Below are 56,247 nucleotides of genomic sequence, written 5' to 3' on the forward strand. Positions count from 1 at the left end.
GACGCTGACGGACGCCTGAGCCGGCTGCCCGCCAAGCGCTCGCTACAACTGATGTCGCTGTGGGGCCTGTGGATGCGCTTCGACGCGAAGCGGCCGTACAGCGAGTCAGAGGTCAACCACATCCTGAAAGGCTGGCATACCTTCGGCGATCACTGCACCTTGCGGCGCGACCTCGTCACACAGGGCTTCCTGGCTCGCACCGCCGACAGCGCGGTCTACACCAAACTGCCGGCACGGGCCGGCGCCGACGGCATGGCCCTGATGCGAGCCCTACGCGAGCGCAGCCGGTAGCCAGCCGCGCAGGCTGTTGAAGAAGGCCAGCCCCTCGGCGCGCGCCAATACGCCCTTGGGCAGCGCGGCTTCCCGCAGGCGGCCTTGCGCCAGCAACTCAGCCCGCATCACGCCGGGCAGCAGGCCAGCTGACAGCGGCGGGGTCAGCCACTGGCCCTCCAACTGCACGGCGAGGTTGCCGAAGCTGCATTCCGTGAGCTCGCCCGATTCATTCCACAGGATGACGTCGAAGGCTTCCGGCGGCTTGTGGAAGCCGGCATAGGCCTCGCGCCGCGTCGTCTTGTGGGCCAGGAACTCGGCACCAGGACCGCGCGTGGTGATCGGGCGATCCGCCAGCGCGAGCTTGACCGGCTGAGACGTCGGCACGAATGCGGTCAAGCTGTGGTCGAACCGGCCGGCGGCATCGCAGGTCAGCCGCAGACGCCATTCGCCGTCCGGCGGCAGTGTCTGCAGGTAGGCCCGAGCCTCGGCCATCGAGAACCGCAGGCCGAAGTGCCTGGCGGTGCGCTGCATGCGCGCCAGGTGCGCGTCGGCACGCACGGCCACGCCCTGGGACAGACGCAGGGTCTCCAGCGCCGCCACGGGCGCCTCGGCGCGAGCGAGAAAGCGCGACTTGGCTCGCCATTCGGCGATCTCGGCCGCCGGCTCGCTGTCCAGCGTGATGGCGCTGCCCAGCCCGCAGCACAGGCCGGCGGCGTCCACGGTCACGGTGCGAATGGGCACATTGAAGGTGGCAACGCCGCCCGGCTGCAGCAGCCCCAGCGCACCGCAATACCAGCCGCGCGGCGTGGGCTCCAGTTCGCGGATGACCTGCATCGCGCGCACCTTGGGCGCGCCGGTGACCGAGCCGCAAGGAAAGAGCGCCGCGAACACCTCCGCCAGCGTCAGCCCGGCGCGGCTGACCGCAGTGACGGTCGACGTCATCTGCCACACCGTGGGCAAGGCGTGCAGCTCGAAGAGCCGCGGCACGCGCACGGTGCCCAGCTGCGCGACGCGGCTCAGGTCATTGCGCAGCAGGTCCACGATCATCAGGTTCTCCGCCCTCTCCTTCTCGCTGGTACGCAGATGGGCCTGGGCGGCCTCGTCTTCCACGCGGTCGCGGCCGCGCGGCGCCGTGCCTTTCATCGGCTGGGCCGCCAGCAGCCAACTGGCCTTCGCCCCGGGCACCGGGCGCCAATCGAAGAACAGCTCCGGCGACACGCTGGCCACGCCCGCCTCGCGCAGGAAGAGGCAGAAGCCGCCCGGCTGACTGGCGTGAAGCGCAAAGAAGAGTTGGGCCGGATCAAGATCCGGCGCAGCGGCGCGCAGGCGGGTCGTGAGGTTGACCTGGTAGCAGTCGCCCGCGCGGATGTAGTCGCGGATGCGCTCGATCGCCGGCGCGGCGTCTGGCGCCGCATCGCGCCAACCCAGGAGGCCCGTGTGAGGCGGCGCCGCCTCGGGCCAGGCCTCGGGTTGCGTGTCGTAGACCGCGAACTCGGCCAGCGGCGCATCGGCCGGGTGCACCGCCTGCGCCGGTTCCAGGGCCGCCGCCGCCTCGTAGCGCAGCCCCCCCAGCACCCAGGCGCCCGCCCGCGCCGCCTGCTCGGCTTCGGCCAGCACCGGGCGGAGGTCTTCCGCCTGCCGTGCCCGCAGCCAGCGCGCGGGCGGCTGCCGCCAGACGCCGCGCAGGCGCTCCCCGTCCTCCCGGGCGAGCGGGTGACGGGGGAAATCGAAGGCTGCGTGAATCAATCCGACACGCCCGATGAGCGGGTGATCACAGGGCCAGGAAGGTGGTGCGGTAGTGCGCCAGTTCCTCGATGGACTCGTGGATGTCGGCCAGCGCGGTATGGGCCTGGGCTTTCTTGAAGCCTTCCAGCGCCGACGGCTTCCAGCGCTTGGCCAGCTCCTTCAGCGTGGAGACGTCAAGATTGCGGTAGTGGAAGAAGGCTTCCAGCTCGGGCATGTAGTTGGCTAGGAAGCGGCGGTCCTGGCAGATGCTGTTGCCACACATCGGGCTCTTGCCCTTGGGCACGTACTGCTTCAGGAAGGCGATGGTCTGGGCGGCGGCTTCGGCTTCCGAGATGGTGGAGGCCTTCACGCGGTCGATCAGGCCGCTCTTGCCGTGGGTGCCCTTGTTCCAGGCGTCCATGGCGTCCAGGGTCTCGTCGCTCTGGTGCACCGCGAAGACCGGGCCTTCGACGCGCTTGTCCAGCATCGGGTCGGTGACCACGACGGCGATCTCGATGATGCGGTCCTTGTCGGGGTACAGGCCCGTCATCTCAAGGTCGATCCAGATCAGGTTGTTTTCGCTCAGGGCAAGGGTGTCGGACATGGTGGACTCACGCTAAAGAGGGCAAATTCTCGCAGCCTAAACTCCGGCCCATGTCGCCCACGCTGTTGTCCCTCGCGTTCGCCCTCGCGCTCGCAGCCTCCACCCTGATCAAGTTCTGGCTGTCCTCCCGCCAGATCCGCCATGTGGCGGCCCACCGGGGCTCGGTGCCGGCCGCCTTCGCGGGCAGCGTGACCTTGGCGGCCCACCAGAAGGCGGCCGACTACACCATCGCCCGCGCCCGCTTCGGCCTGCTGGCCCTGGCCTTCAATGCTGCGGTGCTGCTGGGCTGGACGCTGCTGGGCGGGCTCAACCTGCTCAACGGCTGGGCGCTGGCCCTGGGGCAGATGCTGCCTGAAGCCTGGCAGCCCATGGGCTACCAGCTGGCGCTGATCGCACTCTTCATGCTGCTCAGCTCCCTGCTGGACCTGCCCTGGGAATGGTGGTCGACCTTCCGCATCGAGCAGGCCTTCGGCTTCAACCGCACCACGCCGCGGCTCTTCCTGGCGGACCTGATCAAGGGCGTGCTGCTGGGCGTCGCGCTGGGCCTGCCGATCGTGGCCCTCATCCTGTGGCTGATGGGCGCCGCGGGGCCGCGCTGGTGGCTGTGGGCCTGGGGGGCGTGGATGGCCTTCAACCTGCTGGTGATGGTCATCTACCCGACGCTGATCGCGCCGCTGTTCAACAAGTTCGAACCGCTGACCGATGCTGCCCTCAAGGAGCGGGTGGAGCGGCTGATGGCCCGCTGCGGCTTTGCGGCCAAAGGCCTGTTCGTGATGGACGGCAGCCGGCGCTCGGCGCACGGCAATGCCTACTTCAGCGGCTTCGGCCCGGCCAAGCGCGTGGTGTTCTTCGACACCCTGCTGACCAAGCTGAACGGCCCCGAAGTCGAGGCGGTGCTTGCGCATGAGCTCGGCCACTTCAAGCACCGCCACATCACCAAGCGCATCGCGCTGATGTTCGCAATGAGCCTGGGCGGTTTTGCATTGCTGGGCTGGCTCGCGCAGCAGCCGGCCTTCTACCTGGGCCTCGGCGTGCAGCCCTCGTTGGCAGCGCCCAACGATGCCCTGGCGCTGATGCTTTTCCTGCTGGCCGGACCGGTGTTCGGCTTCTTCGTGACGCCAGTGGCCAGCCACTTCTCGCGGCGCGACGAGTTCCAGGCTGATGCCTATGCCCGCGCGCAGGCCAGTGGCGCCGACCTGTCGTCGGCCCTGCTCAAGCTGCACGAGGACAACGCCGGCACCCTGACGCCCGACCCGGTCTACGCCCGCTTCTACTACTCCCACCCGCCCGCCGCCGAGCGGCTGGCGGCCCTTGCCTCCTGATGGCCACGACATGAACCTGCTGCTTGCCCAGTGTGACCCCAAGGCGCCGCTGCTGGACGCCGACTCGCGTGAACGCGTGCTGGCCACCCTGCCCGGCTGGACGCCCGACCCCGAGCACAAGCTCATCGCGCGCCGGTTCGGCTTCGACAACTTCTACCAGGTCATGGCCTTCGTGAATGCGGTGGCCGAGATCGCCCACGCCCAGGACCACCATCCCGAGATGCTGGTCGGCTACGACGCCTGCACCGTCAGCTACACCACGCATTCGCGCGGCGGCGTGACGCTGAACGACGCGATCTGCGCCGCCCAGGTCAGCGCCCTGCCGGAAGCCAGCGGCGCATGAGTGCGCTCAAGCCGGCGCGCTGCCCACTGGGGAATCGATCGACGACGCCGTTGATCGAGAGGCTTGGATGAGCCGTTTCAGCAATCTGGACCTAGGGCTCGTCGTGCGCGGCCATGGTCGCCACTACATCGTGGAGGACGCCGACGGCCGGCGCTTCGTCTGCCACCCTCGGGGCAAGAAGAGCGACGCCGTCGTGGGCGACCAGGTGCGCTTTGCCGAGGCCAGCGCCGATGAAGGTGTCATCGAAGCGGTGGAGCCGCGCCGCAACCTGCTGTACCGGCAGGACGAGTGGAAGACCAAGAGCTTCGCCGCCAACCTCGACCAACTGCTCGTACTGGTGGCGGTGGAGCCGGTGTTCAGTGAAAGCCAACTGGCGCGCGCATTGATCGCGGCCGAATCGGCCGGCATCCGCACCGCCATCGCGCTGAACAAGACCGACCTGCCCGGCGCCGACGCCGCCCGTGACCGCCTCGCGGCCTACCGCGCCATGGGGCTGACCGTGTTCGAAGTGGCCCTGAAGGCCGACCCCGAGGGCTCGCGCGCCACGCTGTCGCCCTGGCTCGCCGGGCAGCGCAGTTTCGTGCTGGGCCCGAGCGGCACTGGCAAGAGCACGCTGATCAACCTGCTGGTGCAAAACGCGCAGGCCCAGGTCGGCGAGATCTCCCAGGCGCTGAATTCCGGCCGCCACACCACCACCACCACGCAGTGGTACTGGACCGACGACTCGCGCACCACGGCGCTGATCGACTCCCCGGGTTTCCAGGAATTCGGCCTGCGCCAGATCGATGCGGCCGAGCTCTGGCGCTACATGCCCGACCTGCGCGAACACGCCCACTGCCGCTTCCACAACTGTTCACATGTTCACGAACCGGGCTGCGGCGTGCGGGATGCCGTCGAGCAAGGCTTGATCAACCCGAGCCGCTACCGTATCTACGGCGAGATCCTCGAAGAACTCCAACGCAAGACCTGGTAATGCGCCGATGGCTCCACCTTTGCGCGCTGGCCGTGCTGGCCGGCTGCGCCACCTCCACCCCGCCGCCGCCCACGGCCGATGGCTGGCAGCCGCTGGCCCTGCCGGGCAAGGCGCTCACCCGTTACAGCTGGACGGAAAAGGACGGCCGCCCGGCGCTGGAGGCCACCTCTGAGCGCTCCGCCAGCATCTGGCGCAAGCGGCTGGAGCCGGCGTTGACGTCGGTGCGTGAAGTGCGCTTCTCGTGGTGGGTGCAGCACCTGATCCCAGGCGCCAACGTGTCGGAGGTGGACCACGAGGACGCGGTCGCGCGGGTGATCTTCGGCTTCGGGGGCGACATCGACAGCCTGCCGATGCGCACCCGCATGAAGTTCGAGCTGGCCCAGGCCCTGACCGGTGAGGCCCCGCCCTATGCCACGCTGATGTACGTCTGGGACAGCAAGCTGCCCGTGGGCACCGTGGTCATCAACCCGCGCAGCGACCGCATCCGCAAGATCGTCGTCGACTCCGGCCCGGCCGAACTGCGCCGCTGGCGCGACCACCGCCGCGATCTGGCCGCCGACTTCCGGCTGGCTTTCGGCGAGGAACCCGGCCCCCTGCAGTCGATGGCCGTGATGACCGACAGCGACAACAACCGCGGCTCGGCCCGCACCTGGTACGGGCCGGTGGAGCTGGACTAGCTCAGCGCTGCTCGGGCGCACGCAGGGGCAGCGGTGCCGGCGTGCCCGCCTCAGGCACTTCACGCGCCTCCACGTCGACCACCTCGCCAGACGGTTCTCGCCGGCCGGCCCAGGGGTTCTTGTTGACGCGGAACTGCAGGTTGGGCTTGCGGCCGGTCAGCAGGCGCACCACCAGGAAGAGGACGAACGCCAACACGGCGATCAGGAAAAGACCGAGGCCGACGATGGCCCCGGCGATGACCACGAGCAGGCGGATCAGCGAGCGGAACAACTTCATGCCGCCATTGTGGCGGGCTTCAGCCGCGGCCGACGAAAGGCATGCTGGTGGCCATGACGGTCATGGTCTGCACATTGGCCGAGAGCGGCAGGCTGGCCATGTAGACCACGGCACGGGCCACGTCCTCGACATCCATGCGCGGCTCCACCGCCAGCTGGCCGTTGGCCTGAGGCATGCCACGGGCCATCTTCTCGGTCATGTCGGTGGCGGCATTGCCGATGTCGATCTGGCCGCAGGCGATGTCGAAGGCCCGGCCGTCCAGGCTCAGCGACTTGGTGAGCCCGGTGATGGCGTGCTTGGTCGACGTGTAGGGCGCCGAGAAGGGTCGCGGCGCATGCGCCGAGATGGAGCCGTTGTTGATGATGCGGCCGCCCCGCGGCGTCTGCGCCTTCATCAACGCGAACGCCGCGCGGGCGCACAGGAAGCTGCCGGTGAGGTTGGTGTCGACCACCGCCCGCCACTGCGCCACCGACAGCTCGTCGATGGGCACGCCGATGGCACTGATGCCGGCGTTGTTGAACAGCAGGTCGAGCCGCCCGAAGCGCTGCTTGAGCGCCTGGAAGGCGGCATCGACCTGGGCTTCGTCGGTCACGTCAGCCGGCAGGTGCAGGGCCTCGGGCAGGGTCTCCTGCAACGGCGCCTCGCGCCGGCCCAGCAGGGCCAGCGTCCAGCCCTCGCGCGCCAGCGCGCGCGCCACGGCCCGGCCGATGCCCGAGCCCGCGCCGGTGACGAGCGCGACCTTCATGGCGCTCAACGACCGATGGGCATGACGAGGGTGCGCTGCACCCAGCCGCTGAAGTTGGCAGCGTCGACCTTGACGAAGCCGTCCTTCACCTCACCCGTGGCGACGAGTTCGTCGCTGCGGTTCAGCGTGGCCACCACCTTGCTGTCGCGCGAGGGGCTGGCGTAGGCCTTCACGTTGGAAATCTTGGCGGCGAGCATCTGGCCGGCCGGGATGGGCGCGGCGGCCTGGGTGGAGCCGGCGGCATTCGCGTCGCCCGAGGCGCTGCCCGTGCGGATGAGGCTTTCCTGGTCGCGGATGGCCAGCACGATCTTGTTGTAGTTGTCCAGGAAGCTGGCCGCGATGAGCTTGCCCTCGGCGGTGCTGGTGTAGCCGCCCAGGCCCCCGACCGCGCCGCCCCCGAAGCCCCAGCCGCCAATGGAGAAGTCCATCTTGCTGGCCTTGCCTTCGGCCGCGGCCACCTGGATGCTGGAGCGCACGTCGGCCAGCAGCAGGCTGGTGGAGGCGTCCTTGAATTTCAGGCCGCCGGCGATGGCGCCGATGATGCCCAGCTTGCCGCCCAGGAAGCCGCCGATGCCGCCGCTGGTGTTGGCGCCGATCTGCACATTGGGCGTCATGACAAAGTCGGCCGCCTGCATCTGGCCCTTGCCGATGTTCGATTCCTGGCGCATCTCGCCAGCCGCCGCCAGCGAGCGCTCCTGCTGGATGTTCTGCATGGCCTGGCCACGCTCGACCACATCAAAGCAGCCCGATTGCTGCACCATCATGCGAAGCAACGAGGCCGGCGACCCCAGGCCGTATTGAGACAGGTAGTTCCAGCCGTTCTGCGGCTCGGCCACGGCCAGGACACCCATCTTCTTGTTGCACTTCTCGACAGTGGAGCCCGCCTCCTCGGCGCGGGCCCCCATCGAAGCGGCCAGGCCGGCCACCACCAGTGCGCACAGGGTCTTGTTCATCTCTGCAGTCCTCCAGTTGATTCGCAGCAAGCCCGGCATTGTGCCCAGGCCATGGGTCTTGGCGCATCCACAGCCCACCGGTCCGGTGTCGCCGGGATCAGGGGCGCAAGGCCAGCCGGTGCACCGTCTCTCCAGGCAGGAAGGGCAAGGGTTCGCCGGCCAGCCATGCGGCGTGATCGCCCCGGTAGAACGGCGACATCGGATGCCCGCTCTGCCCGCCCGGAATGACCAGGATGCCGCGCTCTTCATGCCCCGGGGAGACCACCATGCGCTCGCTCTGGCCGTGGCCATGGTTGTGCACCCGTGGCATGTGGCTGTCGCCCGCCATGCCCTGCGAGGCCTGATCCAGCCAGCCGGACAAGGCGGGCACCGCCAGGCTCAGCGGGTGGCGCATGCTGGTCGGGTTGTCGGCGCCCCAGGTCGCGGCGGCCAGGCTGCCGTACTTGCGCAGCAGCTCCTGGCGGCTGTCCAGCACGGCGCGCTGCAGCAACTCGGGCCAGGTCTTGAATGCAGCCGGCAGCGTGTCAGGCCGCGCCGCCTGGATCAAGGCCCAGCCGGGGTTCTCGGGCACCATCTTCAGGTCGCTGAGCTTCAGGCCCTGCGCTTCGAGCATGCCGGCCAAGGGTGCGAAGAGGGACTTCAGCGCCTGCAGCCGGAAGCTGCGCAGCAGCAGGTAGCCCACCGCGTCTGGCCGCGCGGCGTCCGAGCTCTTCTCGATCTCGGCGCGGTAGTCGGCCAGGCCGTGCGCCGCCACGAACTCGGGCGTCAGCACGCGGGTGAGCAGCAGCTCGCGCCAGCGCTGGTGGAAGAGCGCGCGGTGATCGAGCTGGATGGCGTGAAGCCCGGCTTCGTCCAGGCGCTCCTGCGCCCGCAACGCATCGCGGATCTGCTGACCGCGCGCGCCCACGTCCCAACCGCCGTTGCCCATCAGCTTCATGGCCGCGCCGCCCACCATGCGCGAGTTGGCCGTCCAGAGCCGGCCATCGGCCGGGTCGACGATGCGGGGCTGCTCGGCGGCAGGCAGATAGCCCTGCCAGCGCGAGCGACCGTCGCTCCAGTCCTGCGGCAGGTCCATGTCGTCGGTGCCCACGCGCCGCGGCATCGCGCCGATGACCGTCCAGGCGATGCGCCCGGTCTCGTCTGCCACCAGCAGGTTCTGCGCCGGCATGCCCGCGCCGGCCGCCAGTTGCACGGCGTCATCCACGGTCACCGCGGTTTCCATGTGCATCAGGCGCAGGTTCATGCCCTCGCGGTCGTGGGCCACCCAGCGCAGCGCATAGGCCTCGCCCGCAGGCGCCTTCTGCGGCAGCACCGGCCCCCATTCGCTTTCGAGCACGACGTGGTCCACAGGCGCCTCACCCGCCACCTCGATGCGCTCGACCGCACGCTGCAGCGGTTTCTCGACACTGCCCGAGCGGTAGTGCGTGCCCGCGGCATTGAGCTTCAGGCGCACGACGTCGGCCCAGTCGGACGTGGTGTTGGTGAAGCCCCAGGCCACGTGGCCGTTGCTGCCGACCACCAGCAGCGGCGCCCCCGGCAGCGTCACGCCCGCCACGTCGTGGCTGCCGGCGGCGTCCTTCCAGCGCATGCGCGCCTTGAACCAGGTGCCGGGCGCCCGCAGGCCCAGGTGCATGTCGTCGGCCACGATGGCGCGGTTGTCGCTGCCATGCGCGGCAGCGACGGCGAAGTTGTTGCTGCCGATGTCGCGGGCATCACGCAGCTGGCAGTCGCTGCAGGCGGTGCGCGTGGTGCGCAGCGCGTCGGGCAGCGGGCTGGCCGGCACGGGTACGGCCGTCATGCGGCTGTCGTCCATGGCGGCCTGCCAGTCGGCGCTGTGCTGGGTCAGGAAGGCATACCAATCGGCGGGCACGGCGTCGTGCAACACCCCCATCGCGATGTCGTCCCGCCCCTGGGCGCCTTGCAGGTCCAGGTACATGCCATAGGCCACCAGCACGGTGTCGGCGGCCACCCAGGGCTGGGGTTGCTGGCGCAGCAGCAGGTATTCCGGTGGCCGGGCCGACAGCGCGGCCAAGCCCGCATTCACGCCGTTCACATAGGCGTCGAGCAAGGCGCGCTCGTCGGCCGGCAGGCCGGCAATGCCTTGTTCCGCGCGGTGGCGGAAGCGATGCGTGCGCCGCGCCTTGTCCAGCGGCAGCGCCTTCGGGCCGACCAGCGCTGACAGCTCGCCCGCGGCATTGCGGCGCATCAGGTCCATCTGGAAGAAGCGCTCCTGCGCATGCACATAGCCCAGCGCCCGCGCGACATCGAGGCGGTTCTCGGCCGTGACCGTGACGTAGCCGCGCGCGTCGCGCTGCACCTCGGCCGGCGCGCTGAGCGCGGCCAGGGCGCGGTCACCGTCCAGCGGCGCCAGGCTGGCGCGCAGCAGCAGCCACAGCGCCAGGGCCAGCAGCAGGACGAGCAGCAGCAGGCCACCCAGGATGCGTTTGAGCCAGGTCATCAGAAGGTCCCGGGATAGCTGCCGCCGTCCAGCAGGATGTTCTGGCCGGTCAGGTAGCTGGCCTGCGCACTGCAGAGCATGGCGCAGACCGCACCGAACTCGGCAGCAGTGCCGAAGCGCTGAGCGGGGATGGCCGCGCGGCGACGGGCTGCCACTTCATCGACGGGCTGCCCCGTCTTGGCGGCACCCGCGGCCATGGTCTTCTTCAGGCGGTCGGTGTCGAAGGCGCCGGGCAGCAGGTTGTTGAGGGTCACGTTGGCCCCGGCCAGTCGCGGCTGGCGCGCGAGGCCGGCGACAAAGCCGGTCAGGCCCGAGCGCGCCCCATTGGACAGGCCAAGCACATCGATCGGGGCCTTGACCGCACCCGAGGTGATGTTGACGATGCGGCCGAAGCCGCGCGCCGCCATGCCGTCCACGGTCGCCTTGATCAGCTCGATGGGCGTGAGCATGTTCGCCTCAAGTGCCGCCAGCCACTGCTCGCGGCCCCAGTCGCGGAAGTCGCCCGGCGGCGGGCCGCCCGCGTTGTTGACCAGGATGTCCACCTGCGGGCAGGCCGCCAGCGCCGCGGCGCGCCCTTCGGGTGTGGCGATGTCGCCCACCACGGCACGCACCTCCACGGCTGGGTTCAAGGCCCGCAGCGCCGCCGCCGTGGCCAGCAGATCCGTCTCGCCCCGCGCGGTGATGACGACATTCACGCCCTCACCCACCAGCGCCTCGGCGCACCCGCGCCCCAAGCCCTTGCTCGCCGCGCACACCAGCGCCCAGCGCCCCGTCAATCCAAGATCCATCGCAAGCTCCAACAAAAATGCGGCCGTGCCAGGCACGCCGCATCATCGCGCGAGTTCAACACCCGCCCCATCGCAACAACCGCAGCGCGCTTGGCGCCGCTGCCCCTCAAGCGGCTTGCGCGGATCCGGCTCCGCCGGTCCGCCGCAAGCGCCCCCTTGAGGGGGCGGCCGTCAGGCCGTAGGGGGTGGGCTGATCACCTCCAGAACTTGCCATCGGGCCCGACGATGGACACGTCGGTGAACTCCAGGCCGTTGTGGTCCTTCTCGCCGTAGTGCACCTGCAGGCCGCCGAGGTCCACGCGCGCGGTCTCCAGCGCCTTGGTGAAGCCCTCGCGGGTGATCTCCTTGCCGTTGGTGCGCTTGAGCGTCTCCACCACCAGCTTGGCGGCGGCAAAGCCTTCAAGCTGGGCGGGCGTCAGCTCGGCCCGGCCGGCGGCCTTGGCCAGGCCCAGGGCCTCACGCACCAGTGGGTTGGCGGTGGAGCGCTCGTAGGGGAAGAGCTGCGTGACGATGGTGCCGCGCGCGTTCTCGCCAAGCTGCTTCACGAAGTCGCTCGACGCGTTGTTGGACAGCGTCGCGACATGCGCGGTGGAGCCGGCGGCGCGCAGGGCGTTGATGCCCTCGACGACGGCGTAGGCCGGGCCGATCAGCACGACGGCCTCGATGCCTGCCTTGGCAATGGCCTGCATCGTGGGGCCGAGATCCGGCTTGTTGCGGTCGTAGCGCAGGTGCGAGAGCGCCCGCAGCTTCGCCTCGTCCAGCCCCTTGATGGCGCCCTTGCCGGCGTCGTTGCCGAACTCGTCATTGACCTGGACGATGTTGATGCGCTTCACGCCGATGCCGGCCAGGTGCTTGACGGCCCGTTCGGCTTCCTTCTCGTAGCTGGCGCGCAGGTGGAAGACCCAGGGCTGCACCGGGTCGCGCAGGCTGGCCGCGCCGGTGGCCGGGGCGATCAGCGGCAGCTTGTTCTCCTTGAGGGCCGGCAACATGGCCTCGGTCGGGCCGGTGCCGCGGCTGAGGATCAGGGCCAGCACGCCTTGCGATGCCAGTGCCTTGGCGCCTGCCACGGCCAGCGCAGGTTGGTACTTGTCGTCCTGGGTCACCAGCTCGATGGTCTGGCCCTTGATGCCGCCCTGGGCATTGATGGCGTCGAAATAGAGCTTGGCGCCGTCGGCGCTCTCCTGCACGAGACCGGCCACCGGGCCCGAGAAGCCGGCCACCATGCCAATGCGCAAAGAGCCCTGAGCCCAGGCGCCACTCGAACCGATGCAGGCAGCGAACAATGCCGCCAGGCCAACCCAACGCTTCACTGTTTTTCTCCAGACCTAGCGCCCCACGGCGCGTTACAGGCGGCGGATTGTGGGGCCAGCCCCCCGGGCCTCGGGGGGGCTTGATCCCCGGGAAAAACCCGGCCCACCGGGTGTCTGAATGCGCATTTCCACCGCTTTTCACGGCCCTACACTCCGGCGGCGCACCCGCACGATCTGAGCGCTAGGCAAGCCATGCCCCAGCAACCCCTGCAGTCGACCGCCATCGCCGTGCCCCCTGTGGCCAGTCACCGTTTTGGCTGGCAGCGCAATTCCCTGACGTTCGCCGTGGTGCTGGCCCTGCTGCTCGGCCTGCTGCTGCCCACCACCGCCGTGTTGCTCTACGACGGGCAGAAGACGCGCGCCACCGCCATGGAGGACCTCAAGCGCGACCTCACCCGGGCGACCGAGGTGATGGCGCTGTCGCTGGCCGAGCCGGTCTGGCAGGTGTCACCCGACCTGGCCGATCCCATGGTCAAGGCGCAGATGGACGACCCGCGCTTCGTGTCGGTGCAGGTCACCGAGCCGGCGTCGTCCGCGCCATTTCTGTCGCAGCAGCGACTCGGCGACCCGGCAGACGCCGACCTCGTGCTCAGCCAGACCCGCCCCATCCAGCGTGACGGCCGCGAGATTGCCCAGCTCACCGTGCGCATGAGCGCTGCACCGCTGCTGCAGGCCAAGCAGGCCGAGGTGTGGCGCACCGTCTGGCGCAGCGGCCTGACGCTGACGCTGTCGCTCGTGCTGATGCTCTGGGTGCTGCAGCGCTATGTGCTGCGCCCGATGACCGAGCTGACCGGCGCGGCCGAGGCGCTGGCCGCGGGTCGTCTCGAACAGCCGTTGCGGGTGGGCGGCGCCGACGAGATCGCCCGCGTGGGGGTGGCCATGGAGCGCATGCGCCAGGCGCTGCTGTCGGCCTTCGAAGCCCTGCGCCAGCACAACCTGAACCTGGAAGAGACCGTCAACCAGCGCACCGCCGAACTCACCGCCAGCAATGCCGAACTGCACGAGGCACTCGATACGCTGCAGAAGGCGCAGCGCGAACTGGTGGAGTCTGAGAAGCTGGCGTCGCTGGGCCGCCTGGTGGCCGGCGTGGCTCACGAGCTGAACACGCCGCTGGGCAATGCGCTGACCGTGGTCTCGGCCCTGGACGACCGCTACAAGCAGCTGGAGGCCATGCTCAGCGGCGCGGCGCAACTGCGCCGCAGCACGCTGGAGGAGCTCGCGCGCGATACGCGGCGCGGCCAGGACATCCTGCAGCGCAATGTGCAAAAGGCCGCCGACCTGGTGCGCGACTTCAAGCAGGTGGCCATTGACCAGACCGCCGACCTGCGCCGCGACTTCGAGCTGGCCAAGGTGGTGGAGGACGTGCTCGTGATGGTGGAGCCGAGCTTCAAGCACACGCCCTACACCATCGACACCGACCTGTGCCGCGGCGTGATGATGAACAGCTACCCCGGCGCCCTCGGCCAGGTGCTGACCAACCTGCTGATGAACGCCCTGCTGCATGCCTTCGAGGGGCGTGCCGAGGGCCGTGTCGTGGTGCGCTGCGTGCCGGCTGACGGGACCGAGGTGGAGCTGAGCGTCAGCGATGACGGTCAAGGCATGGAGGAGTCGGTGCGGCGGCGCATCTTCGACCCCTTCTTCACGACCAAGCTCGGCACCGGCGGCTCGGGCCTGGGCATGCACATCGTGCACAGCATCGTGATCAACGTGCTGGGCGGGCAGATCGAGGTGAGGTCGACACCCGGCCAGGGCACGCAGATGCTGATGCGCCTGCCGCTGGTGGCGCCTCAGCGCACCGGCGGCGAGGCGTCAACCACTCACTGAGACGCGGCAGACGCGGGCGCTGCGACGCTGGCGGCAGAAGCTGCGGGCTCGACGGGCGCCGATGCCGCGGTGTCGTGGCCGCCAGCCACGTCATGCTTCTCGCCGGTCAGGTCGATGTTGCCGCCGCTCTTGGTGAGGATGAACAGGGCCAGGGCGGCAAAGGCGATGAAACCGACGACCAACTTCCACATGAGGGGATCTCCACAGATTGAAACTGTGGCGGATTGTGGAAGCGAAGGCTGACGCTCAACTGAAGGCGAACGCGCCCTGGCCGCCGGGCGTGCTGTAGGTCAGCGCGTGGGTGCTGGCGGCGAAATCCACCTGCAGCTCGGCCCAGTCGCCGCCCTGCGACCAGCGCAGGTGCAGGGCAGCGTCGCTGCTGTCCAGCAGCGTGAACTCACCCTGGAAGGCGGCGTGCTGGTTGCGCAGGCGGATCAGCTCGATCAGCCGCCGCACCACCGGCCGCTCGCAATCGCGGGCGATCTCGTCCTCGGTGTAGTAGTGGCGGTTGATGTCCCGGCCGACCTGGCTGCGGCCGAGCAGGTCCATGTCGTTGTGGCCGGCGAGCAGGCCAACGTAGTAGACCTGGGGCACACCCGGCAGGAAAAACTGGATGGCGCGTGCCAGCAAATAGGCCGTCTCGTCACGCCCCATGGCGTCGAAGAAGGTGCAGTTGACCTGGTAGAGGTCGAGATTGCTCGCGGCCGCGCCGGTGGCCTTGCGGCTCTGGCCCTGGCTGGCGGCGTGGATGCGCTCCACCAGTTCGTCGAGCTCCTGCGGCGGCACGAGGCCTGGGTGGGCGGCGCGGTCGCTCGCATCGGCACCGATGTCGATGATGCCGATGCCGTCGTGGGTGTCGAGCACCGTCAGCGCGTTCTTCGGCCGGATGGCCACCCAGCGCTTGAGGGCCGTCGCCGTGCGGAAGTTGAACGCATGCAGCACCAGCGGTGGCAGCGCGAAGTCATACACCCAGTCCACGCGCGCAGCGATCTCGATCTGGCGCTGGTAGTAGGAGTGGATCTCCACCAGCACCTCGATGCCCAGCGCCCTCGCCTCCTGCGCGAACTCGGCGATGAACTCGAAGGTCTCGGGCATCATGAAGCAGCTGTCGCCGGCCTTCTTGATCGCATAGCCGACCGCATCCAGTCGCACCATGCGGATGCCGTTGTCGGCAAAGGTGCGCAGGATGCCGGACAGGTACGCACGGCCCTGCGGGTGGTGAACGGCGATGTCGATCTGAGCGGCCGTGAAGGTCGTCCACAGAATGCGGCGCTCGCCGTTCTTGAGCGTGGCGTAGGTCAGCGGCAAGCCGGGTCGCGGGCGGTAGACGGCCAGCAGGTCGCGCTCGCTCGCGCCCTGCGGAAAGACGGCATCCAGCGTCAGGAAGAGACCCGCATAGGGCGACGCCTCGCCCTTCTCGGAGTAGTCGAGGAACTGCGGCGACTCGCTGGACATGTGATTGACGATGACGTCGGCCATCACGTCCACCACCTCGGTCAGCGACTTGATGTCGGCCCAGCCGCCCAGGCGGGGGTCGACCTGGGTGTGGTCGATGGGGTCGAAGCCGGCATCGGCGCCGTCGATCGCGTGGAAGAACGGCAGCAGGTGCACGCCGCCGAACACGCCCGCCAGCGGCGCGCCCGGCTCGGACACCAGGCGCTTGAGGCGCGCCAGGTCGGCACCGTCGCGCTGGCCTCCCAGGCGATCGACGTAGGTGATGAGCTGAACTTGATTCTTCATGTCGATTTCTCCGTGCGCACGCGCAACACGCACACCGCGGCCAAGGCCAGCAGCACGCCGGCCAAGCGGATGACGTTCTCAGGGCGGCCGCCGAGCAGGCTGTCGTAGAACAACGGCAGGGTCACGGCCTGGATGAGCATCGGGATCACGATGAACATGTTGAAGATGCCCATGTAGACCCCGGCACGCTCCGGCGGGATGCTGCCGGCCAGCAGCACATACGGATTGCCCATGATGGAACCCCAGGCCAGGCCGATGCCCACCATCGGCAGGAAGAGCAGCCAGCCCTCGCTGCGGATGCCCGGCAGCGCCCACATGCCCACTGCCGCCGCGAGCAGTGCAAACGCATGCACCCATTTCGCCCCCAGCCGCTTGGTGAAGGGCACCATCGCAAACGCCGCCACGAAGGCCACCGCGTTGTAGAAGCCGCCGACCTGGCCGTTGAGCAGCGCTGCATCCCGAAAGCCCGGGCTGTGCGGGTCGTCGGTGCCGAACACGGTCGCGGCCAGCGTGGGCACGATGTAGATCCAGTAGCACATCATTCCGTACCACTGGAAGAGCGCCATCCACCACAGCCGCCGCATCGTGGGCGGCATCTCACGCACGGCGCTCCAGATCTCGGCCAGCGCTGGCGTCAGGCCTCGGGGCAAGGCACGCAGGCGGGCCAGCTCCTGCGCCGGCAACGGCAGCTCGGGCACCTTGCGCACCGACCACCACACCGTGGTGAACGACAGCAGCGCACCGACGATGAAGGCCAGCGTGGTGACGACCGGGATACCGTTGGCCCCGAGCGCGTCCTTGTTCATGCCGAAGAACACCAGCAGGCTGGGCGTGAGGTAGGCCAGGGTCTGCGCCAACCCGGTGAACGAGGCCTGGGTCAGGAAGCCGGACGCATGCTGCTCCTCCCGCAGCCGGTCGCTGACATAGGCGCGGTAGGGCTCCATGGTCACGTTGTTGGCAGCGTCCAGGATCCACAGCAACCCCGCCGCGAACCACAGCGCCGGGCTGAACGGCATGGCCAGCAGGCCGAGCGAGCACAACAGCGCGCCGATCAGGAAGTACGGTGTGCGCCGACCCCAGCGGTGGGTCGTGCGGTCGCTCAGCGCACCGACGATGGGCTGCACCAGCAAGCCGGTGATGGGGCCGGCGAGCCACAGGTAGGGCAGGTCTTTGCCCTCGGCGCCGAGCATCTGGTAGATCGGGCTCATGTTGGCCTGCTGCAGGCCGAAGCTGAACTGGATGCCCAGGAAGCCGACGTTCATGTTCACGATCTGCGTGAACGAGAGATGGGGCTTGTTCATGCGTGAGCCTCTTCCGCGGGCAAGGCATGGAGCGCCTCGCGCCAGGGCGTGAGCCTGACAGGGTCGAGCGGCAGGGGGCCACGGACGCCGCAGATCATCGCGGCATAGCGGTTGGCAAGCGCGAGCGTGTCAGGCAGCTGGCGCCGCAGGGCCAGGCCCGCCAGCAGCATGGCCGTGAAGGCATCGCCCGCGCCGACGGTGTCGACCAGGGCCGGTTGCGGTACGCCCACCCCGCTCGACACGAGCTGCCCCTGCTCGCCATACATCGCATAGCCGGCTTCGCCGCGCGTGATCACGACACACTGCAGGGCGAAGCGGGCCATCAACCCGGCAAGGTCGGCCTCAAACCAGGCCTGCAGGCGATCGAGTTCGTCCTCGTTGATCTTGACCCAGTCGGCCAGCATCAGCGATTCGGCGGCCAGGGCCGGTGTATCGGTGCCCGGTCGCAGGTTCAGGTCGAGCAGCCGCAACCCCGGCGCACGCTTGACCGCGGCCCGGATTGCCGCGCGGGACGGCGCATGACGCTGCGCGAGGCTGCCGAAGTAGACGATGCCGGCCGCCGGGCCAGCCGGTGCTTCGAGATGGTCCCAGGCCGCGTCGGCATGGATCTCGAAGCGATGCCCGCCGCCCGCCGACTCATGCACGCTGACGCGGCCGGTGGCATGCCGGGCATCGCGCTGGATGCCCGCCACGTCCAAACCGAAGCGCACCGCGCTGTCGAGCACGAGGCGGCCGGCGGCATCGCCTTCACCGATGCGACTGATGAAGCGCACCGGCGCGCGCAGGGCCGCCAGCGAGCGCGCCACATTGAAGGGCGCGCCGCCCGCGACGTGGCCGTCGTGGAACTCGTCCACGAGGGCCTCGCCGATCACATGGACGAGGCTGGGCATGGCCACGCGCTTCAGAAGTTGTAGCGCAGGCTGGCCTTGACGGTGCGGCCCGTGTAGGCGCGCGCGGCACCCCGGCCATCATTGCTCTCGGTGTAGGCGATCTCGTTGAAGAGGTTGTTCGCGGCCAGCGTGAGCGTGGCCTTGGGCGTGAGGCTGTAGCTGACGAAGGCATTGACCACCGTGTAGGCCGGCAGCGTGATGGTCAGCGGACCGGTCGGGCCGTCGTCCTGGCTCTTGGTGGTGCCGACGATGCCGACACCAGCGGTCAGCTCGTCGCTGAAGCTCAGCGTGGGCGTGAGCTGGTAGACGATCTTGGCCTGGCGCTTGGGCGCACGGCCATCGGCCTGCTTGGCATCGGTGTAGGTCAGGCCGCCGAGCAGGCTCACCAGGCCGAAGCGCGCCGAGCCTTCCAGCTCCAGGCCCTTGCTGCGGTAGCTGTTGGCCTTGGCGACGATGGGCGTGGTGGTCACGTCCACGTTGACTTCGTCGGTCTTGGCATCGAACAGCGTGGCGAACAGGCTGTAGCCGTTGCCGCGAACCTTGACGCCGATCTCCGTCTGCTTGACCTTGTTGACCGGGATGGTCGTGCTCTTGCCGTTGACGAGGTTGGGGTTGTTGAAGAAGGTGATGCGGTCGGCGTTGTAGGCGGCGCCATCCGAATAGCGGGCGAACACCGACAGGTCCTTGTTCAGCTCGTAGTTGCCGCCCAGGGAGTAGGAGGTCCGGCCGAAGTCGTAGTCGATGACGTTGGGCTTGGTCAGGTCGTAGGCGACGCCGGCGTTGGACTGGTAGTAGTTGCCGCTGGCCTTGTTGTTGTCGCGGCGCAGGCTGACGTCGCCCGAGAAGGCGCCGGAGTCCAGGTTCAGCACCAGGTAGGGCGCATTGGTCGTGTACTTGCTGTCCTGGAAGTTGCTGCAGCAGCCACCGAAGCCGGGCGCGCCGTTGGTGACGCCGGGCACGTTGAGCACGCGAGCACCGCTTTGATCGGCCGAGAGCGAATACTGGTTGAAGTTCCAGGTCAGGTCGAGCTTCTGCACCGAGGTGTAGAGGCCGGCGACAGCGCTCAAACGGTTACCGGCGCCAAGGTCGAAGTCACGCGAGAACTTCAGGTCGTTGGCCAGCAGCCCGGCGTCATCGACCTTGGTGTTGAACACGACCGCGGTGAACTTGTTGCCGGTGTACACCTTGCCGGCGTCCGCACCCGTGGCGATGGTGGTGCCGGCCGGCGCGGCAGAGACGTCGTCACCCGGGAAGATGCCGATGAAGCGGCCGCTGTTCTTGCTCCAGCTGAACTTGTTCTGCAGGCGGAAGCCCCCGCCGGCATCCAGGCTCACGTCGGCACCGAAGGCGTCGCTCTTGGCCGACAGGCCGTCACGGATGTTGCTGAGCGCGCGGCCGTTGGTGTTGGTCAGCGTGTTGTCCAGCGGCCAGCCGGCGTTGTAGAAGGCGGTGCGGCGCGGGTCCAGGCCCGGGATCTCTTGAATGCTGCCATTCACGTAGCGCACCGGTGTGGGCATGAAGGTGGGCGTGTGGTCGTCCAGGTGCTTGAAGCTGAAGCGGAAGTAGTCCTTGCCCGAGAGTTCAAACGTGACGTTGCCGCGGATCTGGCCGCCGCTCTCCGCACCATCGGCCCCCTTGCGGCCGCCGTCGCCCACCCGGTAGAAGCCGCCGATGAAGAAGCGGGTCTTGGGTGCCAGCCGACCGCCGTAGCCGTAGTCGACGCGGGTCTGGTCGAAGTCCAGGCCCTTGGTCAGCTGGATGCTGCCGCCCTGCTCGATGCCGGTCTTGCTGATGAAGTTGATGATGCCGCCCGGGGCGCCCGTGGCCAGCGTGGACGCCGAGCCGCCGCGCACGACTTCCAGCCGCTCGAAGGCAGCGTCAGCCCGCATCCAGGTGTCAGGCGTCGCGAAGGCGATGTCGCCGAACTGCAGCACGGGCAGGCCATCTTCCTGGAACTGGATGTAGCGCGCGCCCCCGGCGGAGACCGGAATGCCGCGCACCGCGACGTTGGCATTGGACTCGCCGCCGCTGGCCTCGGCCCGGATGCCGGGCACGGCGCGGAGCACGTCGGTGGCGCTGGCGGCGGTCACCGCCGTGACACCCTCGCTCTCGATGGTCGAGATGGCGACGCTGCTGCGCATCTTGGACTTCGCGGTGGAAGTGCCGGTCACGACGACGGCATCGAGCTTGAGGCCGTCGGACTTGTCGGCCGGTGCGGCGGCCTCCTGGGCCTGCGCGCCCGCGCTCAGCAGCGCGACGGCGGCTGCCGCGAGTGCGTGATGGCGAAAGGCGCGCGCGCCGGAATGGATGTGCGAAAGGGAGCGGTCCATGCGTTGTCTCCAGGTTGTCTGTGTTCGGGCCTTCTGCGAGGCGGTGCGGCTGCTGGACCGCCAGCGCGATCCTTGTCCGTGCCGCCATTCTGCGCAATGCCGGATCGTTTTGCAATCGATTGCATTTCAGTAGAAGCCATTAGGCATTGGCGATACAAGGCACTTTTCAAACGCCGTTGAAAACGATAAACGCGAGCCTGCGTTGCCGTGAAGTGACTCGCCGCACCTGGGTGCGGCGAGCGGCTTCACGCGGCAGCGTCCGGCGCGCTTTGGCGCAACTTCAGGTAGACCGGCATGGTGCGTGGCCCGGAACGCTCGCCGCGCAACTGACCGAGCAACGCCTCCACCAGTTCGGCCCCGGCTTCGGCCACGGGCTGGTGCACGGTGGTCAGCGGCGGGTCACAGTAGGCCGCGAGCGGCATGTCGTCGTAGCCGACCAGGGCCACGTCCTCGGGCACGCTGCGGCCGGCAGCCCGTAGGCCCTGGATGGTCAGCAGCGCCAACACATCACTGCAGCAGACCACGGCGTCGAAATCGCGACGCGCCTGGCAGAACTCCCGCACGATGGCCGTCGCCACGCCCGGCTCGAACGGCGCAGCCAGCTCCAGCGCGGGCTCAGGCTGCAGGCCGGCTTCGGCCAGCGCCTGCACATAGCCCTGGCGGCGCAGCCAGACCTCGGGCAGGTGGGCGTCACCGATGAACGCGATGCGTCTCTTGCCCAGCGACAGCAGATGGCGCGCTGCAAGCAGCCCGCCCTGCACGTTGTCGCCACCCACGCTGCAGTAGAGCTGCTGCGGCATCTCGCCCCCCCACACCACCAGCGGCAACTTGCGGGCGGCCATCTCGTTGAGTTGGTCGTGATGGCGCCACTGGCCGATGAGAATGACACCGATCGCCTTGCCCGAGTCGAACCAGTGTGAGGCCAGGTCCAGGCGCTCGGCGTCCACACGAGACAGCAGCATGTCGTAGCCGCGGTCGGTCAGCGCGTCAGCGATGGAGCCGACGATGGACAGGAAGAAGGGGTCGGAGATGTGCTGGCGCGAGGCCGCATCAAAGGGCACGACGACGGCGACCGTCTTGTTCTCCTGCAGCCGCAGGTTGCGGGCACCGAAGTTGATGGAGTAGTTCAGCGACCGGGCCAGCTCGGCCACGCGCTGCCGCGTCTCGGCATTGACGAGCTCGCTGCCATTGAGGGCGCGCGACACCGTGGACACCGACACGCCCGCCAGGCGCGCGATGTCCACCATCTGCAAGCGGCGTTGCTCGCTGGCAGAGCCTGCCGGGGAATCGGAAGAACGTTTCGTTTTGACCATCCCTCAAATCGTCGCAGGCCGGGCAGGCCTCCACAAGCGGGTTACCCGGTGGACGAAAACAAGAAGGCCGGCTTGCGCCGGCCTTCCTTGCAGCTTGCGTGACAGGCAGCAAGCGCCGCCTGCGGGGGTCAGTCCTTGGCGTAGATGTCCACGTCCTTGGTCTCGCGCACGAACAGCATGCCGATGACCAGGCTCATCACCGCGATCACGATCGGGTACCAGAGGCCGTGATAGATGTTGCCGTTCTGGGCCACCATCGCGAAGGTGATGGAGGGCAGCATGCCGCCGAACCAGCCGTTGCCGATGTGGTACGGCAGGCTCATCGAGGTGTAGCGGATGCGGGTCGGGAACATCTCCACCAGCATGGCGGCGATCGGGCCATACACCATGGTCACGTACAGCACCAGGATGAACAGGATACCGACGACCATGGGCACGTTGGCCTTGGACATGTCGGCCTTGGCCGGGTAGCCGGCGGCCTTCAGGGCTTCAGCCAGGTCCTTCTTGAAGGCAGCGATGGCCTTGGTGCTGGCTTCGTCGAACTTGTGCTCGGTCAGCTTGGAGGCCGTCGGGACGGCGATCTCCTTCTCACCCACGCGCAGCACGGTCGGGGCGCCGGCTGCGGCTTCGACAGTCTCGGACGAAGCAGACGACTGGGCCAGTGCGCGCTTGGCGATGTCGCAGGCGCTGGTGAAGTCGACTTCACGCGCCCAGGGGCTGCCCTGGAAGGAGCAGCTGGCCGTGTTCGTGCTCAGCGTCACCTTGGAGGTGGCCTGGGCCTTGGCGAGATCGGGGTTGGCCGCCTCGGTCAGGGCCTTGAACAACGGGAAGTAGGTCAGCGCCGCGAGCAGCAGGCCGGCCATGATGATGGGCTTGCGGCCGATCTTGTCGGACAGCGTGCCGAACACCACGAAGAACGGCGTGCCCAGGATCAGCGAGATGGCGATCCAGATGTTGGCCGACGAGGCATCCACCTTCAGCACCGACGTCAGGAAGAACAGCGCGTAGAACTGGCCCGAGTACCAGACCACACCCTGACCCGCCACCAGGCCGAACAGGGCAAGCAGCACGATCTTCAGGTTCTTCCACTGGCCGAAGGATTCGGACAGCGGCGCCTTGGAGGTCTTGCCCTCGGCCTTCATCTTCTGGAAGGCCGGCGACTCGTTCATGGCCAGACGGATCCACACCGAGATGCCCAGCAGCAGGATGGACACGATGAAGGGCACGCGCCAGCCCCACTCGCCAAACTCCTTTTCACCCAGCGCCGTGCGGGTGCCCAGGATGACCATCAGCGACAGGAACAGGCCGAGCGTGGCCGTCGTCTGGATCCAGGACGTGTAGGCGCCACGCTTGCCGTGCGGCGCGTGTTCGGCCACGTAGGTGGCGGCACCACCGTACTCACCGCCCAGGGCCAGGCCTTGCAGCAGGCGCAGGCCGATCAGGATCACCGGCGCTGCCGCACCAATGGTCGCGTAGGTGGGCAGCACGCCGACGATGAAGGTCGACAGGCCCATGATCAGGATGGTGACCAGGAAGGTGTACTTGCGGCCGATCATGTCGCCCAGGCGGCCGAACACCAGCGCGCCGAAGGGCCGCACGATGAAGCCGGCGGCGAAGGCCATCAGGGACGCGATGAACGCAGCCTGAGGGTCCAGGCCCGCGAAGAACTGCTTGGCGATGATCGGCGCCAGCGAGCCATACAGGTAGAAGTCGTACCACTCGAACACCGTGCCCAGCGAGGACGCGAAGATGACCTTCTTCTCCTCTTTGGTCATCGGCGCGGCGGCCGTCGAAGTCGCAGTTGCCATGAAATGTCTCCGGTCAGTTGTCGGGCCGCCCCAGAGGCTTCCCTTGCCGTGACTATTCACACGACCTCTGACCGTGTTCTGACGCGAGTCTGAATCGAGACTGACAAACTCCGCAGGAACCCGGAGTCAGCATTTCTCAATGCGAGAGAAACAGGGCCTCACGGGTAAATCCCGAGCCTTGTCTTCAGTGCTTGCGGACGACGCCCGGCCGCGGCTGGCTCGCCGCTTCCCAGGCGCCGCTGCGGAACCACGGGTCGCCCGCCAGCGCCGCGCGCAACATGGGCAGCGCGTCCTGCCCCCAGAACAACCGCCCCTCGAAGACCACGGTCGGCACGCCGAAGACACCCAAGGCCAGCGCCGCCTCGGTCTCGCGGCGCAGCCGCTGCTTGACGGCGTCGCTCGACGGGTCCTGCTGCGGCGCGAGCCGCTCGCGCAGCGCGGCCAGGCGAGCCGCATCATTGGCATCGGCCCCGGCGCCGCGCCACACATGATGGAAGAGCTGCTCCACCACCCAGCGGCCGGGCGTGTCGCCGGGCTGGCCCTCCGGCGCCGCACAGGCCCAGGCCAGGCGCAGCAGCGGCAAGGGGTTGAAGGGATGCTCGGCCGGCGGGTCCAGCACCACACCCTGGGTGTGGGCCAGCCAGGCGACCTGGCGGAAGGTCCAGCGACGCTTGGCCTCGATCTCGGCCGGCCCCTTCTGCCCCAGCGCCTGCAGCAGGGCCGCGAACAGAATGGGGCGGTAGGTCACCTCCACACTGTGGCCAGCAAGTGCCTCGGGCAGGGCCTCAAAGCCCAGTGCCGCGTAGGGAGAGATCGGGTCGAAATAAAACGTCAGCTGCTTCATCGGGGCCCCTCGCCTGCCCCAGGCAGCGGCCCTAGCCAGCGACCGAGCCGCTGCATCTGCGCCTGGCGCGCCGGCAATTCAGCCATCACCTGCTGACGCCGTGACGCCGGCACGCTGCCCCAGCCGGCAATCTCATCCAGCCGGCGGGCGCAACCGCGGCACCAGCCGGTGGCCTCGTCCATCTCGCAGACGTTCACGCAGGGCGAGACGATGGGATTCATGCCTGCACCACGTCGATCACGGGCGCGCCGGTCAGCGCCTCCAGCTCGGCCGGCGTCAACTTGAAGACGCCGTTCGGATGCCCGGCTGCCGCCCAGATGATGTCGAAACGGAACAACTCGCGGTCGACAAACAGCTGCGGCGGCCCGAATCCTTCGGCCGGCGCAAATCCGGCCGGCGACACGCCCCCGATCGAGAAGCCGGTGCGCGCCTTCACGTAGTCGGCATCGGCCCGGCCGAGCGGCCCGGTGTGCGGCTTGAGCTTGGCCTCGTCCACGCGCTTGTCACCCGATGTGATGACCAGCACCGCCGCGTCGTCGGCCTTGCGCCGGAACACGACCGACTTCGCGATCTGCCCGAGCGTCACGCCCAGGGCATCGGCCGCCTCCTGGGCGGTGCGGGCGGCCACGTCGAGCCAGAGAGGTTCATGGGGGTGCGCGCGCTGTGCGAGCGCGGCACGGACGCGCTGGAAGCCTTCGGGGCGGGAGTCGATGTCTGCCATGGGCGCGATTGTCACGCGCCCCGGCCTCTCGCTCAGTCGCGGTCGCGGCCCTTGTCCTTGTCACGGCCGTGCCCGTGGCCGCGGCCATTGCCCTTGCCACGATCGGCGTCAGGCCCGCGGGGCGGCTCGGCGGGCTGGGCGTAGCGCGACTGGTACCAGTCCTCCCGCACGAAGTACACCGGCACGCCGCAGGCGTCGTAGCGTGCGCAGTGCTTGGCCCAGTTCTTCTGGTGGCCGGGCGGAATGCGCATGTACACCGGTGCGACCTGCACCGGGCGCCGCTGCACCCAGACCGGCTCGGCGAGCACGACCGGCGGCGGCGCGTTGCCGATGTCGATGCGGCCGTAGAAGCCCGGCTGCCCGACCTGGATGGACACGCCCACATCCGTCGCATGGGCGGCGACTGCCAACGGCAGCGCCACACTGAAGAGTCCCGATCGTTTCATCTTGTCTCCTGACATCGGGGCCCTGCGCGGGCCCGGGATCACGAGCGTGCCACGGAAGGCACGACGTGCGGTTGCTCGGCCGTCAACGGCGTGAACAAAGGCTCGGCCACCCGCACCGGAATCACGTCCAGCCGCGCGCCGACCACGGTGTACTCCTCACAGCCGCGGGCGGCACTGTGCCAGCCCGCGAGACCGGGGCCGCGGTGCAGCCGGAACTCAAAACCGATATCGCCGGCCTCCTCGGCCCGCCCGAGCCGCGCCCGGAAGGCCAGCCCCTTGACCTCTTCGAAGGCCCCCTGCAGCAGTTGCACCATCGCCGCCAGGAAACAGCCCTCGCCCAGGATGTCCAGAAAGTAGCGCTCTGAGCGCGTCGCAGGCTCGAAGCCCGCGGCGCCAGGCTCGATGCGGGGCTCGCGTCGCTTGTGCTCGGCCGGGGTGGTGTGGCCCGTCGCCAGGTCGTGCCGGTCACCGTGGTCGAGATAGCTCAATCGCGCGCCGCGCAGGTTGAACACGGGCAGGGCTGCGTCATGCACCGCCTCGCGCAGGTCCACCACCACCGCGCCGCTGCCTCCGATCACTTCCAGCAGGCTGCCGCGAATGACCACGGCCGCGTTCTCGTCGACCCCCAGGCCGAGCGGGTAGCCGAGCGCACGCATGGCCGGCAGCATGCGGCCGATGCGGCCGCGCTTGAGGAAGTGCTGGTCCACCAGCAACTGCGGCGACACGAAGCCAAAGCCCCGGTCGTACTCCTGGCCAGCGCGCCACTGGCCGCGCAATACCGCGAGGTTGTCCATCGCGTCGCGAAACATGACCCGGCTCATGACGGCCGCGCCCGCACTGGTGCCTGCGATCACGCCCCCCGCCTGCGCCACCTTGCGGATGGCGGCGAGCATGGGCGTGTCCCGCCCGTCGGGCTGCAAGGTGTCGACGAGGTACTCCTGGGCGCCTCCGGAGAAGAACACGCCGCGGGACGCCGCCACGCGAGCGATCAGGGCCGGGTCGTTCAGCGTGGCCTGCAAGTCCACGCCGGCCAGGTGCGGCGCGATCGGGACCACGTCGGCCTGGGCGCCGCAGCGATTGAGCGAGGCGACGATCTGGGCCGCGACGCGTGCGGGTTCGTAGGCCGCTGTCGGGAAAACCGCAATGCGCGACCCCGGCCCGCCGGCTTCGTCGACGATGCGCTGCCAGACGGCCTGGCTGTCGGCTTTCAGCGCACCGCCGATGACGATGACGGTGCCCGGCTGATCGGGGCTGTGCAAGATGGCGCGAGGGGCAAGTCAAACGGCCTGCCATCTTGGCAGGCCGCGGGAGATTTCAACAGCGGGTCGAGCCCAGGGTCTGCAACGCTTGTGACCAAACGCTGCAAGCGGCCGGCTCGCCGGTGCGCTACTGGCCGGTGGGTGCCGACGCTGGGGGCGCGGCAGCCGTGGCGCCGCCTCCGGCGCCGGGCGGTGCCGCCTTGGCCGGCCCGGCCCAGCCCCCGTACAGCGGCATCGGCAACCGCACAGGCGTGATGTCCAGGTAGAGATTGGTCACCGTGAACTGCTCGCCGCCAAACTCTTCGGTGCTCCAACCGAGCGAGTCGGAGCCCTTGTAGAGGCGGAAGAGGAAGCCCAGCTCAGCCAGCGGGTCATTGGCACGCGGCAGCACGTCGAAGGCCAGGCCCTTGACCTCCTTGCGCACGCTGTCGATGAGGCGGCTCATGGCGCCGGAGATCGTCGAGTCGCCCAGCATGTCGAGGTGGAAGACGTCGTCGGTGTAGTAGGGCTTGAAGTTGGGCGACTCGGCGTCATGCAACTCACCGCGCAGCTTGGGCGCCGAGGGCGTCGTCGAGCGGGCGCGCATGTGATAGCGGTCGCCATGCTCCAGGTAGGACAGCCGCGCGCCCTGCACGTTGAACGCGCCCAGCGTGGCGTCGGTGCGGGCTTCGGTGAGGTCGACGATCATGCAGCCGCGGTCGCCGATCACCTCGATCTCGTCACCGCGGATGATGGCGGCGGTGTTCTCGTCGACGCCCAGACCGAGCTTGTAGCCCTTGGCCATCATCAGCGGGATCATGCGGCCGAAGCGCCCGCGTTTGAGGAAGTGCTGGTCGACGAACAGATGCGGGCCCACGAAGCCCAGGCCCCGGTCGACTTGCTTGCCATCGGCGAAACGCCCCTTGAGCACGTTGATGACGCTGGGCGCATCGCGGAACATGATGGTGCTCATGATGGCGGCCCCGGCCGACGTGCCGGCCACGACGCCCCCTTTGCGGTAGACGTCCCAGATGGCCTCCAGCATCGGCGTGCTCTGGCCACCCGGCTGCAGCACGTCGACGATGCGCTCCTGCACGCCGCCGGTGAAGAAGATGCCCTTGGCCGCCTTGACCTTGGCGATGAGGGCGGGGTCGCGCACGACCTTGTTCAGGTCGACCCACAGGAACTTGGGCGCCACCGGCAGAGCCTCGGCCACCGCACCGCGGCGCTGCAGCAGATCGACCACCTGCTTGGCGCTGGCTTCGGGATCTTCACTGGCCGTGCCGAAAACGACGAAGCGTGCGCCCTTGCCGCCCGCCAGTTGCACGATGCGCTGCCAGACCTCCTCGTTGTCTGCCTTGAGTGCGCCGCCGATCGGCACCGCATAACCGCGAATGGCCGCGGGGTCGGACTCCGGCAGGGGCTGCAAGGCGCCTGAGGGTGCCGACGCGGCGGCAGGTGCCGCCGGCCGGGCGGGCGTGGCGGCCTTCTGGCCCGTGTTGGCAGGCGGGGTGGCCGCCGCCGGACGCAGCAGTCGCAAGGCCTGCGGCGCGCTCGCCGCCGGTGCCGTCGTTGCAGGCGCGGCTTGCGCACCCATGACCATCGTCATGGCCACCACGCCGGCCCAGATCCATGCCCTCATGCCAACAACCCTCCTTGGTCAGAGCACACATCATGACAGAGGCCGAATGACGTTTTGCCCCTAATCCTGAGAACGCGGGCGTGGCGCGCGCGAGACGAATCCACGGCTGGACACAGGTCAGCTGCCGGCACCGTGCCTAGACTGGCGCGCATCAAGGAGAGCTGCCCATGAAGACCCCCTGCCCTTCCCGCCTCGCCACGGCCGCCGCCCTGCTCGCGCTGAGCTGTGCCACGCAGGCCCAGACCTCACTGGAGCGGGTGGAAGTCACCGGCACCGCCATCAAGCGCATCGATGGCGAGACGGCGTTGCCGGTGCAGGTCATCACGCGGGCCGAGATCGACAAGGCCGGCGTCACGACCGCCGCCGAATTGGTCGCTCGCCTGAGCGCGAGCGCCAACAACCTGACCGACGGCGGCAGCGTGGGCTATGGCGGCTTTCGGTCGCAGATGGGCCTGAACGCGGCCAACCTGCGCGGCCTGGGCGTGTCCTCGACGCTGGTGCTGCTCAACGGTCGGCGCATGGCCAACTTCGCGTCGCCCGGCGATGCGGCGGGCGTCGACCTCAACAGCATCCCGGCCGCCGCCATCCAGCGCGTGGAGGTGCTGCTGGACGGCGCCTCGTCGCTGTATGGCTCTGACGCCATCGGCGGCGTCATCAACTTCATCACCCGCAAGGACTTCAGCGGCGTCGACCTCAACGCGATGGCCGGCAACACGACCGAAGGCCATGGCGCGGACAAGCGCTCGGCGACCGTGTCGGCCGGCCTTGGCGACTTCGGCCGCGACGGCTTCAACATCTTCGGGGTGCTGGACTTCCAGAAGACCAAGAGCCTGAACGCCTCCAAGCGCCAGTTCATCAAGGACCTGGACATCCCGGGCCGGCTGCCGGACCTGCTGTCCAGCGCCACCTTCCCCGGCAACATCCGGCTGTCGCGCTCGCAGTTCAACACGCTCGCCGATGAGGGCTACTCCAGCAACGGCAGCACCGTCATCGATTCGCGCACGGTCAACCCCGCCGCGGCCACCGGTTGCAACCCACCGGCCAACCTTTACCTGCCGGACGGCATCGGTGGCGCCGACGGCTGCACCTTCGACTACATGCGCGACATCGAGCTGTACCCGAAGTCCACCAAGAGCAGCGCCTTCACCCGCGGCATCCTGAACCTGGGTGGCGGTCACCAGCTCTTCGCTGAAGCCTCGGTCGCCCGCGCGCGCACCTTCTATACCGGCACGCCGAACCGCGTGGATGCCGACATTGATGTGTCCCTCGTGCCGGCCTTCAAGGGCAGTGCCTTGAACAGCCTGCCGGCCGACGATGAAGACCGCATCATCACCGTGCGCACCCGCCTGGGCGAGGCTGGCCTGCGCACCAGCGAGCTGGTGGCCAACAGCACGCGCTTCGTCATCGGCACGCAGGGCATCGTCGCCGGCTGGGACTACGAATGGGCGCTGAACCACAGCACCAGCAAAGTCTCAGACCGCGACTACCAGGGCTACCTGAACGAACAGATGATCCGTGACGGCTTCAGTGCCGGCACCATCAGCCCCTTCAAGACCTCGGACGCCAAGGGCCGGGCCTTGTACGAGGCGGCACAGATCCGTGGCGAGGTGCGCCGTGCGACCGGCACCATGGACAGCATCGACTTCAAGGCCTCCAAGGCCCTGATGGCCCTGGCCGGCGGCGACCTGGCCGTGGCGGTCGGTGGCGAGTACCGCCGCGAGAAGCAGGACTACCACCAGTCCGACGCCCTCAAGCAGGACCTCATCCTCGGCGAGACCTCGCAGGGCCCCGACTCCGATTTCGGCAAGTCGCGCAAGGTCGGTGCCGTCTTCGGTGAACTGGTGGCGCCCCTCACCAAGCAACTGGAACTGGCTGCGGCGCTGCGCTACGAGCGCTACCAGGTCAGCGGGGGGGCGGTCAGCCCCAAGCTCGGCCTGAAGTACGTGCCCATGCCGGAGCTGCTGCTGCGCGCCTCGGTGGGCAAGGGCTTCCGCGCGCCCAGCCTGTCGGACCTGTACCGGCCGGTCACCCAGGGCAGCTCGGCCACGCTGGTCGATCCCGTCTGCCTGGCCGCCGACCCCAGCAACACCGTCACCGACTGCTCCGACATCTGGGCCACGCTCAACTACAGCAACCCCAACCTGAAGCCCGAGAAGTCGCAGCAGTTCTCCCTCGGCCTGGTGTTCGAGCCCAAGCCGGGCGTGAGCCTGAACCTCGATTACTGGAACATCGAGAAGCGCAACCTGATCAGCACGCTGGGTGAGGACGTCATCCTGGGCAACCTCGGCAAGTACGGCCAGTACGTGATCCGCGACGAAGACGGGGTCATCGACCACATCGACCTCAAGAAGGAAAACCGCGGCAAGGAGCGCATCTCAGGCCTGGACCTGGGCGCCAAGCTCGGCGGCCTGAAGACGTCCTGGGGCGAGTTCGGCCTGCGGCTCAATGGCACGCTGACGCTGAAGTCCGAACGCCAGACGGGCGACGGCGACCCCTTCATCAGCAACCTGGGCGTGTTCATCAACGACGGCGTCGTGCAGCGCTGGCGGCACAGCGTGTCGCTGGACTGGGAGAGCGGCCCCTTCTCGGCCACGCTGTCCAACAGTTATCTGCAGGGCTACAACGACCAGCACATCATCGGCAAGCCCGACCGCAAGGTGGCCGCCTATTCGCTGTGGAACCTCTCCGGCGGCTGGGACGTGACCAAGGCGCTCACCCTGCGCGCCGGCGTGCAGAACCTGGCCAACACCGCGCCGCCGTTCTCGCAGCAGGCCTGGTTCTTCATCTCGGGCTACGACCCGAGCTACACCGACTCGCGCGGCCGCTTCATCTACGCGAGCGCGAAGTACACCTTCCGCTGAAGTCGATCAGCTGACGAGGGCGCGCACCCAGTCCGGCAGGGCCACGGCCCGGTCGGTCTGGGCGTCGAACCACAGCGTCGTCGCCCCGCCCTCGGCATAGATGGCGCCGGGCTCGTCGGCGCGCTCCAGCGTGATCCAGGTCTCGAAACTGGTGCGGCCGGGGTCGCTGACGTAATGCCGCGCCAGCACCTCCCCCGGGCACTTGAGCTGCCGGTAGAAGTTGCAGAAGGCGTTCACGATCACCGGCCCCTGCCCCCCCGGGTTGGGCGGCGCGCCGATGGCGGTGAGCCAGTCCACGCGGGCAATCTCCAGGTAGCGGAAGTAGATCGTGTTGTTGATGTGGCCCATCGCATCCATGTCGCCCCAGCGCATCGGGATGCGGCACTCGTAGGTGAGCTTCTTCTCGGCCGGGACGGTGTATCTCATGGCTGGATGCCCAGTTCTGCAGCGATGCGGTTCACCAGTTGACGCAACGAGGCCACCTCGGCGCGCAGCAGGGCCACTTCCTCGTCGCGCGGCTGCGCGACTGCCGCCGCCTGCTCAACGGAGGCCACCGGCCCGCACAGCAGATGCGCCCAGCGGGCCTCGCGGGCGCCCGGTGCCTTGGGGAGCTTGACGGCCATGGGCTGTTCGCGCGCGGCGAGCTCTTCCAGGAAGCCCTCGACCGACGACACATCGGCAAAGCGATGCAGCCGCTCGGTGTTCTGCCGCAACTCGGCCGCGGTCTGCGGCCCGCGCAGCATCAGCTGGGTCAGCAGCGCCACGGCCGCCCCCGGCACGCCCATCGCCCGGGCGAAGTTGTGCTCGTAACGCAGCACCCGGCTGCCGCTGACGGTGTTCACCAGCGACAGGGATTTCAGCTCCTCCACCGTGGCCAGCACCTCGGCTTCGGACACGTCCATCACGGGGTCGCGTGCCGTCTTCTGGTTGCAGCCGGCGGTGAGCGCATTGGCCGACAGCGGATAGCTGTCGGGCACGGTGTGTTCCTTCTCGACGAGGACCGCAAGCACGCGGGCCTCCAGGGGGGTCAGGTCTCGACGGGTCATGCGCGGTCAGACCCCAAAGCCATCGTCCGCCTGGATGACGGCGCCGTTGATGAAGTGGCTTTCGTTCGCGCAGAGCATCAGCAGCGCCGTGTCCAGATCCTTGGGCTGGCCGACCCGCTTGCGCGGCAGCAGCTCGATGAGTTTCTTGCCCTGCTCGGTGCCCCAGTGGTGGTGGTTGATCTCGGTGTCGATGTAGCCGGGGCAGATGGCGTTCACGTTGATGCCGTACTTGCCCCACTCCAGCGCCATCGCGCGGGTCATGTGGATGACCGCCGCCTTGCTCATGGCATAGACGCCGATCTGGCTCAGCACCCGCAGGCCCGCCATCGAGGCCACGTTGACGATGCGCCCGCCGATGAACGTGCCCGGTGCCGCGCCGCGGGCCCGAGCCAGCATGCGCTTGCCCACCTCCTGCGCCACGAAGAAGGCGCCGCGCGTGTTGGTGTCCATCACGTAGTCGTAGTCGTTCTCGGTGACGTCGGTCAGGCGCTGGGTGGTGGAGACGCCGGAGTTGTTGATCAGGATGTCCAGCGTGCCGACCTCGGTCTCGGCATGCGCGACGGCGGCCTTGATGCTGGCCACGTCCGTCACGTCCAGCTGCACAACGTGGGCGTCGCCACCGCTGCCTTCAATTTCGGCGCGCAGGTCCTTCAGCCGCTCAATGCGACGGCCCGCCAGCACCACGCAGGCGCCCGCCTGTGACAGGGTGCGGGCGAACTGCGCGCCCAGGCCGCTGGAAGCGCCGGTAACCAGGGCCACGCGACCCTCGAGGTTGATGGAATAGCTCATGGGACTGCCTCGTGTGTGAATTCCGGCCATCCTAGCGGGCTAGAGCCCGGGCACTAAAAAAGCACGATCGTTCGATTTGTGCTCCAGCCTCTCTAGAATCGCGCGCAATTTCAATGCTGCTGGAGACGTGCGCATGACATCCGAAGAAATCCTGGCCCAGTTCGGCCCCCGCGAGTCCATGGAGTACGACGTGGTCATCGTCGGCGGCGGCCCGGCAGGCCTGGCCACGGCCATCCGGCTCAAGCAGCTCAAGGCTGATGCCAACATCGTCGTGCTCGAAAAGGGCTCGGAGCCCGGCGCCCACATCCTCTCCGGCGCCGTGATGGACCCGCGCGCGCTGACCGAACTGCTGCCCAACTGGCAGGAACTCGGCGCGCCACTGAACCAGCCGGTGACCGGTGACGACGTGCTCTTCCTGAGCGAGACGGGCAGCACCCGCACGCCCGACTGGCTGGTGCCGCGCAACTTCCACAACCATGGCTGCTACGTGATCAGCCTGTCCGACGTGGTGAAGTGGCTGGCCCAGCAGGCCGAGGGCCTGGGCATCGAGATCTTCCCGGGCTTCGCTGCCGCCGAGGTGCTCTACGACGAGCAGGGCCGCGTCAAGGGCGTGGCCACCGGCAACATGGGCCTGGGCAAGGACGGCGAGCCGACCGACCACTTCCAGCTCGGCATGGAGCTGCTCGGCAAGTACACCATCTTTGCCGAGGGCGCCCGTGGCCACCTGGGCAAGCAACTGCTCGCGAAGTACAAGCTCACCGAAGGCAAGGACACGCAGACCTTTGCCATCGGCATCAAGGAGCTGTGGGAGATCCCGGCGAACAAGGCCCAGCCCGGCAAGGTGGTGCACACGGCCGGCTGGCCGATGGAGGGCGACACCTTCGGCGGGGGCTTCCTCTACCACCTGGCCGACAACAAGGTGACGCTGGGCTTCGTCATCGGCCTGGACTATGACAACCCCTACCTCAGCCCCTTCGAGGAGATGCAGCGCTGGAAGACCCATCCGGCCATCCGCGCCCACATCGAAGGCGGCAAGCGCATCGGCTACGGTGCGCGCGCCATCAACAACGGCACGCCCCAGGCCCTGCCCAAGACCGTGTTCCCGGGCGGCGCACTCATCGGCTGCGATGCCGGCTACCTGAATGCCGCCCGCATCAAGGGCAGCCATGCCGCCATCAAGAGCGGCATGCTCTGCGCCGAGGCCCTGGCCCCGGCGCTGGAAGCCGGCCGCGCACTGGACGAACTGGCCGCCTACCCCGAGGCCTTCGAGAAGAGCTGGCTGAACGAGGAGCTGCAGCAGACGCGCAACTTCAAGCTGTGGTTCAAGAAGGGCAAGACCACCGGCCAGCTGATGGCCGGCATCGAGCAATGGCTGCTGCCCAAGATCGGCATCGCCAGCCCGCCGTGGACGCTGCACAACCACAAGGCCGACAACACCGCCCTGCGCCCCGCTGCCGAATGCGCGCCCATTGCCTACCCCAAGCCCGACGGCAAGCTGACCTTCGACCGCCTCTCCTCGGTGTTCATCTCCAACACCAACCACGAGGAAAACCAGCCGGCGCACCTGACGCTCAAGAGTGACGCGGTGCCGGTGCAGGTCAACCTTGCCAAGTACGCCGGCCCCGAAAGCCGCTACTGCCCCGCGGGCGTGTATGAGTTCGTGCCCAACGAGGCCGGTGGCGGCGAGCGGCTGCAGATCAACGCGCAGAACTGCGTGCACTGCAAGACCTGCGACATCAAGGACCCGACACAGAACATCGTCTGGGTGACGCCCGAAGGCGGTGGCGGCCCGAACTACGCGGGCATGTAACGCCATGGCGGTGGGCTGCTGACAGCCGGCGGCCCCGCCTGCCTAAACTTGCCGTTCGACGGACATCGACACGGCAGGAGCAGGCATGACCCCAGGCAGCATGCGCGTCGGCATCGGCGGTTGGAACTTCGAGCCGTGGCGGGAGACGTTCTACCCTGCAGGTTGGCCGCAAGCGCGTGAACTCGAATACGCCAGCCGCCGCCTCTCCGCGATCGAGATCAACAGCACCTACTACGGCGCCCAAAAGCCCGCGACGTTTGCCAAGTGGCGTCGGGAAACGCCGGAGGGCTTCGTCTTCTCGGTCAAGGGCATCCGCTACGCGACGCAACGCCGCGTGCTTGCCGAAGGCGCCGAGTCGATGCGGCGCTTCATCGGCAGCGGCATTGCCGAGTTGGGCGACAAGCTCGGCCCCCTGCTCTGGCAACTGGCACCGACCCACCGCTTCGACGCCGCCGACCTGACCGCCTTCCTCGAACAACTGCCCGCCCAGGTCGACGGCCTGCCACTGCGGCATGTGCTGGACGTGAGGCACGCGAGCTTCCAGAGCCCCGACTACCTCGCGCTCGCGCGGCGCATCGGCGTCGGCACGGTCTTCACCGAATCCGACGACTACCCGCCAATTGCCGAGCCCACCTCGGACCTCGTCTACGCCCGCGTCATGCGCACACGGGAGGACGAGCTGCTGGGATGCGCGCCCGAGGTCTTCCCGGCGCTGGCGGCCTCGGCCCAGGCCTGGGCCCAGGGCCGTGAGCCGAGCGGGCTGCCACGCATCGAACCGGGCCTGGCCACGCCGGGCTCGCCGCGTGACGTGTTCATCTTCTTCATCAGCGGCGCCAAGTCGCGGGCACCAGCTGCCGCCATGGCCTTGCGCCGAGCCCTGGGCGACACGCTGCCCCCTTGACGCCTCCGCCCCAAGGTGGCGGCCAACAGGCACGGCCATCGGGCGCGACGCCCCAGCGCGGGGCGCAGACGCCACCAATCGTGCTGGCCTGCCCAGCGCCTGAGACCGCGGCCTGGACGCCGTTGCCGAGCGCAAGTGCCCATCCAGCGGCACGAATGCACGCTTGCGTCCCATCGAAGGCACCGCGCACCAAGTTCGCATCGCGGCCGGCATGTACCTTGCTGAAACGCCCGGTTTTGGGCGATGGCCCATGGACGTTTGCGCGAGAGTTCCGAACTGATGACGAAGATCTGGCACAAGGGCTTGCCCTTCAGCCCTGAAGTGGCCCCGTACCTGCGGCGCATGGCGCTGGTGGATGAAAACCGTGAAGCCCTGCTGCGACTGCAGGGCGTATGGGACAGCCTGGCGCTGCTGGGGCAGATGAGCGGCACCGCCACCGACATCGCCCACACCCGCAGCGCATTCCAGAACCTCACGAGCGCCTTGCTCGACAGCCTGGCCCGCCGCCTGCGCACCCATGCGCTGGCCCGCATGCAGGGGCGTGCGCGGGTGGCCATCGACATCCTGGTGCGCAACCTGTTCGAGCGCACGGCCGACGTGGGCTTCCTGGCCTCGGACGGCCCGCTGTGCGCCCATGCCGCGTTGGCCGAGGACGACCCGGCCCATGCCGCGAGCCGCGCCGCGCTGCAGTCGCGCTTTGCGGCGTACGCGGCCAAGTATTCGGTCTATGACGACATCATCGTGCTGTCGCCGCAAGGCCGAGTGCTCGCTCGGCTGGACGGCGGCTGCGACGTCTCGGCGTGCGCTGAATCATGGGTTCACGAGGCGCTCGCCTCGGATGCGCCCTACGTGGAGCACCACGGCCCCACAGCCTTGCTCGGCGGCCGGCACGGGCTGCTCTACGCCCGCGCGCTGCGTGGGCCGGAGGGCGTGCTGGGCCTGCTGTGCCTGTCGTTCCGCCTGGCCGACGAGATGGGCGCCATCTTCCGCCAGCTGCTGGGCGAGCAGGAGGCGCATGCCGTCATCTGCCTGCTGGATGCCGAGCGCCGGGTGCTGCACAGCTCCGACGCCTGGCAGATCCCGACTGGCGCCACGCTGCAGCCGCGCGGCGAGCGGCTGCTTTTTGCGGGGCGGGACTACCTGTGCGTGCAGGCCGCCGCCAGCGGCTATGAAGGGTACATGGGCCCACCCGGCTGGACAGCTTGTGTGCTGTCGCCGCTGGAATGGGTCTTCGAGGACCCCGACGCGGGCGGCGGCAGTGCAAAGGCTGACCACGCGCTGCAACGGTTGGACAGCATCGACACCACGCGCCTGTTTGACGCCGAGTTGCAGGGCATCCCGGTTGAAGCGCGTCGCATCCAGCGCAACCTGTCGCGCACGCTGTGGAACGGCAAGCTCCACAGCTACAGCCGCACCGGCGGGGCCGAGGTCACTGCCGGCTTTGCGACGACGCTGCTCAACGAAGTGCAGCGCACCGGCGCGCAACTGCGCCAGGTGTTCGAGGAGGCCATCGCGCGGCTGCAGGGCGCGGCACTGACCGCCGTGTTCGACGCGGCCGTCTTCCAGGCACGCCTGGCCATCGACATCATGGACCGCAACCTGTACGAGCGCGCCAACGACTGCCGCTGGTGGGCGCTCGACGTCCGGCTGCAACGCGCGCTCGCGGCCCAAGGCACACCGGAGGCCGGCGTCGCCGCCGCCCAGGCACAGCAGGTGCTGCAGCAGATCAACGCGCTCTACACCGTCTACTCGCTGCTGCTGGTGTACGACGTGCACGGCCGCGTGGTGGCGGTGTCGGACCCCGCGCAGGCCCATCATGTGGGTCAGACCCTGCAGGGCGCCTGGGCGGGTGCCGCCCTGAGCCTGCATGACCCGGAGCGGCATGTCGTGTCTCGTCACGAGGCCACCGCGCTCTACCCGGCGGGTGGCCAGGCGCTCAGCCCGCAGGGCCAGCCGACCTACATCTACGCGGCCTCGGTGCAGCATCAAGGCCAGATCGTCGGCGGCATCGCCATCGTGTTCGATGGTGAGCCGCAGTTTGCTGCGATGCTCCGGGATGCGCTGCCAGCACCCGAGGGCAGCCACGAGTTGCCGCCGGCCGGCCTCTTCGTCGCCCGTGACGGCCGCGTCGTGGCCAGCAGCGACGCTCGCTGGGTGCCCGGCGCCCCGGGGCCGCTGGCCGCAGCGCTGCTGGCGCCGTTGGCCGCAGGCGAGACCACCCGTTGCGATGTGACGATCGACGGCATGGTTTACGCCGCGGGCGTGGCGATGTCTCAGGGCTACCGGGAATACCGACGTGGCCAGGCGCCGTCGAGCGAAGACGTGGCGGCCGTGATGTTGTCGCCCCTCGGGCCGCGCCTGCCGGCCTCGCTGGATGACCGGGACGCCAGCTTCACACCGCCGGCGCCGCTGGCCCAGGGCGAACGACTGGACATCGCCGCCTTCACCGTGGCCGGCGAATGGCTGGGCCTGCCGGCTGGCCTCCTCGTCGAGGCGCTGGAGCAGCCGCGCCTGACCGCCCTGCCCAATGCGCCGCGCGCGCTGGTCGGCATGCTGCAACACGCCGGACGCATGGTGCCCGTGCTGGATCTCAGCATCGCGCTCTATGGCCAGGCGGGCGACCCGCGCGAAGCCCCGGTGCTCATCTGCCGCAACGATGCCGGGCACATCCTGGCCCTGCGGGTGGAGGAGCTGGGCCCCGTGTTCAGCATCGCAGCCAGCCAGGCCCTGCCCGGCCCGGGCAGCCGGGCACGCCTCGTGCGCGGCGGCGAGGCCTCGGGCCACCGCATGCTCACGCTGCTGTGCGCAGCGGATCTCTGGTCGCACCTGGGCATCGACCTCGCGCCCGACGCAACCGCCCTGCCCGCACCATGACGACCGCCCTGCCCGCCTAACGCCACCGGGCCGCGGAGGCACTTCTATGATGGCGCGATGCCCACCGACGACGCCCTCACTGCCGCCGACCTCCCGCCTCCGCTGCTGACACTGCCCTTGCCGGGTGGGGCGGCCGAGGAGTGCGTGGCGGTGGAGTTGCCCGTGGCGCTGACGGTCAACGGCATCTCCCAGGCCGTCATGCTGGCCACGCCCGCCGACCTGGAGGACTTCGCGCTCGGGTTCGCCCTCAACGAGGGCTGGATCAGCACGCGCCAGGACTTGCTGGATGTCGAGGTGCTCACCCAGTTGGACGGCATCGAGCTGGCACTGCAGGTGACGGCCGCACGCGAGCAACAGCTCAAGGCCCGGCGCCGCATGCTGGCCGGCCGCACCGGCTGCGGGCTGTGCGGCCTGGAGAGCCTGTCGCAGGTCTCTGCCGTGTCGCCCCATCCGGTGCAGGCACCGTCACTGGCACCCGGCGCCCTGGACCGCGCCGTGGCTGCACTTGCCCCAGCCCAGGTCCTGAACGCGCGCTGTGGCGGCCTGCATGCCGCCGCGTGGTGCGACCGCACCGGCGCCTTGCAACTGGCCCGAGAAGACGTCGGCCGCCACAACGCCCTCGACAAGCTCTGCGGCGCCCTGGCCCGCCGCAGCGAGCCGGCCGGCGACGGTTTCATCCTGATGTCCAGCCGCGCGAGCTTCGAACTCGTCCACAAGACGGCGATGGCCGGCGTCGGCCTGCTGGCCTGCATGTCCGCCCCCAGCAGCCTGGCCATCGAGACCGCGCAGAAGCTGGGCTTGCAACTCTGGGCCTTTGTGCGCGAAGGGCGGGCGACGCGCTACGCCTGAGGCGGCGGCAAGAACCCGATTGGCGAGCCGGAAAGGACAAAGCCCGTCACGAGGACGGGCTTTGGGGTTTTGGCGGAGTCGGAGACTGTCAAGGCCCGCGCCGTTGCTGGGTTTGCGGGCAGGCGGTCGCTGCTTCAGCAGCATGTCCGCCAGCACATCTTGGCGCCTGCGCTCAGTTGCTGGGATCCCATGAAAATGGGCGGCAGGGAGGAAGCCATGTACCAACCGGATCAGACGTTTTTCTTGAAGTCGCCGGGCGACCTGCTCGAAATGCTGCGCTGGCAACTGGGCCAGCTCAAGCAGACGACGGGCCAAACGCCCAGGGCCTCGGCATATTGCATGATTCAATGTGCTCAGACGGCATGGGCGCTTTGTGATTGGGTATGGGCAGCAATGGACGATGCGCAGCGGCTGGCTCTTCGGCCGAGTTTGCCCAGCTTGAACGTGAGCGCCTTCAGGGATTGGTTGCGGGAGCGTTCAGCTGCACTCAACTATTGCCGTTACCTTACCGATGCGTTCAAGCATAAACGTGTCGAACGCAAGCCCGACCCTCTCATCGAATCCATCGACATCGGATTTGAGTTGGATGGCCAGCCCTTTCGCTTCTGGGTCATCACAGATTCCTCGAATCAGATTGTGCGCCTTGACCACGCCATCGAAGAGGCTCTGCAGTTTTGGACTTACTTCCTGAACGTCAGGAGCCTCGACGGTCCATCCAATCGTGCTCGCGGTGTACTTGAGTCGGGACCCGTCACAGGCGAGGTCGCTCCCAAGCGGCATGACGCAAGTTGATGATTGACCCTGTGCACCCGGTGCGCAGTCGGGCCTAACGTGTAGACCTTGTCAGCACACCGGACAATCACGTCCGGGAGAGGCGGTTGAACAATGAATCCCAAAGATCAAGACCGATTGCTGATCCTCGCGATCCTCGTAGCTTCAATCGCTGCGTTGGCCTATGGCGGAATCGCGATGGTCGCCTGGCTAGTATCACGCGGCGTTCAGATCAAAGAATTCGATCCTGCCGCTTGGATACAGGCTGTCGGCTCTATCGCCGCCATCGGTGCGCTGGTTTGGCAGCGCTGGCATGAAGTTGAGATGGAGCGCAAGAGGGCCAAGGCAGCGGCGATAGATTTACAGAATGGTGCCCGTCGGCTGGTGCAAGCTGCAGCCTTCATTTGCGCCGAGTTTTCTGAATCAAGTTGGCCGCCGTCAGGCAAGATCGACGACGCGGGGTGCGGACTTTTTGAGGCTCGACTTCAAGCGCTGGCAAGCACGCTGAAGCGCGTAGATGCGCACGCATTGCCTCGGTGGCAGCACACCGAATGCGTAATCGTTGCGATCAGCGCCCTGGAAGCCTTACATCGGGAACTCGGGCGCCAGGTAATGGAGTGGGGCCCGGGGCCCGCCGGGCTGATGCAGGTCCGGGCGGCTCTGACAGAACCTAACTGGTTGCAGTCGTTTCGAGCCATGTCTCGCGAGTTCCGCACGCAGCTGTTTGAGCGGACCGTCACGATCTCACAGGGACTTGACCCCCTAATGGATCCCGCCGCGTCGCCTCAATCAGCGCCTCAAGCACACGGCGCTCATCGGTAGCTGAGCAGCCGGCCAGCGGCTTGAAGACCTTGCGGGCCACCTCGAACACGGCTTCGCGCTGCTCTAGGCTGAGGCCGCCCATTCTTGCCCTGCAGCCGACCGCGGTGCCGGTCAGGTCGTACCCGCGGCGCTCAACCAACCACGCGAACACCGCCAGCTCATAGGCGCACTTTGCCTCTCGATAGTCCCCGGGGCTGGCACGTGCTCTGCGCGGAGGTCAGAGAGCGGTGTCTCAGGCTCGGTCAAGCGGTCGCGGGTCTCATCCGTACGCTGCGGTCCTCGCAGGGGAGCAGGAACTTCGACTCAGCACCCATGCACGTGCCTCGTTAGCTCATGGGCAACGCGGCGTGCGTAGCAGCGCAGCAGCCTGTCGCGCTCGCTTGCGATCTCCGCCCGGCTCTTCACGGCGTTCATGCCCCCAAGGGGCTGCTCAGCCGTCGGACGGCGATACGTCGCACGGCCAAAGGCACGAACACCAGCCATCACTGTCATTCGGCGCGAGGCAACGCCCAATGTGGGGCGCCGAGGCGGGGCGTGGATGCTGCTAGGAACGACGTCCGTTCAGCGGCATACAAGCGGCGGTCACAACGTCTTCGAACGTCGGAAAAGACAAAGCCCGTCACGAGGACGGGCTTTGGGGTTTTGGCGGAGTCGGAGGGATTCGAACCCTCGATGCAGGTTTTGCCCACATACTCCCTTAGCAGGGGAGCACCTTCGGCCACTCGGTCACGACTCCAGCGAAGCCCTGCATTCTATATCAGGATTTCGGGCCCGCTTTTGAAATCTCAGGCGGCGGCCGATTCCTGGTCCAGGTCGAAGGCCTTGTGCAGCGCGCGCACGGCCAGCTCCATGTACTTTTCGTCGATCACCACGCTGGTCTTGATCTCGCTGGTGGAGATCATCTGGATGTTGATGCCCTCTTCGCTCAGCGCGCGGAACATCTTGCTGGCCACGCCGACGTGCGAGCGCATGCCGATGCCGACGATGGAGACCTTGCAGATCTTGGGGTCGCCCGCGACCCTGGCGGCGTTGGTGGCCGGGCCGACGGTGTTCTGCAGCAGCTCCATCGTGCGCGCGTAGTCGTTGCGGTGCACGGTGAAGGAGAAGTCGGTCTTGCCGTCGTGAGAGACGTTCTGGATGATGACGTCGATGTCGATGTTGGCTTCGGCCACGGGGCCCAGGATCTGGAAGGCAATGCCCGGCTTGTCCGGCACGCCCAGGAGCGTCACCTTGGCCTCGTCACGGTTGAAGGCGATGCCCGACACGACGGCTTGTTCCATTTTTTCGTCCTCTTCAAAACTGATCAGGGTGCCGGACTTGGCTTCCTCATTGATGTCGATGTCCCAGGGCGTGAAGCTGGACAGCACACGCAGCGGCACGCGGTACTTGCCGGCGAACTCCACCGAGCGGATCTGCAGGATCTTGGAGCCGAGCGACGCCATTTCCAGCATCTCTTCGAAGCTGATGGTGTGCAGGCGGCGCGCCTCGGGGACGATGCGCGGATCGGTGGTGTAGACGCCGTCGACGTCGGTGTAGATGAGGCACTCGTCGGCCTTCATCGCGGCGGCAATAGCCACGGCCGAGGTGTCGGAGCCACCGCGGCCGAGCGTGGTGATGTTGTTGTCGCCGTCCACGCCCTGGAAGCCGGCGATGACGACGACCTTGCCGGCGGCGAGGTCGGCGCGCACGCGCTTGTCGTCGATGCTCTCGATGCGCGCCTTGGTGTAGGAGGAATCGGTGGCGACCGGCACCTGCCAGCCGGTGTAGCTGACCGACGGAATGCCTTCAGCCTGCAGCGCAATCGCCAGCAGGCCAACCGAGACTTGCTCGCCGGTGGCGGCGATCATGTCGAGTTCGCGGTTGACTTCCGGGCTGCTGCTGGCCGGCGAGAGCTCCTTGGCCAGGCCCAGCAGGCGGTTGGTCTCTCCGCTCATCGCCGAGGGCACGACCACCATCTGGTGGCCGGCGCGCACCCATTTGGCGACGCGCTTGGCCACGTTGCGGATGCGATCGGTGGACCCCATCGAGGTGCCGCCGTACTTGTGGACGATCAGAGCCATGTGTTTGAGCGAAGGCTGAAGTTGAGCGGCCGGGACGGCCCTGCTCGCAAACCCCTGATTTTATGCGCCACTTGGGCTTTCGCCTTCGCTCTGCGGCAAGGCTGAGTCCTCGACCCAGCGGACAGCCAGGGCCGGCTCATCTTGCGCGGCGAAGGCACGGGCATCCATGCCGAGCCCGGCAGCGGCGACCAGTCGCCCCTCGGCATCGACGAGCAGCGGGCCATGTCGAAGCCATGGGGCCAGGCCGGCCTGCTGCGCCGCCTTCTTGAAGCTGCGCGCCGCCGCGTTCGGCGCCCTCTGGAACTGATCACCCTCGGCTCGCTCGCGCTGCGCGAGCGCCGCCAGGCGCGCGGGCGCGATGCCCTGCGACGCCGGCTCCACCTGCCACGCGCCGTACCAGCCGGGCTGCGGGTAATGGCCGGGCCGGCTGAGGTTCAGGGCCTTCTGTTCGGCAGACAGGTCTCTCAGTGGCCGCCAGAAAAGGCCATCACGCCACGCGTGCAGTTCACCGCCTGGCGCGGGCCAGTTCAACGTGCCGCCGGGTCGCCACTCGGACAGCAGCCGCGCGATCAGGCTGGCAGGTGCGGCCGTGTGGCGAGACAGCCAGTGGCGCAGTGCGTTGCTGCGACGGGCGGGCGACAACTGCATCAAGCCTGGCAGATCCAGCCGCGCGCCGGCGGCCAAACGAACGAGGTCTTCCGTCGCGATCTCCTCAGCCAGCTCGCCGGCCTCCTGAGCCCATCGGGCTGCCTGCGCGAGGCCAGATTCAGCCGCCGGGAAGGCCGGCCACAGCTGCTGACGCAGGCGATTGCGAGCCAGTCGCGCCTCGGCATTGCTCGGGTCGTCGATCCAGCGCAAGCCGTGCGTCAGCGCATAGGCCTCGATGCTCTCGCGGGGTTTGTCGAGCCAGGGCCGCGCCCAGCAGACGCCATCGCGCCACTGCGCGCGGGGCATGCCGGCAAGCCCGGCCAGGCCCGCGCCGCGCATGGCCTGGAGCACGAAGGTCTCGGCCTGGTCGCGGCGATGGTGGGCGAGCAGCAGCAGATCAGCACCAGCGGCCACGGTCATGTCGTGCAAGGCCTGGTGGCGCCCGGCGCGGGCCCAGGCTTCCAGGCTCTCGGCCGGGCCGGGCCGGCCGCTCAGCCGCGTGCAAATGAAGGATGCGCCCCAGGCCTCGGCAACCGTGCGGCACTGCGCCGCCCAGGCGTCTGCCTGAGGCTGCAAGCCGTGGTGCACATGGAGGGCGACGACCCGCTGCCCCGTCACCGCCCGGGTGACGGCATGCAGCAGCGCCGTGGAATCGAGCCCGCCGCTGAACGCAACCGCGACAGCGGGGGCGGAAGAGTCAGCGGTTCTTGGTGTCGCCGAAGCGGCCATAGGCCTGCAGGCGCTCGTAGCGGCGGTCCAGCAGCTCGGGCGTCTTCAGGTCGGACACCTGGCGCAGCGCGTCGCTCAGCGCGCGCTTGAGGTTGGACGCCATCTGCTTGGCATCGCGGTGGGCACCGCCGACGGGTTCGTTGACGATCTTGTCGATCAGGCCAAGCGCCTTGAGCCGGTGGGCGGTGATGCCCAGGGCCTCGGCGGCGTCCGACGCGCGCTCGCTGCTCTTCCAGAGGATGGAGGCGCAGCCTTCGGGCGAGATGACGGAGTAGGCTGCGAACTGCAGCATCAGCACCTGGTCGGCCACGCCGATGGCCAGCGCGCCGCCCGAGCCACCCTCGCCGATGACGGTGGCGATGATGGGCACTTCGAGCTGCGCCATCTCAAGGATGTTGCGGCCGATGGCCTCGCTCTGGCCGCGTTCCTCGGCGCCGATGCCGGGGTAGGCACCCATGGTGTCGATGAAGGTGAACACCGGCAGGCCGAACTTCTCGGCCAGCTTCATCAGGCGCAGCGCCTTGCGGTAGCCCTCCGGGCGCGGCATGCCGAAGTTGCGCAGCGTGCGCTCCTTCGCGTCGGCACCACGCTGGTGGCCGATGACCATGCAGGCCTGGCCATTGAAGCGGGCCAGACCGCCCACAATGGCGGCGTCGTCGGCGAAGTGGCGGTCACCGTGCAGTTCCTGGAACTCGGTGAAGACTTCGGCGCAGTAGTCCAGCGTCTGCGGTCGCTGCGGGTGGCGGGCGATCTGGTAGACCTGCCATGGCGCCACGCTGGCGTAGACCTCTTTGGTCAGCTGCAGGCTCTTCTTGGAGAGCCGGTCGATCTCTTCGGAGATGTCGACCGCGGATTCGCTTTGCACGTAGCGCAGCTCTTCGATCTTGGTCTCGAGTTCAGCGATCGGCTGCTCGAATTCCAGAAAGTGTTTTTTGCTCATCAGTAGTCCACAGGTAGCGGATCGAGGCTGCGCCAAATGTACCAAACGGCGACCGAACGGTACGGCGCCCAGGCGTCGCCCACCTCGCGCGCCTCGGCGCGGGAGACGGGCTCGCCGGAGAAATAGTTGAGGCTGATGCCCTTGAGCAGGCCAACGTCATCCAGCGGCATCACGTTGGGGCGCATCAGGTGAAAGATCAGGAACATCTCGGCCGTCCACCGACCGATGCCGCGGATGGCGACGAGCTCCTCGATGATGGCTTCGTCGTCCATCTGTGCCCATTGGCGCACATGCACCTGGCCGGAGGCGAAATGCTCGGCCAGGTCGCGCAGGTACTCGACCTTGCGCGCCGACAGACCGGCCGCCCGCTGCTCTTCCACGCTCAGGCCCAGCACGGCGGCGGGCTGGAACTTCGGTGTGAGCGCCACCCATTTGTTCCAGACCGACTGTGCGGCCTTGACCGAAATCTGCTGGCCGACGATGGAGCGCGCCAGGGTCGCGAATGCATCGCCGCGGCTTTGCAGGCGCGCCTCGCCAAACTGGGGGATGAGCTTCTTCATGACCCGGTCGCGCTTGACCAGGTGCTTGCAGGCCTCGTCCCAGTACGACGGGACGACTTCCGAGACGACCGCCATCAGCTCTTCACCCAGGTCGTGCCGCCTGCGCCGTCCTTCAGCGTGATGCCCTTGGCCGAGAGTTCGGCGCGGATGGCGTCGGCCCCGGCGAAGTCCTTGGCCGCCTTGGCGGCAGCACGCGCGGCGATGCGTTCTTCGATCCAGGCCGACTCGTCGCCCGAGCCGCCCTGCAGATACGCGCGCGGCGGCTGCTGCAGGATGCCGAGCACGCCGGCCAGCGCCTTGAGCAGGCCGGCCTTCTCGGGCGAACGGCTGCGGTTGACCTCGTTGACGAGGTCGAACAGCACCGCCACGGCGCCCGGCGTGCCGAAGTCTTCGTCCATGGCCGTCTTGAAGGCGGCGGCGCTTGGCTCCGACCAGTCGATCGACACCTCGGCCGGGGGCACCGCATCCAGCGCGGTGTACAGCCGCGTCAGCGCCGTGCGGGCGTCTTCCAGGTGCGCGTCGCTGAAGTTGAACGGCCGGCGGTAGTGCGTGCGCAGCATGAAGAAGCGCAGGGTCTCGCCGTCGAACTTCTGCAGCACGTCGCGGATGGTGAAGAAGTTACCCAGGCTTTTGGACATCTTCTCGCCGTCGACGTTCAGGAAGCCGTTGTGCAGCCAGTACTTGGCAAATTCATAGCCGGCGCCCTGGCTCTGAGCGATCTCGTTCTCGTGGTGCGGGAACTGCAGGTCGGCACCACCGCCGTGGATGTCGAAGCTCTCGCCCAGCAGCGCGCAGCTCATGGCCGAGCACTCGATATGCCAGCCGGGGCGGCCTTCACCAAAAGGCGCCGCCCACTTGGCATCCGCCGGTTCCTCGGCCTTGGCGGCCTTCCAGAGCACAAAGTCCAGCGGGTCGAGCTTGCCGTCGTCCACCGCCACGCGCTCGCCGGCCCGCAGGTCGTCCAGGCTCTTGCCGCTGAGCTTGCCGTAGCCATCAAACTTGCGCACGGCGTAGTTCACGTCGCCGCCTTCAGCCCGGTAGGCCAGGCCGCGCTGCTCCAGGCGCTCGATGAGCGACAGCATCTGCGGCACGTATTCGGTCGCGCGGGGCTCGTGGTCGGGGCGCAGCAGGCCGACGGCGGCAAAGTCTTCGTGCATCGCGGCCGTCATCTCTTCGGTGAGCTGGCGGATGGTGATGCCGCGCTCGACAGCGCGCTTGATGATCTTGTCGTCGATGTCCGTCACGTTGCGGACATAGGTCACCGCGTAGCCACTGGCGCGCAGCCAGCGGTAGATGACATCGAACGCCATGTTCATGCGCAGATGCCCCATGTGGCACAGATCGTAGACAGTGATGCCGCAGACATACATGCGCACCTGGCCAGGCACGAGCGGCTGAAAGTCTTCGAGAGTGCGACTGAGGGAGTTGTAAACGCGCAGGGACATGGGACGCTGAAGAAGGGCTGGCGCCGGTATCGAGGCGTGGACGCCACCAACAAGAAGCCCCGCACCGGGGGCGGCCAGGCGGGGCTCATAGAATGAAATCAGTATAGCGGCCACCCCTGACGCCGCTCCCCGCTCCAACCCTCATGCGCCTGCCCCTCCCCACCCTTGCGCTGCTCGGCGCCCTGCTCGCCACAGCCGCGCTGCCCGCCCGTGCCAACGACCTGCCCAGCGCGCAGCGCCTGTGGCTGGCCGGCCAGAAGACCCAGGCCGTCGAGCAGGTCGAGCAGGCGCTTCAGCGCACGCCCGACGATCTGCAACTGCGCTTTGCGCTGGGCGTGATGCGCATGGAACTCGGCGACCGCGCCAAGGCGCTCGAGATCTTCACCCGGCTCACGCAAGACTTCCCCGACCTGGCCGACCCCTACAACAACCTTGCCGTGCTGCATGCCGCTGCCGGCGAGCTCGACCAGGCCAAGGCCGCCCTCGACCAAGCCTTGCGCGTGCAGCCCGACCATGCCCAGGCGCAGGAGAATCTCGGCGATGTGCTCGTGCGCCTGGCGCTGCGTGCCTACCAGCATGCGCAGAAGGTGTCGATCGCCCCGAGCGACGCCCTGGCCGCCAAGATCAGCCGCACGCTGGCCCTGACCCGTGAGTTGACCCCGAAACGCTGACCTCCCTCCCATGAAGAAACCTGCCCTCTTCCTCGCTGCCCTGCTGGCCGCGGCCGGCGCCTGCGCCCAAGTCGTGAAGCTGCAGACCACCGAAGGCGACATCCGCATCCAGCTCGATGCGCAGAAGGCGCCCAAGACGGTCGCCAACTTCGTGCAGTACGTGAAGGCCGGCCACTACAACGGCGTCGTCTTCCACCGCGTCATCGAGAACTTCATGATCCAGACCGGCGGCTACGACGCCAAGCTGGCCCAGCGCCCGAACCAGGTGCTGCAGCCGCGCCCGACCAAGGCGCCCATCCCGCTGGAGTCGCACAACGGCCTGTCCAACGTGCGCGGCAGCATCGCCATGGCCCGCACCGCCGACCCGAACTCGGCCACGGCCCAGTTCTTCATCAACGTCGTCGACAACCCGATGCTCGATGGCCAGCCCGACAATCCCGCCACCGGCTACGCGGTGTTCGGGCAAGTCATCGAGGGCATGGACGTCGTCGACAAGATCCGCACCGCGCCCGTCTCGCCCTACCAGGTGCACCAGCACCTGCCCGAGAAGGCCATCCTCATCAACAAGGCAATCATCGAAAAATGAGCAAGATCGAACTGACCACCAACCACGGCCGCATCGTCATCGAGCTGGACCACGAGAAGGCCCCGCTGTCGGCGGCCAACTTCCTGAGCTATGTGCGCAGCGGTCACTACAACGGCACGATCTTCCACCGCGTGATCAAGGGCTTCATGATCCAGGGCGGCGGCTTTGACGCCCAGATGAACCAGAAGCCCACCGAGGCACCGATCCAGAACGAGGCCAACAACGGCCTGAAGAACGACAAGTACACCCTGGCCATGGCCCGCACCAACGCGCCGCACTCGGCCACGGCGCAGTTCTTCATCAACACCGTCACGAACGACTTCCTGAACTTCAAGTCCGAATCGCCCTCGGGCTGGGGCTACGCGGTGTTCGGCAAGGTGGTTGAAGGCACGGACATCGTCGACAAGATCGGCACCGTCAAGACCGGCCGCGGCCCGGGCGGCCATGCCGACGTGCCGGTCGAGGCCGTCGTGATCCAGGAAGCCAAGGAAATTTGATCCCCGTCCTCGCGGCCCCGGCGCACTGGGTCCACATCGACCTGTTGTCGGACCTGCACCTGGGCCCCGGGACGCCGGCCACCCTCGCCCGGCTGGCCCGCCACCTGGCCGAAACGCCTGCGCAGGCGGTGCTGCTGCTGGGCGACATCTTCGAGGTCTGGGTGGGCGACGACGCCCGCCATGAAGGATTCGAAGCCGAAGTTACCCAGGTGCTGCAAGACGCCGGACGGCGGCGCGAGCTCTTCTTCATGGCGGGCAACCGCGACTTCCTGCTGGGTGCCGACATGCAGGCGGCCACGGGCTTGAAACCGCTGCGCGACCCGACACGGCTCGACGCCTTCGGCCAGCGCTGGCTGCTCGCGCATGGCGACGCCCAGTGCCTGGACGACACCGCCTACCAGGACTTCCGCCGCCAGGTGCGCTCCGACGGCTGGCAGGCCCAGTTTCTGGCGCAGCCACTCACGGCACGGCAGGCACTCGCGCGCCAGATGCGCGAAGGCAGCCGTGCCGCGCAGGCCAGCCAGCTGATGTCCACCGACCTCGACGCCGATGCCTGCCGCGCCATGCTGCGCGAGGCCGGCGCCGCCACGATGATCCATGGCCACACCCACCGCCCGGCCGAGCACGACCTGGGCGAGGGCCTGCGTCGCGTGGTGTTGTCAGACTGGGATTTCGACGCTGAACCGCCCCGCGGCGACGTGATCCGCCTGTCGGCCGAGGGGCTGCAGCGGTTGCCGCTGTGATCCTCAAGGCCCTGCGCGACTGGCGCGAGCGCCGCGCCGTCGAGAGACATGCCATCCCCGACGCCCTGTGGCAGCTGACGCTGCTGCGCTACCCCTTTCTTGCCCAGCGAAGCGAGGCCGACCTCGCCGAACTTCGCCGGCTGTGCAGCCTCTTCCTGGCGGCCAAGGAGTTCCACGGCGTGGATGGCTTCGAGGTCACCGACGAGGTGGCGGTCGCCGTGGCGGCACAGGCCTGTCTGCCGGTGCTGCGGCTCGGCCTGGACTGGTACGACGGCTTCGTCGGGATCGTCATGCACGAAGGCGAGGTGGTAGCGCCGCGCCGCTTCGAGGATGAAGACGGCGTTGTGCACGAGTACGACGAGGAACTCGCCGGCGAAGCCATGGAGGGCGGGCCGCTGATGCTCAGCTGGAACGCGGTGGCGGCCAGCCACGACCCGGCACAATTCGGGGTGGACGAGGTGTTCAACGTGGTCATCCACGAGTTCGCCCATGTGATGGACATGCGCGACGGCGCGGCCGACGGCGTGCCACCCCTGCCGGTGGCCGAGCGCGAGCGCTGGATCGAGGTCATCGACACCGAGTGGGCGCGCTTCTGCGACCGTGTCGACGCGGGCGAGCAGACGCTGATCGACCCGTATGGCGCCGAGGCGGTCGAGGAGTTCTTCGCCGTGGCGGCCGAGGCCTTCTTCGTGGCGCCGCAAGCCCTGCGCGCCGAGGAGCCGGCGATGTACGCACTGCTGGCCGGCTTCTTCCAGCAGGACCCGGCGGCAGGCGCCTGACTGCGGCGTCACGGCCTGCGTCACGGACCGCATCACGGCCCACAGGCGGGCATGAAAAAGGGCGCCGAAGCGCCCCTTGCCTTGATCTCGCGAGGGTCAGGCTGCAGTCGCCGGCTCGGCCTTGGGCTTGTTGTCCTTCGCGGCCTTGGGCGGCGTGGGCTGGATGTCCAGCACCGTCTCGCCCTTGTCGTCCACATCCACGCTGAGGCGGCCGCCGTCGACCAGGCGACCGAACAGCAGTTCGTCGGCCAGCGCGCGGCGGATGGTGTCCTGGATGAGCCGCTGCATCGGCCGGGCACCCATGAGCGGATCGAAGCCCTTCTTGGCCAGCTGCTTGCGCAGCGCGTCGGAGAAGCTGACCTCGACCTTCTTCTCCTGCAGCTGGCTCTCCAATTGCAGCAGGAACTTGTCGACCACGCGCAAGATGATCTCCTCGTCCAGCGGGCGGAACGACACGATGGCATCCAGCCGGTTGCGGAACTCAGGCGTGAACAGGCGCTTGATGTCGGCCATCTCGTCACCCTGCTGGCGCTGGGTGGTGAAGCCGATGGTCGCCTTGTTCATGATCTCGGCGCCCGCGTTCGTCGTCATGATGATGATGACGTTGCGGAAGTCGGCCTTGCGCCCGTTGTTGTCGGTCAGCGTGCCGTGGTCCATGACCTGCAGCAGCACGTTGAAGACATCCGGGTGGGCCTTCTCGATCTCGTCCAGCAGCAGCACCGCATGCGGCTTCTTGGTGACGGCCTCGGTGAGCAGGCCGCCCTGGTCAAAGCCGACGTAGCCCGGAGGCGCGCCGATCAGGCGGCTGACCGCGTGGCGCTCCATGTACTCCGACATGTCGAAGCGGATCAGCTCGATGCCCAGGATGTAGGCGAGCTGCTTGGCGACCTCGGTCTTGCCCACGCCCGTGGGGCCGCTGAACAGGAAGCTGCCGACCGGCTTGTCGGGCCGGCCCAGGCCCGAGCGGGCCATCTTGATGGCAGCCGCCAGGGCGTCGACGGCCGGGTCCTGGCCGAAGACGACGCTCTTCAGGTCGCGGTCCAGCGTCTTGAGCTTGCTGCGGTCGTCGCTGTTGACGGAGGCGGGCGGGATGCGCGCGATCTTGGCGACGATGTCCTCCACCTCGGCGCGGGTGATGGTCTTCTTCTGCTTGCTCTTGGGCAGGATGCGCTGCGCGGCGCCGGCCTCGTCAATGACGTCGATGGCCTTGTCGGGCAGGTGGCGGTCATTGATGTACTTGGCCGACAGCTCTGCCGCAGCCTGCAGTGCGCCGAGGGCGTACTTGACCGAGTGGTGCTCCTCGAAGCGGCTCTTCAGGCCCTTCAGGATCTCGACCGTCTGCTCGACCGACGGCTCGGCCACGTCCACCTTCTGGAAGCGCCGGCTCAGGGCCGCGTCTTTCTCGAAGATGCCGCGGTACTCGGTGAAGGTGGTCGCACCGATGCACTTCATCGCGCCGGAGCTGAGCGCCGGCTTGAGCAGGTTGCTGGCATCCAGCGTGCCGCCCGAGGCGGCGCCGGCCCCGATGAGGGTGTGGATCTCGTCGATGAAGAGGATGGCGTGCGGCTGCTCCTTGAGCGCCTTGAGCACGGCCTTCAGGCGCTGCTCGAAGTCGCCGCGGTACTTGGTGCCGGCCAGCAACGCGCCCATGTCGAGCGAATACACGACGCTGTCGGCCAGCACCTCGGGCACGTCGCCCTCGGTGATGCGCCAGGCCAGGCCTTCGGCGATCGCCGTCTTGCCCACGCCGGCCTCGCCCACGAGCAGCGGGTTGTTCTTGCGGCGGCGGCACAGCACCTGCACCACGCGCTCGACCTCGGACTCGCGGCCGATCAGCGGATCGATCTTGCCGTCCTTGGCCTGCTGGTTGAGGTTCTGCGTGAACTGCTCCAGCGGCGAGGCCTTGGCATTGCCGCCCTCGCCGTCCTCGCGCTCGCCTTCCTGGTTGCCCTGGGCCTGGCCCTCCGGCGCCTTGGGCGGCTCGGGGTCGGTCTTCTTGATGCCGTGGGCGATGAAGTTGACGACGTCCAGGCGCGTGACGCCCTGCTGGTGCAGGTAGTACACGGCGTGCGAGTCCTTCTCTCCGAAGATCGCGACCAGCACGTTGGCGCCGGTCACTTCCTTCTTGCCGCTGCCGGTGCTTTGCACGTGCATGATGGCGCGCTGGATGACGCGCTGGAAGCCCAGCGTCGGCTGGGTGTCCACCTCGTCATTGCCGCCCACCATGGGCGTGTTTTCCTTGATGAACTGCGTCAGGCTCTTGCGCAGGTCGTCCAGGTTGGCGGCACAGGCGCGCAGCACTTCGGCCGCGCTGGGGTTGTCCAGCAACGCGAGCAGCAGGTGCTCGACGGTGATGAATTCGTGCCGCTGCTGACGCGCCTCGACGAACGCCATGTGCAGACTGACTTCAAGCTCTTGCGCAATCATGCGGCCTCCATAATGCACTGCAGGGGATGGCCGGCACGCCGGGAGGCGGCCAGAACCAACTCCACCTTCGTGGCAGCAACGTCCTTGGTGAAGACACCGCAGACGCCACGCCCCTCGTGGTGGATTTTGAGCATGATCTGCGTCGCCGTATCCAGGTCATGCCGGAAAAATTCCTGCAGAACCATGACTACAAACTCCATCGGCGTGAAATCGTCGTTCAGCAGCAGGACCTGATAGAGCCGCGGCGGCTCGGTCTTCTGGGTCTGGCGCTCGATGACGACCGCGCCGTCGCCTTCATCACGGCCGGGCTTCAGGGGAGGCGCGGGCGGAGGTGGTGCCGACTGGTTTCGCGGTGAAAAGACGGGGAACACAGGCATGAATCGATTCTATCGACGGGGGGTTTCCCCTGCCGATGGGGGGCAAGTGGCGCCGCACCCTGAAATTGCAAGCAGCTTCGGGTGAACCCGGCCGGGAAGGTCCCGAATTGACGCCATTTATTGCGCTAACAGAATCCGTTCCCGCCTCCCCGGGAGGTGCCACAAAGAATGGAGACAAGATGATGGCGCTGGGCAAAGTCAAGTGGTTCAACGATGCCAAGGGCTTTGGATTCATCGAGCCGGAGGCCGGCGGCGATGATGTCTTCGCCCATTTCTCGGCGATTCAGATGGAAGGCTTTCGCACGCTCAAGCAGGGCAGTCAGGTGCAGTTCGATCTGGTCCAAGGGCCCAAGGGCCAGCTGGCCCAGAACATCACGCCCCTGGACGCCGCCCGCAACAGCATGGAGCCCCAGCCGCAGCAAATGGCGTCCTGATCCACCCCGCACGACAAGCCCCGTGAGCCCGCCAGCCACGGGGCTTTGTCTTGGGCGGCTGCCGGGCACGTCAGCAAACTGCTGGAGTGGCTTGCTAGAGTTCAAGGTTCGCGTGACGGTGCCGCACAGAGCGCCGCGCGGATTGCACCCTTACTGGAAGACCTCATGACTGCCGACAAGACCCAGATCGTTTACACCCTGACCGACGAAGCCCCACGCCTGGCCACGGCCTCGCTGTTGCCGGTCGTCCAGCGCTTCGCGGCGCAGGCCGGGATCGACGTCGTCACCAGTGACATCTCGGTGGCCGGCCGCATCCTGGGCCAGTTCCCCGAACTGCTGACCGAAGAGCAGCGCGTGCCGGACAACCTGGCCGCCCTGGGCAAGCTCACGCTCAAGCCGGAAGCCAACATCATCAAGCTGCCCAACATCAGCGCTTCGGTGGCCCAGCTCAAGGCCGCCATCAAGGAACTGCAGGACAAGGGCTACAAGATCCCGGACTTCCCCGAGAAGCCGCAGACGGACGAGGAAAAGGACATCCGCGCCCGCTACAACAAGTGCATCGGCTCGGCGGTGAACCCGGTGCTGCGCGAAGGCAACTCCGACCGTCGCGCGCCCAAGGCCGTCAAGGAATACGCCCGCAAGAACCCGCACCGCATGGACGAGTGGAGCCAGGCCTCGCGCTCGCACGTCTCGCACATGCACGGCGGCGACTTCTATCACGGCGAAAAGTCCCTGACGCTGGACCGCGCCCGCAGCGTGAAGATGGAGCTGATCACCAAGAGCGGCAAGACCCTCGTGCTCAAGCCCAAGGTCGACCTGCTGGACCGTGAAGTCATCGACTCCATGTTCATGAGCAAGAAGGCGCTGCTGGCCTTCTACGAGAAGGAGATCGAGGACGCCCGCAAGACCGGCGTGATGTTCTCGCTGCACGTGAAGGCCACCATGATGAAGGTGTCCCACCCCATCGTGTTCGGCCACTGCGTGAAGATCTTCTACAAGGAAGCCTTCGAGAAGCACGCCAAGCTCTTTGACGAGCTGGGCGTGAACGTCAACAACGGCATGGTGGACCTCTACACCAAGATCGCCTCCCTGCCCGCCTCCAAGCAGGAAGAGATCAAGCGTGACCTGCACGCCTGCCACGAGCATCGCCCCGAGCTGGCCATGGTGGACTCCGCCAAGGGCATCACCAACTTCCACTCGCCCAACGACATCATCGTGGACGCCTCGATGCCGGCCATGATCCGCAGCGGCGGCAAGATGTACGGCGCCGATGGCCGCCTGAAGGACGTGAAGGCCGTGATGCCCGAGTCGACCTTCGCCCGCATCTATCAGGAGATGATCAACTTCTGCAAGTGGCACGGCGCCTTCGACCCGCGCACGATGGGCACGGTGCCCAACGTCGGCCTGATGGCCCAGCAGGCGGAGGAATACGGCTCGCACGACAAGACCTTCGAGATCTCCGAAGACGGCGTGGCCAACATCACCGACCTGGAAACCGGTGAAGTGCTGCTGAGCCAGAACGTCGAGGCCGGCGACATCTGGCGCATGTGCCAGTGCAAGGACGCCGCCATCCGCGACTGGGTGAAGCTCGCCGTCAACCGCGCCCGCAACTCCGGCATGCCGGTTGTCTTCTGGCTGGACAGCTACCGCCCACACGAGGCGCAGCTGATCCGCAAGGTGCGCATGTACCTGCACGAGCATGACACCACCGGCCTGGACATCCAGATCATGAGCCAGGTGCGCGCCATGCGCTACACGCTGGAGCGCGTGATCCGCGGCCTGGACACGATCAGCGCCACGGGCAACATCCTGCGTGACTACCTCACCGACCTGTTCCCCATCATGGAGCTGGGCACCAGCGCCAAGATGCTGTCCATCGTGCCGCTGATGGCCGGTGGCGGCATGTACGAAACGGGCGCTGGCGGCTCCGCGCCCAAGCATGTGCAGCAGCTGGTGGAAGAAAACCACCTGCGCTGGGACTCGCTGGGCGAATTCCTCGCCCTGGCCGTGAGCCTGGAAGAAACCGGCATCAAGAACAAGAACGAGAAGGCCAAGGTGCTGGCCAAGGCCCTGGACGCCGCCA

The 56,247-nt window shown here is 68.0% G+C and carries 51 protein-coding genes and 1 tRNA gene (2 of these 52 running past the window's edge); 20 read left to right on the top strand and 32 right to left on the bottom strand.

Annotated features, from left to right (window positions below):
- Positions 1–291: the 3' portion of a DUF2087 domain-containing protein gene (locus CDO81_RS10420; protein ID WP_088483147.1), read on the top strand. It extends 240 nt beyond the left edge of the window; only the last 291 of its 531 coding nucleotides appear in the window; the start codon falls outside the window, past its left edge; its stop codon occupies positions 289–291.
- On the opposite strand, the gene CDO81_RS10425 is transcribed toward CDO81_RS10420, so the two are convergent.
- Positions 271–2,019, bottom strand: a complete 1,749-nt coding sequence (locus CDO81_RS10425; protein ID WP_241516948.1) for a chorismate-binding protein — start codon at positions 2,017–2,019, stop codon at positions 271–273. The two genes, CDO81_RS10420 and CDO81_RS10425, sit on opposite strands and share 21 nt — an antisense overlap.
- A 25-nt stretch (positions 2,020–2,044) precedes the next feature.
- Positions 2,045–2,602: an oligoribonuclease gene (gene orn, locus CDO81_RS10430; protein WP_088483149.1), complete on the bottom strand. Its 558-nt coding sequence runs from the start codon at positions 2,600–2,602 to the stop codon at positions 2,045–2,047.
- A gap of 50 nt (positions 2,603–2,652) precedes the next feature.
- Between orn and CDO81_RS10435 the strand changes: the two genes are divergently transcribed.
- The 4 genes from CDO81_RS10435 (at position 2,653) to CDO81_RS10450 (ending at position 5,917) form a co-directional block, all read left to right on the top strand.
- Positions 2,653–3,924, top strand: coding sequence for a M48 family metallopeptidase (locus CDO81_RS10435; protein WP_088483150.1), 1,272 nt, complete (start codon positions 2,653–2,655; stop codon positions 3,922–3,924).
- Between the two features lie 10 nt (positions 3,925–3,934).
- The gene (locus CDO81_RS10440) at positions 3,935–4,267 is read left to right on the top strand and encodes a 4a-hydroxytetrahydrobiopterin dehydratase (protein WP_088483151.1); all 333 of its coding nucleotides are present in this window, start codon (positions 3,935–3,937) and stop codon (positions 4,265–4,267) included.
- Between the two features lie 67 nt (positions 4,268–4,334).
- Complete coding sequence (gene rsgA, locus CDO81_RS10445) at positions 4,335–5,240, top strand: ribosome small subunit-dependent GTPase A (protein ID WP_088483152.1); 906 nt, start codon at positions 4,335–4,337, stop codon at positions 5,238–5,240.
- Positions 5,240–5,917: a DUF3047 domain-containing protein gene (locus tag CDO81_RS10450; RefSeq protein WP_088483153.1), complete on the top strand. Its 678-nt coding sequence runs from the start codon at positions 5,240–5,242 to the stop codon at positions 5,915–5,917. Before rsgA ends, CDO81_RS10450 begins: the two co-directional genes overlap by 1 nt.
- Position 5,918: 1 nt before the next feature.
- Here CDO81_RS10450 and CDO81_RS10455 read toward each other — a convergent pair whose 3' ends face one another.
- From CDO81_RS10455 to CDO81_RS10480, 6 genes are all read right to left on the bottom strand, one after another.
- Positions 5,919–6,194: a hypothetical protein gene (locus CDO81_RS10455; RefSeq protein ID WP_088483154.1), complete on the bottom strand. Its 276-nt coding sequence runs from the start codon at positions 6,192–6,194 to the stop codon at positions 5,919–5,921.
- A gap of 19 nt (positions 6,195–6,213) precedes the next feature.
- Positions 6,214–6,939, bottom strand: a complete 726-nt coding sequence (locus CDO81_RS10460) for an SDR family oxidoreductase (RefSeq protein ID WP_088483155.1) — start codon at positions 6,937–6,939, stop codon at positions 6,214–6,216.
- A gap of 5 nt (positions 6,940–6,944) precedes the next feature.
- Complete coding sequence (locus tag CDO81_RS10465; RefSeq protein ID WP_158218239.1) at positions 6,945–7,892, bottom strand: CsgG/HfaB family protein; 948 nt, start codon at positions 7,890–7,892, stop codon at positions 6,945–6,947.
- 97 nt (positions 7,893–7,989) lie between these two features.
- On the bottom strand, positions 7,990–10,350 hold the full coding sequence (locus tag CDO81_RS10470; protein ID WP_088483157.1) for a penicillin acylase family protein: 2,361 nt from the start codon (positions 10,348–10,350) through the stop codon (positions 7,990–7,992).
- Positions 10,350–11,138 (bottom strand): SDR family oxidoreductase, encoded by a 789-nt coding sequence (locus CDO81_RS10475; protein WP_088483158.1) that lies wholly within the window; start codon positions 11,136–11,138, stop codon positions 10,350–10,352. The genes CDO81_RS10470 and CDO81_RS10475 overlap by 1 nt, the downstream gene beginning before the upstream one ends.
- Positions 11,139–11,332: 194 nt before the next feature.
- A complete protein-coding gene (locus tag CDO81_RS10480; RefSeq protein ID WP_241516949.1) occupies positions 11,333–12,448 on the bottom strand; it encodes an ABC transporter substrate-binding protein in 1,116 nt (371 codons plus the stop codon).
- 192 nt (positions 12,449–12,640) lie between these two features.
- Between CDO81_RS10480 and CDO81_RS10485 the strand changes: the two genes are divergently transcribed.
- Positions 12,641–14,272, top strand: coding sequence for a sensor histidine kinase (locus CDO81_RS10485; protein WP_088483159.1), 1,632 nt, complete (start codon positions 12,641–12,643; stop codon positions 14,270–14,272).
- Here the strand turns inward: CDO81_RS10485 and CDO81_RS10490 are convergent.
- The 13 genes from CDO81_RS10490 to CDO81_RS10550 all read right to left on the bottom strand — a co-directional run bounded on the left by CDO81_RS10490 (position 14,266) and on the right by CDO81_RS10550 (position 28,545).
- A complete protein-coding gene (locus tag CDO81_RS10490; protein ID WP_088483160.1) occupies positions 14,266–14,463 on the bottom strand; it encodes a hypothetical protein in 198 nt (65 codons plus the stop codon). The two genes, CDO81_RS10485 and CDO81_RS10490, sit on opposite strands and share 7 nt — an antisense overlap.
- Positions 14,464–14,518: 55 nt before the next feature.
- Positions 14,519–16,012, bottom strand: coding sequence for a sucrose phosphorylase (gtfA, locus tag CDO81_RS10495; RefSeq protein ID WP_088483161.1), 1,494 nt, complete (start codon positions 16,010–16,012; stop codon positions 14,519–14,521).
- Entirely contained in the window at positions 16,009–17,313 is a 1,305-nt protein-coding gene (locus CDO81_RS10500) for an MFS transporter (protein WP_088483162.1), read from the bottom strand. Before CDO81_RS10500 ends, gtfA begins: the two co-directional genes overlap by 4 nt.
- Positions 17,310–18,203, bottom strand: coding sequence for a PfkB family carbohydrate kinase (locus CDO81_RS10505; RefSeq protein WP_088483163.1), 894 nt, complete (start codon positions 18,201–18,203; stop codon positions 17,310–17,312). The genes CDO81_RS10500 and CDO81_RS10505 overlap by 4 nt, the downstream gene beginning before the upstream one ends.
- A gap of 11 nt (positions 18,204–18,214) precedes the next feature.
- Positions 18,215–20,533, bottom strand: a complete 2,319-nt coding sequence (locus tag CDO81_RS10510) for a TonB-dependent receptor (RefSeq protein ID WP_088483164.1) — start codon at positions 20,531–20,533, stop codon at positions 18,215–18,217.
- A 245-nt stretch (positions 20,534–20,778) separates the two neighbouring features.
- A complete protein-coding gene (locus CDO81_RS10515; RefSeq protein WP_088483165.1) occupies positions 20,779–21,846 on the bottom strand; it encodes a LacI family DNA-binding transcriptional regulator in 1,068 nt (355 codons plus the stop codon).
- A gap of 128 nt (positions 21,847–21,974) precedes the next feature.
- Positions 21,975–23,654: an MFS transporter gene (locus tag CDO81_RS10520; protein ID WP_088483166.1), complete on the bottom strand. Its 1,680-nt coding sequence runs from the start codon at positions 23,652–23,654 to the stop codon at positions 21,975–21,977.
- Positions 23,655–23,838: 184 nt separating this feature from the next.
- Complete coding sequence (locus tag CDO81_RS10525) at positions 23,839–24,498, bottom strand: 2-hydroxychromene-2-carboxylate isomerase (protein ID WP_088483167.1); 660 nt, start codon at positions 24,496–24,498, stop codon at positions 23,839–23,841.
- On the bottom strand, positions 24,495–24,719 hold the full coding sequence (locus CDO81_RS10530) for a DUF1289 domain-containing protein (RefSeq protein ID WP_088483168.1): 225 nt from the start codon (positions 24,717–24,719) through the stop codon (positions 24,495–24,497). Before CDO81_RS10530 ends, CDO81_RS10525 begins: the two co-directional genes overlap by 4 nt.
- Positions 24,716–25,219 (bottom strand): YbaK/EbsC family protein, encoded by a 504-nt coding sequence (locus tag CDO81_RS10535; protein ID WP_088483169.1) that lies wholly within the window; start codon positions 25,217–25,219, stop codon positions 24,716–24,718. The genes CDO81_RS10530 and CDO81_RS10535 overlap by 4 nt, the downstream gene beginning before the upstream one ends.
- Before the next feature lie 32 nt (positions 25,220–25,251).
- Positions 25,252–25,665: a hypothetical protein gene (locus CDO81_RS10540; RefSeq protein WP_088483170.1), complete on the bottom strand. Its 414-nt coding sequence runs from the start codon at positions 25,663–25,665 to the stop codon at positions 25,252–25,254.
- 38 nt (positions 25,666–25,703) lie between these two features.
- Positions 25,704–26,924 (bottom strand): cyanophycinase, encoded by a 1,221-nt coding sequence (locus CDO81_RS10545; RefSeq protein ID WP_158218240.1) that lies wholly within the window; start codon positions 26,922–26,924, stop codon positions 25,704–25,706.
- 127 nt (positions 26,925–27,051) lie between these two features.
- Entirely contained in the window at positions 27,052–28,545 is a 1,494-nt protein-coding gene (locus CDO81_RS10550; protein ID WP_088483172.1) for a cyanophycinase, read from the bottom strand.
- Positions 28,546–28,712: 167 nt separating this feature from the next.
- On the opposite strand from CDO81_RS10550, the gene CDO81_RS10555 reads away from it, so the two are divergent.
- Positions 28,713–31,406 (top strand): TonB-dependent receptor, encoded by a 2,694-nt coding sequence (locus tag CDO81_RS10555; RefSeq protein ID WP_088483173.1) that lies wholly within the window; start codon positions 28,713–28,715, stop codon positions 31,404–31,406.
- 6 nt (positions 31,407–31,412) lie between these two features.
- On the opposite strand, the gene CDO81_RS10560 is transcribed toward CDO81_RS10555, so the two are convergent.
- From CDO81_RS10560 to CDO81_RS10570, 3 genes are read right to left on the bottom strand one after another with little or no spacing between them, the layout of a single operon-like run.
- Positions 31,413–31,832: an acyl-CoA thioesterase gene (locus tag CDO81_RS10560; RefSeq protein WP_088483174.1), complete on the bottom strand. Its 420-nt coding sequence runs from the start codon at positions 31,830–31,832 to the stop codon at positions 31,413–31,415.
- Positions 31,829–32,452 (bottom strand): YceH family protein, encoded by a 624-nt coding sequence (locus tag CDO81_RS10565; RefSeq protein ID WP_088483175.1) that lies wholly within the window; start codon positions 32,450–32,452, stop codon positions 31,829–31,831. The genes CDO81_RS10560 and CDO81_RS10565 overlap by 4 nt, the downstream gene beginning before the upstream one ends.
- Before the next feature lie 6 nt (positions 32,453–32,458).
- Positions 32,459–33,241: an SDR family oxidoreductase gene (locus CDO81_RS10570; protein ID WP_088483176.1), complete on the bottom strand. Its 783-nt coding sequence runs from the start codon at positions 33,239–33,241 to the stop codon at positions 32,459–32,461.
- 133 nt (positions 33,242–33,374) lie between these two features.
- On the opposite strand from CDO81_RS10570, the gene CDO81_RS10575 reads away from it, so the two are divergent.
- The 6 genes from CDO81_RS10575 (at position 33,375) to CDO81_RS10600 (ending at position 41,268) form a co-directional block, all read left to right on the top strand.
- Entirely contained in the window at positions 33,375–35,051 is a 1,677-nt protein-coding gene (locus CDO81_RS10575; protein ID WP_088483177.1) for an electron transfer flavoprotein-ubiquinone oxidoreductase, read from the top strand.
- Positions 35,052–35,136: 85 nt separating this feature from the next.
- Positions 35,137–35,952: a DUF72 domain-containing protein gene (locus CDO81_RS10580; RefSeq protein WP_088483178.1), complete on the top strand. Its 816-nt coding sequence runs from the start codon at positions 35,137–35,139 to the stop codon at positions 35,950–35,952.
- Positions 35,953–36,231: 279 nt separating this feature from the next.
- Positions 36,232–38,826 carry a chemotaxis protein CheW gene (locus CDO81_RS10585; protein ID WP_144397209.1) on the top strand — a complete coding sequence of 865 codons (2,595 nt, stop codon included), beginning with the start codon at positions 36,232–36,234 and terminating at the stop codon, positions 38,824–38,826.
- Positions 38,827–38,883: 57 nt separating this feature from the next.
- On the top strand, positions 38,884–39,675 hold the full coding sequence (gene fdhD / locus CDO81_RS10590) for a formate dehydrogenase accessory sulfurtransferase FdhD (protein ID WP_088483180.1): 792 nt from the start codon (positions 38,884–38,886) through the stop codon (positions 39,673–39,675).
- A 216-nt stretch (positions 39,676–39,891) separates the two neighbouring features.
- Positions 39,892–40,467, top strand: a complete 576-nt coding sequence (locus CDO81_RS10595) for a hypothetical protein (protein WP_144397210.1) — start codon at positions 39,892–39,894, stop codon at positions 40,465–40,467.
- A gap of 93 nt (positions 40,468–40,560) precedes the next feature.
- Positions 40,561–41,268, top strand: a complete 708-nt coding sequence (locus tag CDO81_RS10600; RefSeq protein ID WP_144397211.1) for a hypothetical protein — start codon at positions 40,561–40,563, stop codon at positions 41,266–41,268.
- A 643-nt stretch (positions 41,269–41,911) separates the two neighbouring features.
- On the opposite strand, the gene CDO81_RS10605 is transcribed toward CDO81_RS10600, so the two are convergent.
- From CDO81_RS10605 to cysS, 6 genes are all read right to left on the bottom strand, one after another.
- Positions 41,912–42,004: transfer RNA gene (locus tag CDO81_RS10605), tRNA-Ser, on the bottom strand.
- A gap of 49 nt (positions 42,005–42,053) precedes the next feature.
- On the bottom strand, positions 42,054–43,328 hold the full coding sequence (locus CDO81_RS10610; RefSeq protein WP_088483183.1) for an aspartate kinase: 1,275 nt from the start codon (positions 43,326–43,328) through the stop codon (positions 42,054–42,056).
- Between the two features lie 60 nt (positions 43,329–43,388).
- Positions 43,389–44,705, bottom strand: a complete 1,317-nt coding sequence (gene tilS, locus CDO81_RS10615; RefSeq protein ID WP_088483184.1) for a tRNA lysidine(34) synthetase TilS — start codon at positions 44,703–44,705, stop codon at positions 43,389–43,391.
- On the bottom strand, positions 44,674–45,645 hold the full coding sequence (locus CDO81_RS10620; protein WP_088483185.1) for an acetyl-CoA carboxylase carboxyltransferase subunit alpha: 972 nt from the start codon (positions 45,643–45,645) through the stop codon (positions 44,674–44,676). The genes tilS and CDO81_RS10620 overlap by 32 nt, the downstream gene beginning before the upstream one ends.
- Positions 45,645–46,280 (bottom strand): DNA-3-methyladenine glycosylase family protein, encoded by a 636-nt coding sequence (locus CDO81_RS10625; protein WP_088483186.1) that lies wholly within the window; start codon positions 46,278–46,280, stop codon positions 45,645–45,647. The genes CDO81_RS10620 and CDO81_RS10625 overlap by 1 nt, the downstream gene beginning before the upstream one ends.
- The gene (gene cysS, locus CDO81_RS10630) at positions 46,280–47,650 is read right to left on the bottom strand and encodes a cysteine--tRNA ligase (RefSeq protein WP_088483187.1); all 1,371 of its coding nucleotides are present in this window, start codon (positions 47,648–47,650) and stop codon (positions 46,280–46,282) included. Before cysS ends, CDO81_RS10625 begins: the two co-directional genes overlap by 1 nt.
- Before the next feature lie 143 nt (positions 47,651–47,793).
- Between cysS and CDO81_RS10635 the strand changes: the two genes are divergently transcribed.
- The 5 genes from CDO81_RS10635 to CDO81_RS10655 are packed head-to-tail and all read left to right on the top strand — an operon-like array spanning position 47,794 to position 50,926.
- Positions 47,794–48,321: a tetratricopeptide repeat protein gene (locus tag CDO81_RS10635; RefSeq protein ID WP_088483188.1), complete on the top strand. Its 528-nt coding sequence runs from the start codon at positions 47,794–47,796 to the stop codon at positions 48,319–48,321.
- A gap of 10 nt (positions 48,322–48,331) precedes the next feature.
- On the top strand, positions 48,332–48,907 hold the full coding sequence (locus CDO81_RS10640) for a peptidylprolyl isomerase (RefSeq protein WP_088483189.1): 576 nt from the start codon (positions 48,332–48,334) through the stop codon (positions 48,905–48,907).
- Entirely contained in the window at positions 48,904–49,404 is a 501-nt protein-coding gene (locus CDO81_RS10645; RefSeq protein WP_088483190.1) for a peptidylprolyl isomerase, read from the top strand. Before CDO81_RS10640 ends, CDO81_RS10645 begins: the two co-directional genes overlap by 4 nt.
- The gene (locus CDO81_RS10650; protein ID WP_088483191.1) at positions 49,401–50,147 is read left to right on the top strand and encodes a UDP-2,3-diacylglucosamine diphosphatase; all 747 of its coding nucleotides are present in this window, start codon (positions 49,401–49,403) and stop codon (positions 50,145–50,147) included. Before CDO81_RS10645 ends, CDO81_RS10650 begins: the two co-directional genes overlap by 4 nt.
- Positions 50,147–50,926: a M90 family metallopeptidase gene (locus tag CDO81_RS10655; protein WP_420893050.1), complete on the top strand. Its 780-nt coding sequence runs from the start codon at positions 50,147–50,149 to the stop codon at positions 50,924–50,926. The genes CDO81_RS10650 and CDO81_RS10655 overlap by 1 nt, the downstream gene beginning before the upstream one ends.
- Before the next feature lie 96 nt (positions 50,927–51,022).
- Here the strand turns inward: CDO81_RS10655 and clpA are convergent, their stop codons facing one another.
- Together clpA and clpS are read right to left on the bottom strand one after the other, a co-directional pair.
- Entirely contained in the window at positions 51,023–53,353 is a 2,331-nt protein-coding gene (gene clpA, locus CDO81_RS10660; protein ID WP_088483193.1) for an ATP-dependent Clp protease ATP-binding subunit ClpA, read from the bottom strand.
- Positions 53,350–53,730 carry an ATP-dependent Clp protease adapter ClpS gene (gene clpS / locus CDO81_RS10665; protein ID WP_088483194.1) on the bottom strand — a complete coding sequence of 127 codons (381 nt, stop codon included), beginning with the start codon at positions 53,728–53,730 and terminating at the stop codon, positions 53,350–53,352. Before clpS ends, clpA begins: the two co-directional genes overlap by 4 nt.
- 182 nt (positions 53,731–53,912) lie before the next feature.
- Between clpS and CDO81_RS10670 the strand changes: the two genes are divergently transcribed.
- A complete protein-coding gene (locus CDO81_RS10670) occupies positions 53,913–54,164 on the top strand; it encodes a cold shock domain-containing protein (protein WP_088483346.1) in 252 nt (83 codons plus the stop codon).
- A 165-nt stretch (positions 54,165–54,329) separates the two neighbouring features.
- On the top strand, positions 54,330–56,247 hold the 5' portion of the coding sequence (locus tag CDO81_RS10675) for an NADP-dependent isocitrate dehydrogenase (RefSeq protein WP_088483195.1). 320 nt of this gene lie beyond the right edge of the window; the window shows 1,918 of its 2,238 coding nt (coding positions 1–1,918); it begins with the start codon at positions 54,330–54,332; its stop codon lies off the right edge, out of view.

This window comes from Roseateles puraquae (genome assembly GCF_002205845.1).
Taxonomy (GTDB): domain Bacteria; phylum Pseudomonadota; class Gammaproteobacteria; order Burkholderiales; family Burkholderiaceae_C; genus Pelomonas; species Pelomonas puraquae.

Bases quoted from the DNA above. Each gene is read 5' to 3' on its own strand.
- orn (WP_088483149.1), bottom strand. From the start codon at position 2,602: ATGTCCGACACCCTTGCCCTGAGCGAAAACAACCTGATCTGGATCGAC.
- CDO81_RS10435 (WP_088483150.1), top strand. From the start codon at position 2,653: ATGTCGCCCACGCTGTTGTCCCTCGCGTTCGCCCTCGCGCTCGCAGCC.
- CDO81_RS10440 (WP_088483151.1), top strand. From the start codon at position 3,935: ATGAACCTGCTGCTTGCCCAGTGTGACCCCAAGGCGCCGCTGCTGGAC.
- rsgA (WP_088483152.1), top strand. From the start codon at position 4,335: ATGAGCCGTTTCAGCAATCTGGACCTAGGGCTCGTCGTGCGCGGCCAT.
- CDO81_RS10450 (WP_088483153.1), top strand. From the start codon at position 5,240: ATGCGCCGATGGCTCCACCTTTGCGCGCTGGCCGTGCTGGCCGGCTGC.
- CDO81_RS10455 (WP_088483154.1), bottom strand. From the start codon at position 6,194: ATGAAGTTGTTCCGCTCGCTGATCCGCCTGCTCGTGGTCATCGCCGGG.
- CDO81_RS10460 (WP_088483155.1), bottom strand. From the start codon at position 6,939: ATGAAGGTCGCGCTCGTCACCGGCGCGGGCTCGGGCATCGGCCGGGCC.
- CDO81_RS10465 (WP_158218239.1), bottom strand. From the start codon at position 7,892: ATGAACAAGACCCTGTGCGCACTGGTGGTGGCCGGCCTGGCCGCTTCG.
- CDO81_RS10470 (WP_088483157.1), bottom strand. From the start codon at position 10,350: ATGACCTGGCTCAAACGCATCCTGGGTGGCCTGCTGCTGCTCGTCCTG.
- CDO81_RS10475 (WP_088483158.1), bottom strand. From the start codon at position 11,138: ATGGATCTTGGATTGACGGGGCGCTGGGCGCTGGTGTGCGCGGCGAGC.
- CDO81_RS10485 (WP_088483159.1), top strand. From the start codon at position 12,641: ATGCCCCAGCAACCCCTGCAGTCGACCGCCATCGCCGTGCCCCCTGTG.
- CDO81_RS10490 (WP_088483160.1), bottom strand. From the start codon at position 14,463: ATGTGGAAGTTGGTCGTCGGTTTCATCGCCTTTGCCGCCCTGGCCCTG.
- gtfA (WP_088483161.1), bottom strand. From the start codon at position 16,012: ATGAAGAATCAAGTTCAGCTCATCACCTACGTCGATCGCCTGGGAGGC.
- CDO81_RS10500 (WP_088483162.1), bottom strand. From the start codon at position 17,313: ATGAACAAGCCCCATCTCTCGTTCACGCAGATCGTGAACATGAACGTC.
- CDO81_RS10505 (WP_088483163.1), bottom strand. From the start codon at position 18,203: ATGCCCAGCCTCGTCCATGTGATCGGCGAGGCCCTCGTGGACGAGTTC.
- CDO81_RS10510 (WP_088483164.1), bottom strand. From the start codon at position 20,533: ATGGACCGCTCCCTTTCGCACATCCATTCCGGCGCGCGCGCCTTTCGC.
- CDO81_RS10515 (WP_088483165.1), bottom strand. From the start codon at position 21,846: ATGGTCAAAACGAAACGTTCTTCCGATTCCCCGGCAGGCTCTGCCAGC.
- CDO81_RS10520 (WP_088483166.1), bottom strand. From the start codon at position 23,654: ATGGCAACTGCGACTTCGACGGCCGCCGCGCCGATGACCAAAGAGGAG.
- CDO81_RS10525 (WP_088483167.1), bottom strand. From the start codon at position 24,498: ATGAAGCAGCTGACGTTTTATTTCGACCCGATCTCTCCCTACGCGGCA.
- CDO81_RS10530 (WP_088483168.1), bottom strand. From the start codon at position 24,719: ATGAATCCCATCGTCTCGCCCTGCGTGAACGTCTGCGAGATGGACGAG.
- CDO81_RS10535 (WP_088483169.1), bottom strand. From the start codon at position 25,219: ATGGCAGACATCGACTCCCGCCCCGAAGGCTTCCAGCGCGTCCGTGCC.
- CDO81_RS10540 (WP_088483170.1), bottom strand. From the start codon at position 25,665: ATGAAACGATCGGGACTCTTCAGTGTGGCGCTGCCGTTGGCAGTCGCC.
- CDO81_RS10550 (WP_088483172.1), bottom strand. From the start codon at position 28,545: ATGAGGGCATGGATCTGGGCCGGCGTGGTGGCCATGACGATGGTCATG.
- CDO81_RS10555 (WP_088483173.1), top strand. From the start codon at position 28,713: ATGAAGACCCCCTGCCCTTCCCGCCTCGCCACGGCCGCCGCCCTGCTC.
- CDO81_RS10560 (WP_088483174.1), bottom strand. From the start codon at position 31,832: ATGAGATACACCGTCCCGGCCGAGAAGAAGCTCACCTACGAGTGCCGC.
- CDO81_RS10565 (WP_088483175.1), bottom strand. From the start codon at position 32,452: ATGACCCGTCGAGACCTGACCCCCCTGGAGGCCCGCGTGCTTGCGGTC.
- CDO81_RS10570 (WP_088483176.1), bottom strand. From the start codon at position 33,241: ATGAGCTATTCCATCAACCTCGAGGGTCGCGTGGCCCTGGTTACCGGC.
- CDO81_RS10575 (WP_088483177.1), top strand. From the start codon at position 33,375: ATGACATCCGAAGAAATCCTGGCCCAGTTCGGCCCCCGCGAGTCCATG.
- CDO81_RS10580 (WP_088483178.1), top strand. From the start codon at position 35,137: ATGACCCCAGGCAGCATGCGCGTCGGCATCGGCGGTTGGAACTTCGAG.
- CDO81_RS10585 (WP_144397209.1), top strand. From the start codon at position 36,232: ATGACGAAGATCTGGCACAAGGGCTTGCCCTTCAGCCCTGAAGTGGCC.
- fdhD (WP_088483180.1), top strand. From the start codon at position 38,884: ATGCCCACCGACGACGCCCTCACTGCCGCCGACCTCCCGCCTCCGCTG.
- CDO81_RS10595 (WP_144397210.1), top strand. From the start codon at position 39,892: ATGTACCAACCGGATCAGACGTTTTTCTTGAAGTCGCCGGGCGACCTG.
- CDO81_RS10600 (WP_144397211.1), top strand. From the start codon at position 40,561: ATGAATCCCAAAGATCAAGACCGATTGCTGATCCTCGCGATCCTCGTA.
- CDO81_RS10610 (WP_088483183.1), bottom strand. From the start codon at position 43,328: ATGGCTCTGATCGTCCACAAGTACGGCGGCACCTCGATGGGGTCCACC.
- tilS (WP_088483184.1), bottom strand. From the start codon at position 44,705: ATGGCCGCTTCGGCGACACCAAGAACCGCTGACTCTTCCGCCCCCGCT.
- CDO81_RS10620 (WP_088483185.1), bottom strand. From the start codon at position 45,645: ATGAGCAAAAAACACTTTCTGGAATTCGAGCAGCCGATCGCTGAACTC.
- CDO81_RS10625 (WP_088483186.1), bottom strand. From the start codon at position 46,280: ATGGCGGTCGTCTCGGAAGTCGTCCCGTCGTACTGGGACGAGGCCTGC.
- cysS (WP_088483187.1), bottom strand. From the start codon at position 47,650: ATGTCCCTGCGCGTTTACAACTCCCTCAGTCGCACTCTCGAAGACTTT.
- CDO81_RS10635 (WP_088483188.1), top strand. From the start codon at position 47,794: ATGCGCCTGCCCCTCCCCACCCTTGCGCTGCTCGGCGCCCTGCTCGCC.
- CDO81_RS10640 (WP_088483189.1), top strand. From the start codon at position 48,332: ATGAAGAAACCTGCCCTCTTCCTCGCTGCCCTGCTGGCCGCGGCCGGC.
- CDO81_RS10645 (WP_088483190.1), top strand. From the start codon at position 48,904: ATGAGCAAGATCGAACTGACCACCAACCACGGCCGCATCGTCATCGAG.
- clpA (WP_088483193.1), bottom strand. From the start codon at position 53,353: ATGATTGCGCAAGAGCTTGAAGTCAGTCTGCACATGGCGTTCGTCGAG.
- clpS (WP_088483194.1), bottom strand. From the start codon at position 53,730: ATGCCTGTGTTCCCCGTCTTTTCACCGCGAAACCAGTCGGCACCACCT.
- CDO81_RS10670 (WP_088483346.1), top strand. From the start codon at position 53,913: ATGGCGCTGGGCAAAGTCAAGTGGTTCAACGATGCCAAGGGCTTTGGA.